37 protein-coding genes and 1 pseudogene are annotated in these 41,188 nt (G+C 71.0%); 28 read left to right on the forward strand and 10 right to left on the reverse strand.

Annotated elements, in window-relative coordinates:
• Both AC3EUJ_RS31875 and AC3EUJ_RS31880 read right to left on the reverse strand, forming a co-directional pair.
• Window positions 1-629: MBL fold metallo-hydrolase (locus tag AC3EUJ_RS31875; protein WP_431967535.1), on the reverse strand; the 629-nt coding region annotated here is incomplete at its 3' end.
• A gap of 4 nt (window positions 630-633) precedes the next feature.
• Window positions 634-1,365, reverse strand: coding sequence for a maleylpyruvate isomerase family mycothiol-dependent enzyme (locus tag AC3EUJ_RS31880; protein WP_431967537.1), 732 nt, complete (start codon window positions 1,363-1,365; stop codon window positions 634-636).
• A gap of 209 nt (window positions 1,366-1,574) precedes the next feature.
• Between AC3EUJ_RS31880 and uvrA the strand changes: the two genes are divergently transcribed.
• The 15 genes from uvrA to pgi all read left to right on the forward strand — a co-directional run bounded on the left by uvrA (window position 1,575) and on the right by pgi (window position 19,160).
• Entirely contained in the window at window positions 1,575-4,490 is a 2,916-nt protein-coding gene (gene uvrA, locus AC3EUJ_RS31885) for an excinuclease ABC subunit UvrA (RefSeq protein ID WP_431967539.1), read from the forward strand.
• A gap of 74 nt (window positions 4,491-4,564) precedes the next feature.
• A complete protein-coding gene (locus AC3EUJ_RS31890; RefSeq protein ID WP_431967541.1) occupies window positions 4,565-4,984 on the forward strand; it encodes a Rieske (2Fe-2S) protein in 420 nt (139 codons plus the stop codon).
• 39 nt (window positions 4,985-5,023) lie between these two features.
• Complete coding sequence (gene uvrC / locus AC3EUJ_RS31895; protein ID WP_431967543.1) at window positions 5,024-7,051, forward strand: excinuclease ABC subunit UvrC; 2,028 nt, start codon at window positions 5,024-5,026, stop codon at window positions 7,049-7,051.
• A gap of 28 nt (window positions 7,052-7,079) precedes the next feature.
• Window positions 7,080-8,003, forward strand: a complete 924-nt coding sequence (gene rapZ, locus AC3EUJ_RS31900; protein ID WP_431967545.1) for an RNase adapter RapZ — start codon at window positions 7,080-7,082, stop codon at window positions 8,001-8,003.
• The gene (locus AC3EUJ_RS31905; protein WP_431967547.1) at window positions 8,000-9,007 is read left to right on the forward strand and encodes a gluconeogenesis factor YvcK family protein; all 1,008 of its coding nucleotides are present in this window, start codon (window positions 8,000-8,002) and stop codon (window positions 9,005-9,007) included. The genes rapZ and AC3EUJ_RS31905 overlap by 4 nt, the downstream gene beginning before the upstream one ends.
• On the forward strand, window positions 8,998-9,975 hold the full coding sequence (gene whiA, locus AC3EUJ_RS31910; RefSeq protein ID WP_319136625.1) for a DNA-binding protein WhiA: 978 nt from the start codon (window positions 8,998-9,000) through the stop codon (window positions 9,973-9,975). Before AC3EUJ_RS31905 ends, whiA begins: the two co-directional genes overlap by 10 nt.
• A 173-nt stretch (window positions 9,976-10,148) precedes the next feature.
• Window positions 10,149-11,153: a type I glyceraldehyde-3-phosphate dehydrogenase gene (gap, locus tag AC3EUJ_RS31915; protein ID WP_431967549.1), complete on the forward strand. Its 1,005-nt coding sequence runs from the start codon at window positions 10,149-10,151 to the stop codon at window positions 11,151-11,153.
• 129 nt (window positions 11,154-11,282) lie between these two features.
• Complete coding sequence (locus AC3EUJ_RS31920; protein WP_431967551.1) at window positions 11,283-12,494, forward strand: phosphoglycerate kinase; 1,212 nt, start codon at window positions 11,283-11,285, stop codon at window positions 12,492-12,494.
• A gap of 4 nt (window positions 12,495-12,498) precedes the next feature.
• Complete coding sequence (tpiA, locus tag AC3EUJ_RS31925) at window positions 12,499-13,275, forward strand: triose-phosphate isomerase (RefSeq protein WP_431967553.1); 777 nt, start codon at window positions 12,499-12,501, stop codon at window positions 13,273-13,275.
• 118 nt (window positions 13,276-13,393) lie between these two features.
• A complete protein-coding gene (gene secG / locus AC3EUJ_RS31930; RefSeq protein ID WP_018557252.1) occupies window positions 13,394-13,630 on the forward strand; it encodes a preprotein translocase subunit SecG in 237 nt (78 codons plus the stop codon).
• A gap of 162 nt (window positions 13,631-13,792) precedes the next feature.
• On the forward strand, window positions 13,793-14,128 hold the full coding sequence (locus AC3EUJ_RS31935; RefSeq protein WP_361803309.1) for an RNA polymerase-binding protein RbpA: 336 nt from the start codon (window positions 13,793-13,795) through the stop codon (window positions 14,126-14,128).
• Between the two features lie 112 nt (window positions 14,129-14,240).
• Window positions 14,241-15,221: an N-acetylglucosamine kinase gene (locus AC3EUJ_RS31940; protein ID WP_431967556.1), complete on the forward strand. Its 981-nt coding sequence runs from the start codon at window positions 14,241-14,243 to the stop codon at window positions 15,219-15,221.
• A 131-nt stretch (window positions 15,222-15,352) separates the two neighbouring features.
• Complete coding sequence (locus tag AC3EUJ_RS31945; RefSeq protein WP_431967558.1) at window positions 15,353-16,120, forward strand: sugar isomerase domain-containing protein; 768 nt, start codon at window positions 15,353-15,355, stop codon at window positions 16,118-16,120.
• A 78-nt stretch (window positions 16,121-16,198) separates the two neighbouring features.
• Window positions 16,199-17,452, forward strand: coding sequence for an MFS transporter (locus AC3EUJ_RS31950; protein ID WP_431967560.1), 1,254 nt, complete (start codon window positions 16,199-16,201; stop codon window positions 17,450-17,452).
• 46 nt (window positions 17,453-17,498) lie between these two features.
• Window positions 17,499-19,160 (forward strand): glucose-6-phosphate isomerase, encoded by a 1,662-nt coding sequence (gene pgi, locus AC3EUJ_RS31955; protein WP_431967562.1) that lies wholly within the window; start codon window positions 17,499-17,501, stop codon window positions 19,158-19,160.
• 104 nt (window positions 19,161-19,264) lie between these two features.
• On the opposite strand, the gene pgl is transcribed toward pgi, so the two are convergent.
• Genes pgl through tkt form a run of 5 tightly spaced genes read right to left on the reverse strand, consistent with a single transcriptional unit; the run spans window position 19,265 to window position 25,820 of the window.
• On the reverse strand, window positions 19,265-20,047 hold the full coding sequence (pgl, locus tag AC3EUJ_RS31960; protein WP_431967564.1) for a 6-phosphogluconolactonase: 783 nt from the start codon (window positions 20,045-20,047) through the stop codon (window positions 19,265-19,267).
• Window positions 20,044-21,057, reverse strand: coding sequence for a glucose-6-phosphate dehydrogenase assembly protein OpcA (gene opcA / locus AC3EUJ_RS31965; RefSeq protein WP_431967566.1), 1,014 nt, complete (start codon window positions 21,055-21,057; stop codon window positions 20,044-20,046). Before opcA ends, pgl begins: the two co-directional genes overlap by 4 nt.
• Window positions 21,054-22,577, reverse strand: coding sequence for a glucose-6-phosphate dehydrogenase (gene zwf / locus AC3EUJ_RS31970; protein WP_431967568.1), 1,524 nt, complete (start codon window positions 22,575-22,577; stop codon window positions 21,054-21,056). The genes opcA and zwf overlap by 4 nt, the downstream gene beginning before the upstream one ends.
• Window positions 22,578-22,582: 5 nt before the next feature.
• Window positions 22,583-23,701, reverse strand: coding sequence for a transaldolase (gene tal, locus AC3EUJ_RS31975; protein ID WP_431967570.1), 1,119 nt, complete (start codon window positions 23,699-23,701; stop codon window positions 22,583-22,585).
• A 40-nt stretch (window positions 23,702-23,741) separates the two neighbouring features.
• Window positions 23,742-25,820 (reverse strand): transketolase, encoded by a 2,079-nt coding sequence (gene tkt, locus AC3EUJ_RS31980; protein ID WP_431967572.1) that lies wholly within the window; start codon window positions 25,818-25,820, stop codon window positions 23,742-23,744.
• Between the two features lie 341 nt (window positions 25,821-26,161).
• On the opposite strand from tkt, the gene AC3EUJ_RS31985 reads away from it, so the two are divergent.
• From AC3EUJ_RS31985 to AC3EUJ_RS32000, 4 genes and pseudogenes are all read left to right on the forward strand, one after another.
• Window positions 26,162-27,112, forward strand: a complete 951-nt coding sequence (locus AC3EUJ_RS31985) for a heme o synthase (protein ID WP_431967599.1) — start codon at window positions 26,162-26,164, stop codon at window positions 27,110-27,112.
• Window positions 27,113-27,136: 24 nt separating this feature from the next.
• Window positions 27,137-27,499 carry a hypothetical protein gene (locus tag AC3EUJ_RS31990; RefSeq protein ID WP_431967574.1) on the forward strand — a complete coding sequence of 121 codons (363 nt, stop codon included), beginning with the start codon at window positions 27,137-27,139 and terminating at the stop codon, window positions 27,497-27,499.
• Window positions 27,500-27,571: 72 nt separating this feature from the next.
• Window positions 27,572-28,924, forward strand: coding sequence for a glutamine synthetase family protein (locus tag AC3EUJ_RS31995; protein ID WP_431967576.1), 1,353 nt, complete (start codon window positions 27,572-27,574; stop codon window positions 28,922-28,924).
• Window positions 28,921-30,029, forward strand: a pseudogene (locus AC3EUJ_RS32000) (amidohydrolase family protein). Before AC3EUJ_RS31995 ends, AC3EUJ_RS32000 begins: the two are co-directional and overlap by 4 nt.
• Before the next feature lie 129 nt (window positions 30,030-30,158).
• Here AC3EUJ_RS32000 and AC3EUJ_RS32005 read toward each other — a convergent pair.
• Window positions 30,159-31,175 (reverse strand): COX15/CtaA family protein, encoded by a 1,017-nt coding sequence (locus AC3EUJ_RS32005; protein ID WP_431967578.1) that lies wholly within the window; start codon window positions 31,173-31,175, stop codon window positions 30,159-30,161.
• A 60-nt stretch (window positions 31,176-31,235) separates the two neighbouring features.
• Between AC3EUJ_RS32005 and AC3EUJ_RS32010 the strand changes: the two genes are divergently transcribed.
• Window positions 31,236-32,516, forward strand: a complete 1,281-nt coding sequence (locus AC3EUJ_RS32010) for a glycosyl hydrolase family 28-related protein (RefSeq protein WP_431967580.1) — start codon at window positions 31,236-31,238, stop codon at window positions 32,514-32,516.
• Here AC3EUJ_RS32010 and AC3EUJ_RS32015 read toward each other — a convergent pair.
• Entirely contained in the window at window positions 32,503-33,219 is a 717-nt protein-coding gene (locus AC3EUJ_RS32015; protein ID WP_431967601.1) for an ABC transporter permease, read from the reverse strand. The genes AC3EUJ_RS32010 and AC3EUJ_RS32015 overlap by 14 nt on opposite strands.
• 50 nt (window positions 33,220-33,269) lie before the next feature.
• Entirely contained in the window at window positions 33,270-34,196 is a 927-nt protein-coding gene (locus AC3EUJ_RS32020; RefSeq protein ID WP_431967582.1) for an ABC transporter ATP-binding protein, read from the reverse strand.
• A gap of 216 nt (window positions 34,197-34,412) precedes the next feature.
• Between AC3EUJ_RS32020 and AC3EUJ_RS32025 the strand changes: the two genes are divergently transcribed.
• The 8 genes from AC3EUJ_RS32025 to AC3EUJ_RS32060 all read left to right on the forward strand — a co-directional run bounded on the left by AC3EUJ_RS32025 (window position 34,413) and on the right by AC3EUJ_RS32060 (window position 41,127).
• Window positions 34,413-35,162: a helix-turn-helix transcriptional regulator gene (locus tag AC3EUJ_RS32025; protein WP_431967584.1), complete on the forward strand. Its 750-nt coding sequence runs from the start codon at window positions 34,413-34,415 to the stop codon at window positions 35,160-35,162.
• Entirely contained in the window at window positions 35,159-36,580 is a 1,422-nt protein-coding gene (gene sufB, locus AC3EUJ_RS32030; protein ID WP_431967586.1) for a Fe-S cluster assembly protein SufB, read from the forward strand. Before AC3EUJ_RS32025 ends, sufB begins: the two co-directional genes overlap by 4 nt.
• Window positions 36,581-36,778: 198 nt before the next feature.
• A complete protein-coding gene (gene sufD, locus AC3EUJ_RS32035) occupies window positions 36,779-37,951 on the forward strand; it encodes a Fe-S cluster assembly protein SufD (RefSeq protein ID WP_431967588.1) in 1,173 nt (390 codons plus the stop codon).
• Window positions 37,948-38,277, forward strand: a complete 330-nt coding sequence (locus AC3EUJ_RS32040; protein WP_431967590.1) for a non-heme iron oxygenase ferredoxin subunit — start codon at window positions 37,948-37,950, stop codon at window positions 38,275-38,277. The genes sufD and AC3EUJ_RS32040 overlap by 4 nt, the downstream gene beginning before the upstream one ends.
• Before the next feature lie 7 nt (window positions 38,278-38,284).
• Window positions 38,285-39,049: a Fe-S cluster assembly ATPase SufC gene (gene sufC, locus AC3EUJ_RS32045; protein WP_431967592.1), complete on the forward strand. Its 765-nt coding sequence runs from the start codon at window positions 38,285-38,287 to the stop codon at window positions 39,047-39,049.
• A complete protein-coding gene (locus AC3EUJ_RS32050) occupies window positions 39,046-40,305 on the forward strand; it encodes a cysteine desulfurase (protein WP_431967594.1) in 1,260 nt (419 codons plus the stop codon). Before sufC ends, AC3EUJ_RS32050 begins: the two co-directional genes overlap by 4 nt.
• 19 nt (window positions 40,306-40,324) lie before the next feature.
• Window positions 40,325-40,789, forward strand: coding sequence for a Fe-S cluster assembly sulfur transfer protein SufU (gene sufU, locus AC3EUJ_RS32055; protein ID WP_326576995.1), 465 nt, complete (start codon window positions 40,325-40,327; stop codon window positions 40,787-40,789).
• Window positions 40,786-41,127 carry a metal-sulfur cluster assembly factor gene (locus tag AC3EUJ_RS32060; RefSeq protein WP_431967597.1) on the forward strand — a complete coding sequence of 114 codons (342 nt, stop codon included), beginning with the start codon at window positions 40,786-40,788 and terminating at the stop codon, window positions 41,125-41,127. Before sufU ends, AC3EUJ_RS32060 begins: the two co-directional genes overlap by 4 nt.
• Window positions 41,128-41,188 lie beyond the last annotated feature (61 nt).

Genomic DNA, 41,188 nt, shown 5'->3' on the forward strand with positions numbered 1-41,188 from the left:
AGGTGCGGGCGCTCGTCGCCGAGCGTGGTGTCCTTGCCGTGACCGGGGTAGACCCAGGTCTCGTCCGGGAGCCGGTCGAAGAGCTTGGCCTTGACCCCCTCGAAGAGGCTCGAGAAGTGGTCCGGGTTGTTGTGCGTGTTGCCCACGCCGCCGGGGAACAGGCAGTCCCCGGTGAAGACGTGCGGGTGCCCGTGGGGGTCGTCGTAGATCAGGACGATGCTGCCCGGCGTGTGACCGACCAGGTGCCGGGCGGTCAGTTCGACCTGGCCGACCCGGATCCGGTCACCGTCCCCGACCGGCACGTCGGTGGGGACGGGGATCCCCTCGGCGTCGTGGCGGCCCGCGTAGGTGCGCGCGCCGGTCGCGTCGAGCACGGCCTGCAGCGCCTGCCAGTGGTCGGCGTGCCGGTGCGTGGTGACCACGGACGCGAGACCGTCGTTGCCGACGACCTTCAGGAGTGTGTGCGCGTCGTTCGCCGCGTCGATGAGCAGTTGCTCGTCGGTGGCGCGGCAGCGCAGCACGTACGCGTTGTTGTCCATGGGGCCGACCGCGACCTTGGTGATGATGAGGTCCTTGAGTTCGTGCACGTCGGGCGCGCCCCCGACCGTGACCTCGCCGCTGTACGTCATGGCGTCAGCCTAGTGGCGGCAGCACCGGCAGGGGCACGTCGGGCCGGGCGGTCAGTCCCTCGCCCTCGGAGCGGCCGCTGACCCAGGCGAGCAGGGCGTGGCGGGGCCCGGCGACGGTGAGTTCGGGCTCGTTGGCGGCACCGATCACCCACTTCTCGCCGCTGTCGGTGTCGTGGATGCGCACGGCGGCGACGCCCTCGTGGCCCGCCAGGTCGTCGATGATGGCGCCGAGTTCCCGGGTCGCGAAGTCCTCGGGGAGGTGCGCGCAGGTGTACTCCAGGCCGAGGTCGACGTGGTGGAAGTAGATCTCCATGAGCCGGAGGTACGGGATCTCCGCGGCGGCGATCACCCGGCCGGAGCGCATGACGACCTGCGCGGCCCAGTTCTGGGCCGGGAGCTCCTCGATGGCCAGCGCCAGCCGGTCCGCCGAGACGCGAAGGTCGTCCAGGTGCTCGGCGAGCGTGCGGCCGGCGCCTTCCTCGATGTCCTTGTTCCGGCTGTCGGTGCTCTCGTACTGCGGGGTCTCCTCACCGGTGCGCGCCCAGGTCATCAGGTTCACCAGGGAGTCGGCGTTGCGCGCCAGGTGGGCCAGCACGTGGCCGCGGGTCCAGCCGGGCAGCCGTGACGGCTCGGCGACGCACGCGGGGGGCATGGCGGCCACCGTGTCGATCAGTCGTTCGGTGGCCTCTCGGAGCTCGGCCGCATCGTGGTCGGGGTCGGGTCGTTGGACAGACACGGGGCCTCCTGGTCGGACCGGTCGACGTCGCCACGCAGACGCTAGCGCGGGACACTCATTCGGGTGAAGCTGCCGCACCGATGCCGGAAATCGAATGTGCGTGCTATAGGCTCGCTGTCATCGCAACCGGAAGAAAACTCGTCGGCGCCCCGTTTACGCTGTCTGGGGGTGCTGTCCCCTTGTCTGCCTTTTGAAAGGTGCGCACTGGCGTGGCCGATCGTCTCACCGTCCGTGGCGCTCGCGAGCACAATCTGAAGAACGTCTCGCTCGACCTGCCACGGGACTCGCTCATCGTGTTCACCGGCCTCTCGGGGTCGGGCAAGTCCTCCTTGGCGTTCGACACGATCTTCGCCGAGGGCCAGCGCCGTTACGTGGAGTCGCTCTCCTCCTACGCACGGCAGTTCCTCGGCCAGATGGACAAGCCGGACGTCGACTTCATCGAGGGCCTGTCGCCCGCGGTCTCGATCGACCAGAAGTCCACCTCGCGCAACCCGCGCTCGACGGTCGGGACGATCACCGAGGTCTACGACTACCTCCGTCTGCTCTTCGCGCGCATCGGCAAGCCGCACTGCCCCGAGTGCGGCCGGCCCATCTCCCGGCAGTCGCCCCAGGCGATCGTGGACCGGGTGCTGGAGCTGGAGGAGGGCACCCGCTTCCAGGTGCTCTCGCCGCTGGTGCGCGAGCGCAAGGGCGAGTTCGTGGACCTCTTCTCAGACCTGCAGACCAAGGGCTACAGCCGGGCCCGGGTGGACGGCGCGACCGTCCAGCTGACCGACCCGCCGAAGCTGAAGAAGCAGGAGAAGCACACCATTGAGGTGGTGATCGACCGCCTCACCGTCAAGGAGAGCGCCAAGCGCCGGCTGACCGACTCGGTCGAGACAGCCCTGGGCCTCTCCGGCGGCATGGTGATCCTGGACTTCGTCGACCTGCCCGAGGACGACCCGCAGCGTGAGCGGATGTTCTCCGAGCACCTCTACTGCCCGTACGACGACCTGTCCTTCGAAGAGCTGGAGCCACGCTCCTTCTCCTTCAACTCGCCCTTCGGCGCCTGCCCGGAGTGCACCGGCATCGGCACCCGCATGGAGGTCGACCCGGAGCTCATCGTCCCCGACGAGGACAAGTCCCTCGACGAGGGCGCCATCGCCCCCTGGTCGCTCGGTCACACCCGGGACTACTTCCAGCGCCTGATCGGCGCGCTCGCCGACGAGCTGGGCTTCCGTACCGACATCCCCTGGGCCGGGCTGCCGCAGCGCGCGAAGAAGGCCCTGCTCAACGGTCACAAGACGCAGATCGCGGTGCGCTACCGCAACCGCTACGGGCGCGAGCGCTCCTACACCACCTCCTTCGAGGGCGCGATCCCCTTCGTCCGGCGCCGGCACGCGGAGTCCGAGAGTGACTCCAGCCGCGAGCGCTTCGAGGGATACATGCGCGAGGTGCCCTGCCCCACCTGTGAGGGCACCCGCCTCAAGCCGATCGTGCTGGCGGTCACCGTCCAGGGGAAGTCCATCGCCGAGGTCGCCGCGATGTCCATCAGCGACTGCGCGGAGTTCCTGCGTGGCATGAAGCTGAGCGCGCGCGAGAGGACCATCGCCGAGCGGGTGCTCAAGGAGGTCAACGAGCGGCTGCGCTTCCTGGTCGACGTCGGCCTGGACTACCTCTCGCTCAACCGGGCGGCCGGCACCCTCTCCGGCGGTGAGGCCCAGCGCATCCGGCTGGCCACGCAGATCGGTTCGGGTCTGGTGGGTGTGCTCTATGTGCTGGACGAGCCGTCGATCGGCCTCCACCAGCGCGACAACCACCGGCTCATCGAGACCCTGGTGCGGCTGCGCGACCTCGGCAACACCCTGATCGTGGTGGAGCACGACGAGGACACCATCAAGACCTCCGACTGGGTCGTGGACATCGGTCCGGGCGCCGGCGAGCACGGCGGCAAGGTGGTGCACAGCGGTTCACTCAAGGAACTGCTGCGGAACAAGGAGTCGCTGACCGGCCAGTATCTGGCGGGCAAGCGCCAGATCCCGATCCCGGAGATGCGCCGCCCGGTCAACGGCGAGCGCCGGCTGACCGTGCACGGCGCCCGGGAGAACAATCTGCGGGACATCGACGTGTCCTTCCCGCTGGGCGTCTTCACGGCGGTCACCGGGGTCTCCGGGTCCGGAAAGTCCACCCTGGTCAACGACATCCTCTACACCCATCTGGCCCGTGAGCTGAACGGCGCCAGGGGCGTCCCGGGTCGGCACACCCGGGTCGCCGGGGACGACCTGGTCGACAAGGTGGTCCACGTCGACCAGTCGCCGATCGGCCGCACCCCGCGGTCCAACCCGGCCACGTACACCGGGGTCTTCGACCACGTCCGCAAGCTCTTCGCGGAGACGATGGAGGCGAAGGTGCGCGGCTACCTGCCGGGCCGCTTCTCCTTCAACGTCAAGGGCGGCCGCTGCGAGAACTGCTCCGGCGACGGCACCATCAAGATCGAGATGAACTTCCTCCCGGACGTCTATGTGCCGTGCGAGGTCTGCCACGGTGCCCGGTACAACCGGGAGACCCTGGAGGTCCACTACAAGGGCAAGTCCATCGCCGAGGTCCTGGACATGCCGATCTCCGAGGCGCTGGAGTTCTTCGAGGCCGTCCCGACGATCTCACGGCACCTGCGCACCCTGACCGAGGTCGGGCTGGGCTACGTGCGGCTGGGCCAGTCCGCCACGACCCTGTCCGGTGGCGAGGCGCAGCGCGTGAAGCTCGCCTCCGAGCTGCAGAAGCGCTCCACCGGCCGCACGGTCTACGTGCTGGACGAGCCGACGACGGGTCTGCACTTCGAGGACATCAGCAAGCTGATCAAGGTGCTCTCCGGACTGGTCGAGAAGGGCAACTCCGTGATCGTCATCGAGCACAACCTCGATGTGATCAAGACGGCGGACTGGGTCATCGACATGGGCCCCGAGGGCGGCAGCGGCGGCGGTCTGGTGATCGCCGAGGGCACCCCCGAGCAGGTCGCGGGGGTGGGCGCGAGCCACACCGGCAAGTTCCTCAGGGACATCCTGGGCGCCGAGCGGGTCTCCGACGCCCCGCCCGTCCCGGCGAAGAAGCGGGCGGCCCCGCGGAAGCGGGCGGCGGCGAAGGCCTGACAGCCGGCTCAGAGTTTCGGCACGTAAGGTGCAGGTTTCAAGCTCTTTCCTTACGTGCCGAAGCGGAGTCCCCCATGGCTGACGTCACCGAACTGCCCCCCTGCCGTCGTACCGTCCTGAAGGGCGCGGCCCTTGCGGGCGTGGCCGGGGTCGGCCTCACCGCCTGCGGTGGCTCCGGCGCCGCGGTCTCCGACGGCCCCGTCGAACTGGGCGCGGCCACCGAGGTCCCGGTCGGCGGCGCCAAGCTCTACCGCGAGGCCAGGATCGTCGTCGCACAGCCCACGCAGGGCAGCTACCAGGCCTTCAGCGCCGTGTGCACCCACCAGGGCTGCACCTGCGACAAGGTGGAGGACACCGCCCTGTCCTGCCCCTGCCACGGCAGCGTGTTCGACGCCGCCACCGGCGCCGTCCGCCAGGGCCCGGCGACCAAGCCGCTGAGCAAGGTCGACGTCCAGGTCAAGGGCGGCAGGCTCGTCGCCGTGACAGGGGGCTGACACGGCGGGAATGTCACCGTCAATCAGTAGGGTGGGGGCATGGCCGATCCCTCCAGCTACCGCCCCAAGCCGGGACAGATTCCGGACTCTCCCGGGGTGTACAAGTTCCGGGACCAGCACGGCCGGGTGATCTACGTCGGGAAGGCGAAGAGCCTGCGCCAGCGGCTCTCCTCGTACTTCCAGGACCTCGCGAACCTGCACCAGCGCACCCGCACGATGGTCACCACCGCCGCCTCCGTGGAATGGACGGTGGTGACCACCGAGGTCGAGGCGCTGCAGCTGGAGTACTCCTGGATCAAGGAGTTCGACCCGCGCTTCAACGTGAAGTACCGGGACGACAAGAGCTACCCCTCGCTCGCCGTCACCCTGAACGAGGAGTTCCCCCGCGTCCAGGTGATGCGCGGCCCCAAGCGCAAGGGCGTGCGCTACTTCGGCCCTTACGCGCACGCCTGGGCGATCCGCGAGACCGTGGACCTGCTGCTGCGGGTCTTCCCCGTACGCACCTGCTCCTCCGGGGTGTTCAAGCGCTCCGCGCAGATCGGCCGCCCCTGCCTGCTGGGCTACATCGGCAAGTGCTCGGCCCCCTGCGTCGGCCGGGTCAGCGCCGGGGAGCACCGCGAACTGGCCGAGGAGTTCTGCGACTTCATGGCCGGCCGTACCGGCACCTACCTGCGCCGCCTGGAGCAGCAGATGAGGGACGCGGCGGCCGCGATGGAGTACGAGAAGGCGGCCCGGCTCCGCGACGACATCGAGGCGCTCAAGCGAGCCATGGAGAAGAACGCGGTCGTCCTCGCCGACGCCACCGACGCCGACCTGATCGCCGTCGCCGAGGACGAGCTGGAGGCCGCCGTCCAGATCTTCCACGTCCGCGGCGGCCGGGTGCGCGGTCAGCGCGGCTGGGTCACCGACCGGGTCGAGGAGGTCGGCACCGCCGAGCTGGTCGAGCACGCCCTGCAGCAGCTGTACGGCGACGAGCGGGGCGAAGGGGTGCCCAAGGAGGTGCTGGTGCCCGCGCTGCCCGAGCCGTACGAGCCGGTGCAGCAGTGGCTCACCGGGCGCCGAGGCTCCCAGGTCAGCCTGCGGATACCGCAGCGCGGTGACAAGAAGGACCTGATGGCCACCGTGCAGCGCAACGCCCAGCAGGCATTGGCGCTGCACAAGACCAGGCGCGCCTCCGACCTCACCACGCGCTCACGCGCACTGGAGGAGATCGCCGAGGCGCTGGACCTGGACTCGGCCCCGCTGCGCATCGAGTGCTTCGACATCTCCCACCTCCAGGGCGACGACGTCGTGGCCTCGATGGTGGTCTTCGAGGACGGGCTGGCCCGCAAGAGCGAGTACCGCCGCTTCCAGATCAAGAGCTTCGCCGGCCAGGACGACGTCCGGTCGATGCACGAGGTGGTCTCCCGGCGCTTCCGCCGCTACCTGCTGGAGAAGCAGAAGACCGGCGAGTGGGTCGACGGGGACGGCGACGGCGGCAAGGGGAACGGCGGCGAGGGGAACGGCGGCGAGGTCGCCGGCGGTCCCATCGACCCGGACACGGGCAGGCCGCGCAAGTTCGCCTACCCGCCGCAACTGGTCGTCGTCGACGGCGGGCAGCCGCAGGTCGCCGCCGCCCGGCGGGCCCTGGACGAGCTCGGCGTGGAGGACGTGGCCGTGTGCGGCCTGGCCAAGCGCCTGGAGGAGGTCTGGCTGCCCGGCGAGGACGACCCGGTGATCCTCCCGCGCACCAGCGAGGGCCTGTACCTGCTGCAGCGGGTCCGTGACGAGGCCCACCGCTTCGCCATCGCCTACCAGCGCAACAAGCGTTCCAAGTCGATGAAGGCCGGTGCCCTGGACTCGGTGCCGGGCCTCGGCGAGAGCCGCCGGCAGGCGCTGCTGAAGCACTTCGGCTCGCTCAAGCGGCTGCGGGTGGCGACGGTCGAGCAGATCTGCGAGGTCCCCGGGGTCGGCCGGCGCACCGCCGAGGCCGTGCTCGCCGCGCTGGCCGGGGCCGCCCCGGCCGGACCGGCGGTGAACACCGCCACAGGAGAGATCATTGAGGAAGAGGGACGGCCGGTCCGGTGACCGTCCCCACGGAACGGGGGCACGACTCATGAACGCGAACGACGGAGACGGAGAACAGGTGACGACCGGAGGAGCGGGCGAGGCGGCCGAGGCCATCCCCGAACTCGTGATCATCTCGGGCATGTCGGGTGCCGGCCGCAGCCACGCGGCCAAGTGCCTGGAGGACCTCGGCTGGTTCGTCGTGGACAACCTGCCGCCGGCCCTCATCCCCACCATGGTCGACCTCGGAGCCCGCTCCCAGGGCAACGTGGCACGGATCGCCGTGGTCGTGGACGTCCGCGGCCGGCGCTTCTTCGACAACCTCCGCGAGTCCCTCGCGGACCTGGACTCCAAGGGCGTCAAGCGCCGGGTGCTCTTCCTCGAGGCCTCGGACGAGACGCTGGTGCGCCGCTTCGAGTCGGTGCGCCGCCCGCACCCGCTGCAGGGCGACGGACGCATCGTCGACGGCATCGCCAAGGAGCGGGAGCTGCTGAGCGAGCTGCGCGGGGACGCCGACCTGGTGATCGACACCTCCAGCCTCAACGTCCACGAGCTGCGGGCCAAGATGGACGCTCAGTTCGCCGGCGAGGAGGAGCCGGAGCTGCGGGCCACCGTCATGTCCTTCGGCTTCAAGTACGGCCTTCCCGTCGACGCCGACCTGGTCGCCGACTGCCGTTTCCTGCCCAACCCGCACTGGGTGCCGGAGCTGCGCCCGTACACCGGTCTCAACGACGAGGTCGCCACCTACGTCTTCAACCAGCCCGGCGCCAAGGAGTTCCTGGACCGCTACGCGGAGTTGCTGCACATCGTCAACGCCGGCTACCGCCGCGAGGGCAAGCGCTATGTGACCATCGCGGTCGGCTGCACCGGTGGCAAGCACCGCAGCGTCGCCATGTCCGAGCGTCTCGCCGCGCGACTGTCCGCCGACGGAGTGGAGACGGTGGTCGTCCACCGGGACATGGGGCGCGAGTGATCAGGACGACTCGGCGCTTGCGCCGGTCGGCAGGGCGCAGTGGGGCCACGCCCAAGGTCGTGGCATTGGGAGGCGGGCATGGACTGTCCGCCTCCCTGTCCGCCTTGCGCCGCATCACCCAGGACCTGACCGCGGTGGTCACGGTCGCCGACGACGGCGGCTCCAGCGGCCGCCTGCGTCAGGAGATGGGGGTGCTGCCGCCCGGAGATCTGCGCAAGGCGCTGGCCGCGCTGTGCGGGGACGACGAGTGGGGCCGCACCTGGTCCCAGGTCGTCCAGCACCGCTTCGTCAGCCAGGGCGAACTGCACGGCCACGCCGTGGGCAACCTGCTGATCGTGGCCCTGTGGGAGCAGCTCGGCGACCCCGTGGCGGCCCTGGAGTGGGTGGGCCGGCTGCTCGGCGCCCACGGCAGGGTGCTGCCCATGTCCGCTGTGCCGCTGGAGCTCACCGCCCTGGTACGAGGCCACGACCCGGCGAAGCCGGACGAGGTCACGACCGTGCACGGCCAGGCCACCGTCGCCCTCACCCCCGGTGAGGTGCAGGAGGTGCAACTGGTGCCGCACGACCCGCCGGCCGTCCCCGAGGCGGTGCAGTCCGTGCTCGACGCGGACTGGGTGGTGCTCGGCCCGGGTTCCTGGTTCTCCTCCGTGATGCCCCACCTGCTGGTGCCCGATCTGGTGGCCGCGCTCATGGAGACCCGGGCCCGCAAGGTGCTCGCGCTCAACCTCGCACCGCAACCGGGTGAGACCGAGGGCTTTTCTCCGCAGCGTCACTTGGAGGTTTTGGCCCGACACGCCCCTAAACTCACCATCGACGTGGTGCTGGCCGACGAGGCCGCCGTACTCGACCGCGACAGCCTCATACAGGCAGCCGAGCGTTTGTCGGGCACGGTGGAGCTGGCCCGGATCGCCGCCCCCGACGGGCCGCGGCACGATCCGGAACTGCTGGCGGCCGCGTTCGACCGGATTTTTCGTATGCATGGAAGGATCGGCCCATGGCGATGACGGCAGCGGTGAAGGACGAGATCTCCCGGCTTCCCGTCACCCGGACCTGCTGCCGCAAGGCGGAGGTCTCGGCGATCCTGAGGTTCGCGGGCGGACTCCACCTGGTCAGCGGGCGCATCGTGATCGAGGCGGAGCTGGACACCGGTATCGCCGCGCGGAGGCTGCGCAAGGACATCCTGGAGATCTTCGGGCACTCCTCCGACCTGGTGGTCATGGCGCCCGGCGGGCTGCGCCGCGGCAGCCGGTACGTGGTGCGGGTGGTCGCCGGCGGTGACCAGCTGGCCCGCCAGACCGGGCTCGTGGACGGCCGCGGCCGCCCCATCCGGGGCCTGCCCCCGCAGGTCGTCTCCGGGGCCACCTGCGACGCCGAGGCCGCCTGGCGCGGGGCGTTCCTGGCCCACGGCTCGCTGACCGAGCCGGGCCGTTCCTCGTCCCTGGAGGTCACCTGCCCCGGCCCCGAGGCGGCCCTTGCCCTGGTCGGTGCCGCCCGCCGGCTGCAGATCGCCGCCAAGGCGCGCGAGGTCCGCAACGTCGACCGGGTGGTCGTCCGTGACGGTGACGCCATCGGCGCGCTGTTGACGCGGCTCGGCGCGCACGAGTCCGTGCTGGCGTGGGAGGAGCGGCGGATGCGGCGCGAGGTGCGCGCCACCGCCAACCGGCTCGCCAACTTCGACGACGCCAACCTGCGCCGCTCGGCCCGCGCCGCGGTCGCCGCGGGCGCGCGCGTGCAGCGGGCGCTGGAGATCCTCGGCGACGACGTGCCCGAGCACCTCGCGGCGGCCGGCCGGCTGCGCATGGACCACAAGCAGGCCTCGCTGGAGGAGCTCGGCTCGCTCGCCGAACCGCCGCTCACCAAGGACGCGGTGGCGGGCCGGATCCGGCGACTGCTGGCGATGGCCGACAAGCGCGCCTCGGACCTCGGCATCCCGGGCACCGAGTCCAACCTGACCGAGGAGATGGTGGGCTGAGCCCGTCGCGGCCTGCCCGCCCCGTCCGGTTACCGGTCCGTACGGCGGGCACCCGTGGCGCCGATGTCACCGGCGGGTGCCCGGGGAGGTAGGGTCGTCCTTGGTCGGGGACATCCCAATACGTCGCAGCCGGAGCGAAATGGCCTCCGGCACACCAGCGAGGAGATCGGTTCGTGACGATCCGCGTAGGCATCAACGGCTTTGGTCGCATCGGTCGCAACTTCTTCCGTGCCGCCCTGGACCAGGGTGCGGACATCGAGATCGTGGCTGTCAACGACCTGGGTGACACGGCGACCACCGCCCACCTGCTCAAGTACGACACGATCCTGGGCCGCCTCAAGGCCGAGGTCTCGCACACCGCCGACTCCATCACCGTCGACGGCCACACCATCAAGGTGCTGTCCGAGCGCAACCCCGCCGACATCCCGTGGGGCGAGCTCGGGGTCGACATCGTGATCGAGTCCACCGGCATCTTCACCAAGGCCGCCGACGCCAAGAAGCACCTCGACGGCGGCGCCAAGAAGGTCATCATCTCGGCGCCGGCCTCGGACGAGGACATCACCATCGTGATGGGCGTCAACAACGAGAAGTACGACCCCGCGAAGCACAACATCATCTCCAACGCGTCCTGCACCACCAACTGCGTGGCGCCGATGGCCAAGGTCCTCGACGAGAACTTCGGCATCGTCAAGGGTCTGATGACCACCGTGCACGCGTACACCAACGACCAGCGCATCCTGGACTTCCCGCACAAGGACCTGCGCCGCGCTCGTGCCGCCGCGGAGAACATCATCCCGACCTCGACGGGTGCCGCGAAGGCGACCGCCCTGGTGCTGCCGCAGCTGAAGGGCAAGCTGGACGGCATCGCCATGCGCGTCCCGGTCCCGACCGGCTCCGTGACCGACCTGGTCATCGAGCTCGAGCGCGAGGTCACCAAGGACGAGGTCAACGCCGCCTTCCAGAAGGCCTCCGAGGGCCAGCTCAAGGGCATCCTGGAGTACACCGAGGACCCGATCGTCTCCTCGGACATCGTCAACTGGCCGGCCTCCTGCACCTTCGACTCCTCGCTGACGATGGCGCAGGGCAAGCAGGTCAAGGTCATCGGCTGGTACGACAACGAGTGGGGCTACTCCAACCGTCTCGTCGACCTGACCGTCTTCGTCGGCGGCCAGCTCTGACACCCGCTCGACCACCCGTCATGCGATGAGGACAGGGTCCGAACGACGTGCTGTCGTCCGGGCCCTGTCCCATGACGTGGCGGTGCGAGCGATCCGACCCGTCAGGACCAAGGCAGGGGAGCCTCCACCATGAAGACGATCGACGAACTCGTCGACGAGGGGGTCGGTGGCAAGCGCGTGTTCGTGCGCGCCGACCTCAACGTGCCGCTGTCCGGCACCACCATCACCGACGACGGCCGCATCCGCGCCGTCGTGCCGACCATCGCCAAGCTGGCCGCGGCCGGCGCCAAGGTGATCGTCGCCTCCCACCTGGGTCGCCCCAAGGGTGCGCCCGACCCGCAGTTCTCGCTCGCTCCCGTCGCGGCGCGCCTGGGCGAACTCCTCGGCACGCAGGTTGCCTTCGCAGCCGACACGGTCGGCGAGAGCGCCCGCGCGACGGTGGCCGCCCTCGCCGACGGCTCGGTGGCGCTGCTGGAGAACCTGCGCTTCAACCCGGGCGAGACCAGCAAGGACGACGCCGAGCGCGGTGCCTTCGCCGAGCAGCTGGCCGCGCTGGCCGAGCTGTACGTCGGTGACGGCTTCGGCGCGGTGCACCGCAAGCACGCCTCCGTCTACGACCTTCCAGCCCGGCTGCCGCACGCCGCCGGCCTGCTGATCGCCACCGAGGTCGCGGTGCTGAGGAAGCTCACCGAGGAGGTGTCCCGTCCGTACGCGGTGGTGCTGGGCGGCGCCAAGGTCTCCGACAAGCTGGGGGTCATCGACCACCTGCTGGAGCGCGCCGACCGGATCCTGATCGGTGGCGGCATGGTCTACACCTTCCTCAAGGCCCAAGGCCACGAGGTGGGCAGCAGCCTGCTGCAGGAGGACCAGCTCCCCGCGGTCACCGAGTACCTGGAGCGCGCGAAGGCCAAGGGCGTGGAGTTCGTGCTGCCCGTGGACGTCGTCGCCGCGCCGTCCTTCCCGGACCTGAAGAACCCGGTCGCCGGCAACCCCGTGACCGTGCCCGTCGACGCCTTCCCCGGCGACCTGATGGGCCTGGACATCGGTCCGGAGTCCCGCAAGCTCTTCGCCTCGAAGCTCGCCGACGCGGCCACCGTCTTCTGGAACGGCCCGATGGGCGTCTTCGAGCACCCCGACTACGCCGAGGGCACCCGCGCGGTCGCCCAGGCGCTCATCGACAGTCCAGCGTTCACCGTGGTCGGCGGCGGCGACTCGGCCGCGGCCGTCCGCATCCTGGGCTTCGACGAGACCGCTTTCGGCCACATCTCGACCGGTGGTGGCGCGAGCCTCGAATACCTCGAGGGCAAGACGCTCCCCGGCCTCGCCGCACTGGAGGACTGATCCGATGACCACGCGCACGCCGATCATGGCGGGCAACTGGAAGATGAACCTCAACCACCTCGAGGCCATCGCCCACGTCCAGAAGCTCGCCTTCGCGCTCAACGACAAGGACCTCGACGCCGTCGAGGCCGTCGTGCTGCCGCCCTTCACCGACCTACGGGGTGTGCAGACCCTGATCGAGGCCGACAAGCTGAAGATCAAGTACGGCGCCCAGGACCTGTCGGCGCACGACTCCGGCGCCTACACCGGTGAGATCTCCGGCGCGATGCTGGCCAAGCTGAAGTGCTCGTACGTGGTCATCGGCCACTCGGAGCGCCGCCAGTACCACCATGAGACCGACGAGCAGGTGAACGCCAAGGTCAAGGCGGCGTTCCGGCACGAGCTGACGCCGATCGTCTGCGTCGGCGAGGGTCTGGACGTCCGCAAGTCCGGCGAGCAGGTGGCGTTCACCCTCGCCCAGGTCGACGGCGCGCTGAAGGACATTCCGGCCGAGCAGGCCGGGACCCTGGTCATCGCCTACGAGCCGGTGTGGGCCATCGGCACCGGCGAGGTCGCCACTCCCGAGGACGCCCAGGAGGTCTGCGGGGCGATCCGCGGTCGTCTGGCCGAGCTGTACGGCCAGGAGGTGGCCGACGCGATCCGCATCCAGTACGGCGGCTCGGTCAAGGCCGGCAACATCGCGGCGATCATGGCGCAGCCGGACGTGGACGGCGCCCTGGTCGGCGGCGCGGCGCTGGACTCGGAGGAGTTCGTCAGGATCATCCGCTTCCGCGACCAGTAAGTTTCGCGGCAGTAGGCTGTCGGGCCCTGCCCGAAGTACTCTGTCGGGGGTCGGAGCGCTGCGCGGCAGCGGCCCGGCCCCCGCGTCGTCCTAGGTCACCGAGAGAGTTGGTCCAGCTGTGGTCATCGGGTTCTCCATCGCCCTCATCATCTTCAGCCTGCTGCTGTTGCTGCTCGTGCTGATGCACAAGGGCAAGGGCGGCGGTCTGTCCGACATGTTCGGCGGCGGCATGCAGTCGTCCGTCGGCGGTTCCTCGGTGGCCGAACGCAACCTCGACCGGATCACGGTTGTCATCGGTTTGCTGTGGTTTGCCTGCATCGTCGCTCTCGGCCTTCTGCTGAAGTTCCAGAAGTGACCGAGTCCCCGGCTTCCGGGGAGAACTGACGCCTCGTCGCCGGCGCGGCTTATCATGGGAGCGCGTCATGGGATACGGTGCCCTTTCCCCGCAGGCGCGGGGGTGAACCGGTCTCCGTAAACTGGGCGACCTCGCAGCACCATCACGCAGGGAGTTACGACCGTGGCAAGTGGCAACGCGATCCGTGGCAGTCGGGTCGGGGCGGGGCCGATGGGAGAGGCCGAGCGGGGCGAGTCCGCGCCGCGGCTGCGCATCTCCTTCTGGTGCTCCAACGGGCACGAGACCCGGCCGAGTTTCGCGAGCGACGCGCAGATCCCGGAGACCTGGGACTGCCCGCGCTGCGGCTTCCCGGCCGGACAGGACGAGGAGAACCCCCCGGCGCCACCGCGCACCGAGCCGTACAAGACGCACCTGGCGTACGTGCGGGAACGGCGCAGCGCGGCCGACGGCGAGGCGATCCTCGCCGAGGCGCTCGCCAAGCTGCGCGGCGAGATCTGAGCCGTCCCGGCAGAAGCTCCACGGGCCCGGCCCGCGAGGAAGACCCTTCTTTCGCGGACCGGGCCCGTCGCGTCCCTTCGACTGTGCGTAACCAAAACGTATACTCCGTGTCGTGTCTCTGGTGATCGGCATCGATGCGGGCGGAACCCGGACGCGCGCCTACCTGGCCGAGGCGACGCCCGACGGCGTGGTGCTCGGCGAGGGTGAGGGCGGGCCCGGCAACGCGATGACCGTCGAGCGCGTGGCGCTGACGCAGCACCTCGCGGACGCCATCCGCGGCGCGGTCCCGGAGGACCGCAGGGGCGAGGTCACGGCCGTCGTGGGCGGCTTCGCCGGCGCGGCCCTCGGCACCGGCCCCGAGACGGGGCACGAACTGGCCACCTCCTGTCTGCGGGCGGCGCTCGACGGTCACGGCGTCGGCACTTCCGACGTGACGGTCTGCGGCGACATCGAGGTCGCCTTCGCCTCCGCGCCGGGCACGCCGGCGGACGGTCTGGCCCTGGTCGCCGGGACGGGGGCCGTCGCGTCGCGGATCGAGAAGCGCCGCCAGACCCTCGTCGCGGACGGCAACGGCTGGCTGGTCGGCGACGAGGGCAGCGGCTTCTGGCTGGGCCGCGAGGTCATGCGTGCCGCCCTGCGCGCGCTGGATGGTCGCGGGCCGTGGACGATCCTCGTCGAGGCCGTGCTCTCCCACTACATGGGCTCTCCCGGAGGCCCGTACCTGGCGCAGGAGCGTCCCGGCGGACACGAGTGCCATGTGCTGCGCAACCGTCTGGTGCCGATGGTGTACGCCGAACCCCCCGTCAGGCTGGCGCGGTTGAGCCCGCTCGCGGTCGCCGCCGACCGGGACGGCGACGAGGTCGCCGCGGCCCTGCTGGACGACGCCGCCGACGAACTCGCCGTCACCGTCGCCGCGCTCGATCCGCGCCCGGGCGAACCCCTGGTCGTCACTGGCGGGTTGCTGGGGCCGACGGGGCCGCTGCTCGGCCGGGTCGTGGCCCGCGCGGAGGAGATGGATCTGAACGTCCTGCCGGTGCACGACGGCGGCGCGGGCGCGCTGGCGCTGGCCCGGCTGCGGGTGAACGGGGACTGAGCGGGAACGAAGCGGACGGTTCGGACGGCCCCGACAGGACGTGCGCGCCGGGGGATTGACGTGGACTAGACCTCTCGTCCATCGTTTCGGGGGAGCATCCGCCGGATCACTGGACTCAGGGGGACTCGGCCATGGCCGACGACGTGACGACCACCGCCGCACGCTTCGCCGACGAGGCGAGGACGGTCATCGACCGCGTGGTCGCCGCCAACAAGGACTCCGTGGCCGCCGCCGCCCGGCTGCTCGCCGACTGCGTCGCCGCGGACGGCATCGTCCAGGCCTTCGGGACCGGCCACTCGCAGGCCACGGCGCTGGAGATCGCCGGACGTGCCGGCGGGCTCATCCCCACCAACCGCATCGGGCTGTCCGACCTGGTGCTCCGGGGCGGTGAGGACCTCTCGGTGCTCTCCGACCCGCTGCTGGAGCGTTCGCCGGGGCTCGGCAAGCGGCTGTACGAGCTGGCCGCCCCGCATCCGCGGGACGTCTTCGTCGTGATCTCCAACTCCGGCGTCAACAACTCGATCGTCGACTTCGCACTCCACGTGAAGGATGCCGGGCACCCGCTGATCGCCCTCACCTCGCTGCGGCACACCCGTTCCGTCCCGGCGCTGCACGCGAGCGGCAAGCACCTGGCCGACCTGGCCGACGTCGTCCTGGACAACGGGGCGCCGACCGGTGACGCCCTGCTCCCGCTGCCCGACGGCGGCTCGCTGTGCGGGATCTCCACGATCACCTCGGCGATGCTCGTCCAGATGACCGTTGCCGAGGCCGTCGGCCTGATGACCGCCGAGGGCCACCAGGCGCCGGTGTACGTCTCGGCCAACGTTCCCGGCGGCTTCGAGCGCAACCTCGTCCTGGAGCGCCACTACGGGGAGCGACTGCACCGCGGGGGCTTCTGACCCGGGCGGACGCGGCATTGTCAGTGGCCCCCGCTACGGTCTGTGACGAAGGTCGAGGACCGGTGAGCGGGGGGATCGATGAGCGTCGGCATCGCGTACGGGCAGGGGCGCGTGCCCGGGTGGCGAGGCGGGTTCGGGCGGCTGTGGACGGCCGCGGCGGTCTCGCGGTTCGGTGACGGGCTGCGCGCGGCCGCGCTGCCGCTGCTCGCCGTGGGCCTGACCGACTCGCCGCTGCTGGTCTCGCTGGTCACCGCCGCCGGTTTCGTGCCCTGGATCGTCTTCGGACTGCTCGGCGGGGCGGTGGCCGACCGGGTGGACCAGCGGCGCGCCATGTGGGCCGTGGACGCGGTACGGGGCGCGCTCACGGCCGCCTTCACGCTCGCGGTGTGGCTGGACCGGGCGGGCATCGGGCTGCTGCTCGTGCTGGCGTTCGCACTGACCACGCTGCAGACCCTCTTCGACAACGCCGCGACCTCCCTGCTGCCGGCGGTCGTACCCTCCCGTGCCCTGGGACGCGCCAACGCCCGGCTGATGACCGATCAGAGCATAGCCGCGACCTTCCTCGCCGCGCCGCTGGTGCCGGTGCTGTTCGCTCTCACGGCCGCGCTGCCCTTCGGGGTGGACGCGCTCACCTACGCCGTCGCGGCCGGGCTGGTGGCGTCGCTGCGGCGGCCCGCGCCCGAACGGGCCGCGCGGGCCGCGGGCCGCACGCTCCGGCAGGACATCGCCGAGGGCATACGGGCGCTGTGGCGGGATCGCGTGCTGCGGGCGCTGTGCACGGCCAACACCGTGGTCAACGTGGGCATCGGCGCCCTGGTGGCGACCCTGGTCCTCCAGGTCACCGGCTGGCTCCACGCGGGGCACACGGGATACGCCGTCGTGCTTGTGGCCTACGGGGCGGGCAGCGTGGCCGGAGGCGCGGCCGCGGGGCGGCTGTCCGCGCTGCTGGGCGGCCGCGTCAGGAGCCTCGCGCCGGGCCTGGCCCTGCAGGCCGGCTGCCTGGTCCTGGCAGGCACCGTGCGCTCCCTGCCGGTGACCGCGGGCACCCTGGCCGTCTTCGGCGCCCTCGGCACCGTGTGGAACGTCAACGAGACCACCCTGATGCAGCAGCGCACCCCCGAGAACTTGCTGGGCCGGGTCAGCGCGGCCATGCGCACCCTGGGAGTCGCGGGGGCCCCGCTCGGCGCCTTGCTGGGCGGCGCCGCGGCGCAGACCCTGGGGCCGAACACCCCGTTGCTGCTCGCGGCCGTGCTGCTGGGCTGCGCGTTGCCCGCTCTTCGCCCGATCGTCACCGCGCCGGACCGCGGACGTGAAACAACGACGCCCACGTAATCAACTAGTTTGGACCTGCAGCAGGAGGACGAGGAGAAGTGGACTGATGTCCGATACCAACACGCAGGGCCGAACCCGTCTCGACCAGCGGCCCGAGTGGCACGCGCTCGCCAGGCACCACGAGGAGCTGGGCGCCACCCACCTGCGGGAGCTGTTCGCCGCCGACCCGGACCGCGCCCGGCGCTTCACCGTGCAGGTCGGCGATCTCCATCTGGACTACTCCAAGCACCTGGTGACCGACGAGACGCTGCGTCTGCTGCGAGACCTCGCGGCGGCCACCGACGTCGCGGGGCTGCGGGACGCCATGTTCCGCGGCGAGAAGATCAACGTCACCGAGGACCGCGCCGTGCTGCACACGGCGCTGCGCGCCCCGCAGTCGTCCGACATCACGGTCGACGGCGTCAATGTGGTGCCCGGTGTCCACCATGTGCTCACCCGGATGGGGAGCTTCGCCCACTCCGTCCGCGCGGGCAAGTGGGTCGGCTCGACCGGACGCCGCATCAAGAACGTGGTGAACATCGGCATCGGCGGTTCCGACCTGGGACCGGCGATGGCCTACGAGGTGCTGCGCGCGTACACCGACCGCGGGCTCACCTTCCGGTTCGTCTCCAACGTGGACGGCGCCGACCTCCACGAGGCGCTGCACGACCTGGACCCCGCCGAGACGCTGTTCATCGTCGCGTCCAAGACGTTCACCACCATCGAGACCATCACCAACGCCACCTCGGCGCGCGAATGGCTGCTCAACGGGCTCGGCGGCGACGAGAACGCGGTGCGCTTCCACTTCGTGGCGGTGTCCACGAACGCGGCGGAGGTCGCCAGGTTCGGCATCGACACCGACAACATGTTCGAGTTCTGGGACTGGGTCGGCGGCCGCTACTCGTACCCGTCCGCCATCGGGCTCTCGCTGATGATCGCCATCGGCGAGGCGCAGTTCCGGGAGATGCTGGCCGGCTTCCACCTGGTCGACGAGCACTTCCGCACCGCCCCTCCGGAGGCCAACGCGCCGCTGCTGATGGGCCTGCTGGGCGTCTGGTACGGCCAGTTCTTCGACGCGCAGGCGCATGCGGTCCTGCCGTACAGCCACTATCTGTCGAAGTTCACGGCCTACCTGCAGCAACTCGACATGGAGTCCAACGGCAAGTACGTGGACCGCGAGGGACGGCCCGTCGACTGGCAGACCGGCCCGGTCGTGTGGGGCACGCCCGGCACCAACGGCCAGCACGCCTACTACCAGCTGCTGCACCAGGGCACGAAGTTCATCCCCGCGGACTTCATCGGCTTCGCAAACCCGGTCGACGAGCTGCAGTCGGCCTTCGCGGCCCAGCACGACCTGCTGATGGCCAACTTCTTCGCCCAGACGCAGGCACTGGCCTTCGGAAAGACCAGCGAGGAGGTCCGTGCCGAGGGCGTCCCGGAGGCGCAGGTACCGCACCGCACCTTCCGCGGCAACCACCCGACGACGACCATCCTCGCCAAGGAGCTCAACCCGTCGGTGCTGGGCCAGCTGGTGGCGCTGTACGAGCACAAGGTCTTCGTGCAGGGCGCGGTCTGGAACATCGACTCCTTCGACCAGTGGGGCGTCGAGCTGGGCAAGGTCCTCGCAAAGCGCGTGGAGCCCGCCCTGACCGAGGGCGCCGAGGTGCCCGGCCTGGACGCGTCCTCCAAGGCCCTGGTGGCCACCTACCGGTCGCTGCGCGGCCGCTGAGGCGTCTGACGCCCGGACGCCGAGGAACGCCGGAAAGAGAACGCCGGGCGGGCTCCGAGGAGCCCGCCCGGCGTCTTGCGTCGCCTCCCGCGCCGGTTATCGCCTCACGGCGAGGACGGCGGGTACAGCTGCGGGGGCAGCTTCGCCGCGGCCGTACGGTCCAGCAGCCACAACGTGCGGGCCCGCCCGTGGGCACCCGCCGCCGGAGCCTGGATCTCGCCGGGCCCGGACAGCGCGATGGCCACGGCGCCCGCCTTGTCCTCGCCCGCCGCCAGCAGCCACACCTCGCGGGCGGCACGGATGGCGGGCAGGGTGAGCGAGATCCGGGTCGGCGGCGGCTTGGGGGAGCCGTGCACGCCCACCACCGTGCGCTCGGTCTCGCGGACCCCCGGGTGCCCGGGGAAGAGCGAGGCCACGTGCGTGTCCGGCCCCACGCCGAGCATCAGCACGTCGAAGGAGGGCACCGGCCCGTGGTCCTCGGGCCCGGCCGCCGCCGCCAGCTCCTGCGCGTACGCCTCGGCGGCGGCGTCCGCGTCGTTGCCGAGCGGCCCGTCCGAGGACGGCATGACGTGCACCCGCGCGGGCTCGACCGGGACCGCGTCGAGCAATGCCTCACGGGCCTGGGTGTCGTTGCGGTCCGGATCGCCCGAGGGCAGGAACCGCTCGTCGCCCCACCACAGATCCAGCCGCGCCCAGTCCACCGCGTCCCGGGCCGGCGAGGCGGCCAGGGCGGCGAGCAGGGCGTTGCCGTTGCGGCCGCCGGTCAGCACCACCGAGGCGGAGCCGCGGGCGGCCTGGGCGTCCACGATCTTCGTGATCAGCCGGGCCGCCGCGGCCTGCGCCATCAGTTCCTTGTCCCGGTGGACGACCACCTGGGGTGCGGTCACTGGGCGGCCGCCTTCTTGCCCGAGCCGCCGTTCCGGCCCGGGCCCGCCGCTGCCGCGGCGGCCGGCTCGGCGGTCGCGTCCTCGGCCCGCAGCAGCTGGTCCACGCCGAACTTGACCGCGGCGGCGTACGCCTCGTCGGGGTCGAGTCGGCGCAGCTCCTCGGCGATCAAGTCCGAGGTCGCCCGCCGCTGCAGCGCCACGTGCCGGTCCGGCTGGCCGGGGATGGCCAGCTCGGCCAGCGAGCCGGTCGGCCGGTCCAGGCAGATCTCGCCGTCCGCGGTCGCCAGCCGTACGGCGGTGATGCCGGGGCCGTCGGAGATCTTCCGCTTGACGGGCACACCGAGCCGCCGGGCGAGCCACAGCCCGAGCAGCTCCGTGCTCGGGTTGTACGCCTCGCCCTCGACGACGGCGCCCTTGACCGCGGCCTGCTTCTGGTCCAGGGCCGCGGCCAGGACGCTGCGCCACGGGGTGATCCGGGTCCAGGCGAGATCGGTGTCGCCGGGGGTGTACGTCTCGGCCCGCAAGCCCAGGGCGGCGACCGGGTCCTCGGTTGCCCCCGCGTCGGTGATCCGGCGCGCCGCGAGCCGGCCCAGCAGGTCCTCGGCGGGGTTCGCCGGGGCGTCCTCGGGCCACCACACCACCACGGGGGCGTCGGGCAGCAGCAGCGGCAGGACCACGCTCTCGGCGTGGTCGGCGAGTTCGCCGTGCAGGCGGAGCAGCACCGTCTCGCCGGTGCCGGACTCGCCGCCGACGCGGACCTCGGCGTCGAGGCGGGCGCCGCGGCGGTCGCGGGGGGAGCGGCCGGGCCGCTTGATGACGACCAGGATGCGCGAGGGGTGCTCGCGCGAGGCGTCGGAGGCGGCCTTGAGGGCGTCGTAGTGGTTGCCCTCGTCGGTGACGATGACCAGGGTCAGCACCATGCCGACGGCCGGGCTGCCGATCGCGCGGCGTGCCTTGATCAGCGCGGAGTTGATCTTGCTTGAGGTGGTCTCGGTCAGGTCGATGTTCATGGCCGGCGCCAGCTCCTGCCGTCTCGTGCGAGCATCTCGTCCGCCGCCTTCGGACCCCAGGTGCCCGCCGTGTACTGCTCCGGCTTGCCGTGCCGGTCCCAGTACTCCTCGATCGGGTCCAGGATCCGCCAGGACTCCTCCACCTCCTGGTGCCGGGGGAAGAGGTTGGCGTCGCCGAGCAGCACGTCGAGGATCAGCCGCTCGTAGGCCTCCGGGCTGGACTCGGTGAAGGACTCGCCGTAGGCGAAGTCCATCGTCACGTCCCGGATCTCCATCGAGGTGCCCGGCACCTTGGAACCGAACCTGATCGTCACACCCTCGTCCGGCTGGACGCGGATGACCAGGGCGTTCTGCCCCAGCTCCTCGGTGGCCGTGTTGTCGAACGGGGAGTGCGGGGCGCGCTGGAAGACGACCGCGATCTCGGTGACGCGGCGGCCCAGGCGCTTGCCGGTGCGCAGGTAGAAGGGGACGCCGGCCCAGCGGCGGTTGTCGATGCCCAGCTTTATCGCGGCGTAGGTGTCGGTCTTGGACTTGGCGTCGATGCCGTCCTCCTCCAGGTAGCCGAGCACCTCCTCCCCGCCCTGCCAGCCGTGCGCGTACTGGCCGCGCACGGTGTGCCTGCCGAGGTCCGCCGGCAGCTTGACCGCCTGCAGCACCTTCAGCTTCTCCTGCACCAGCGACTTGGCGTCGAAGGAGGCGGGCTCCTCCATCGCGGTCAGCGCGAGCAGCTGCAGCAGGTGGTTCTGGATGACGTCGCGTGCCGCGCCGATCCCGTCGTAGTAGCCCGCGCGGCCGCCGATGCCGATGTCCTCGGCCATCGTGATCTGCACGTGGTCCACGTAGGAGCGGTTCCACAGCGGCTCGAACATCGTGTTCGCGAAGCGCAGCGCCAGGATGTTCTGGACCGTCTCCTTGCCCAGGTAGTGGTCGATCCGGAAGACGTCCTGGGAGCGGAAGACCTGGTGGACGACCTGGTTGAGCTCCTGGGCGCTGGCCAGGTCGTGGCCGAAGGGCTTCTCGATGACGGCCCGCCGCCAGGAGCCCTCCGGAGGATCGGACAGCCCGTGCTTCTTCAGCTGCTGGACCACGCTCGGGAAGAACTTGGGCGGCACCGAGAGGTAGAAGGCGAAGTTGCCGCCCGTACCGCGGGCCTTGTCCAGTTCGTCGACGGTCGCGCGCAGCTTCTCGAAGGCCTGGTCGTCGCCGAAGTCGCCGGGGACGAACCTCATCCCCTCGGAGAGCTGCTGCCAGACCTCCTCACGGAAGGGGGTGCGCGCGTGCTCCTTGACGGCGTCGTGGACGACCTGCGCGAAGTCCTCGTCCGCCCAGTCGCGGCGCGCGAAGCCGACGAGCGAGAAGCCCGGCGGCAGCAGTCCGCGATTGGCGAGGTCGTACACGGCAGGCATCAGCTTTTTACGTGACAAATCACCCGTGACGCCGAAAATCACCAGGCCCGACGGCCCCGCGATGCGCGGGAGCCGTCGGTCCGATGCGTCACGCAGCGGGTTGGCGCTGCTCAACGTGCTTACGCCTCCTTCGGCGCCAGGCGCTTGAGCTCGGCCTCGGTCGAGCCGAGCAGCTCGTTCCAGGACGCCGCGAACTTCTCGACGCCCTCGTCCTCCAGCAGCTGGACGACGTCGTCGTACGAGATGCCGAGCGCGCCGATCGCGTCCAGCTCGCCCTGGGACTGCTCGTACGTGCCGCGGATGGTGTCACCGGTGATCTCGCCGTGGTCGGCCACCGCGTCCAGCGTGGCCTCGGGCATGGTGTTGACGATGCCCGGGGCGACCAGCTCGGTCACGTACAGCGTGTCCGGGTAGGCCGGGTCCTTCACACCGGTGGAGGCCCACAGCGGACGCTGCTTGTGCGCGCCCTCGTGCTCCAGCGCCTGCCAGCGGTCGGAGGAGAAGACCTCCTCGTACGCCTGGTAGGCCAGCCGGGCGTTGGCGACGGCGGCCTTGCCCTTGAGGGCCCTGGCCTCGTCGGTGCCCAGCTTCTCCAGGCGCTTGTCGATCTCGGTGTCCACGCGGGACACGAAGAAGGAGGCCACCGAGCGGATCAGGGAGAGGTCCAGGCCCGCGGCCCGGGCCTTCTCCAGGCCCGCCAGGTAGGCGTCCATGACCTCGAGGTAGCGCTCCAGCGAGAAGATCAGCGTGACGTTGACGCTGATGCCCCTGCCGATCACCTCGGTGATGGCCGGCAGGCCCGCCTTGGTCGCCGGGATCTTGATCAGGGTGTTGGGCCGGTCCACCAGCCAGGCCAGCTGCTTGGCCTCGGCGACGGTGGCGGCGGTGTTGTGGGCCAGGCGCGGGTCGACCTCGATGGACACCCGGCCGTCCTGGCCACCGCTGGCGTCGTACAGCGGGCGCAGCACGTCGGCCGCGTCGCGCACGTCGGCGGTGGTGATCATGCGCAGGGCCTCGTCCACCGTCACCTTCCGGGCGGCGAGGTCGGCGAGCTGCTGCTCGTAGCCGTCACCGCCGGCGATCGCCTTCTGGAAGATCGAAGGGTTGGTGGTGACGCCGACCACGTGGCTCTGGTCCATGAGTTCGGCCAGGTTGCCGGAGGTGATCCGCTTGCGGGACAGGTCGTCGAGCCAGATCGCCACGCCCTCGTCGGAGAGGCGCTTGAGTGCGTCTGTCATGGGTTCTGCATCTCCTCGGTACGTCGTATGCGTCTGTGCGTCAGCGAGCGGCGGCGGCGATCGAGTCGCGTGCGGCGGCGGCCACGGCCTCTGAGGTCAGACCGAACTCGCGGTAGAGGACCTTGTAGTCGGCGCTTGCCCCGAAGTGCTCCAGGGACACGATCCGTCCCGCGTCACCGACGAAGCGGTGCCAGGTCAGCCCGATGCCGGCCTCGACGGCGACCCTCGCCCGGACGTTCGGCGGCAGGACGCCTTCGCGGTACGCCTGGTCCTGCTCCTCGAACCACTCCACGGACGGCATGGAGACCACGCGCGCCGGGATGCCGTCGGCCTGCAGCTGCTCGCGGGCCTCCACGGCCAGCTGCACCTCGGAACCGGTCGCGATCAAGATGACCTGCGGCTGACCGCCCTCGGCGTCGAGCAGCACGTACCCGCCCTTGGCCGCGTTCTCGTTGGCCGGGTAGGTCGGCACGTTCTGGCGGGTCAGCGCCACGCCGTGCGGGGCGGGCTTGGCGGTGTGGCGGCGCATGATCTCGGCCCAGGCGATCGCCGTCTCGTTGGCGTCGGCCGGCCGGACCACGTTCAGGCCGGGGATGGCGCGCAGCGCGGACAGGTGCTCGACCGGCTGGTGGGTCGGGCCGTCCTCGCCCAGGCCGATGGAGTCGTGCGTCCACACGTAGGAGACCGGCAGCTTCATCAGCGCGGCCAGGCGCACCGCCGGGCGCATGTAGTCGGAGAACACCAGGAAGGTGCCGCCGTAGACGCGGGTGTTGCCGTGCAGCGCGATGCCGTTCATCGTCGAGCCCATGGCGTGCTCGCGGATGCCGAAGTGCACGGTGCGGCCGTACGGGCTCGCCTCTGGCAGCGGGTTGTCCGCCGGGAGGAACGAGGACGAGGCGTCGATGGTGGTGTTGTTCGAGCCGGCCAGGTCGGCGGAGCCGCCCCACAGCTCGGGGATCACGCTGCCCAGCGCCTTGAGGACCTCACCGGAGGCCTTGCGGGTGGCGACGTCCTTGCCCGCGGGGAACTCGGGGACGGCGTCCTCCCAGCCGGCCGGGAGCTCGCCCGCGTGGACGCGGTCGAAGGTCCGGGCCCGCTCCGGGTTGGCGGAGCGCCACTCCTCGAACCGCTTGGTCCACTCCGCGTGGGCCTCGCGGCCGCGGTCGGCGACCTTGCGCGCGTGCGCCAGCACCTCGGGGGCGACCTCGAAGTCCTGCTCGGGGTCGAAGCCGAGCACCTTCTTGGTGGCCGCGACCTCGGCGTCACCCAGCGCCGAGCCGTGGGCGGCCTCGGTGTTCTGGGCGTTCGGGGCGGGCCAGGCGATGATCGTGCGGGCCGCGATGATCGAGGGGCGGTCGGTGACGGCCCGCGCCTTCTCGAAGGCGGCGTACAGGGCCTGGACGTCGAAGTCGCCCGAGGGGTCCTGGTCGATGCGCTGCACGTGCCAGCCGTAGGCCTCGTAGCGCTTCAGCACGTCCTCGGAGAAGGCGGTCGCGGTGTCGCCCTCGATCGAGATGTGGTTGTCGTCGTACAGGGCGATCAGATTGCCCAGCTTCTGGTGCCCGGCCAGGGAGGACGCCTCGGCGGAGATGCCCTCCTCCAGGTCGCCGTCGGAGACGATCGCCCAGATGGTGTGGTCGAAGACCGACTCGCCGGGAGCCGCGTCCGGGTCGAACAGGCCGCGCTCGTAGCGGGCGGCCATCGCCATGCCCACCGCGTTGGCGATGCCCTGGCCCAGCGGGCCGGTGGTGGTCTCCACACCCGTCGTGTGACCGTGCTCGGGGTGGCCGGGGGTGCGCGAGCCCCAGGTGCGGAAGGCCTTGAGGTCCTCCAGCTCCAGGCCGTACCCCGAAAGGAAGAGCTGCGTGTACAGCGTCAGGGATGTGTGTCCCGGCGAGAGGACGAAGCGGTCGCGACCGGTCCACCCGGCGTCCGAGGGGTCGTGCCGCATCAGCTTCTGGAACAGCAGGTAGGCCGCGGGGGCGAGGCTCATCGCCGTACCCGGATGGCCGTTGCCGACCTTCTGCACGGCATCCATCGCCAGAACCCGGGCGGTGTCAACCGCACGCTTGTCCAGCTCGGTCCACTCCAGCTCGGTGGTGGTCGGCTCGGTGCTCACCTGAGAGGGCTCCTCTCCACATGTATTACGCCGGTGACGAAGTGCACACCGGGCGTTGCCGAGCCTACCCCTGCACGTACGTGCACCTTTTCGAGTGTGGGCTCGACGGCTGCGGCAACCGATCCCCGGGCAGCGGCATTCCCTCCCCGGCACCGGTGGTGAGACCAGCGTGCCCTGGTCAGCGTTTCTTCGCCTGTTGAACACGGAACACCTTCAGGTTGCCGCGCTCTTGCGCTATGGAGGCCAACACGTGGCACCCCCGAGCGCGGCCGGAGTATCCGCTACGTCTAAAGTGGCGTGGTACGCGCAAGCGGAGCCGCTTGCTGGACTTTTCCTCAGGGGTGTTCGTGACGGCCGTCGAATCCCGGCCCGCCGGAGCCATCGGGTCGAGCCACGGCCACCGGCCGTTCGGTGCCCGTGTGATGGCGTTCGTGGCGCTGACCAAGCCGCGCATCATCGAGTTGCTGCTCATCACGACGGTTCCGGTGATGTTCCTGGCGGCGGGCGGCGTTCCCGACCTGTGGCTGGTCGCGGCGACGATGATCGGCGGCTACATGTCGGCGGGCGGCGCCAACGCCCTCAACATGTACATCGACCGCGACATCGACGCGCTCATGCACCGTACGGAGCAGCGTCCGCTGGTCACCGGCATGGTCGCGCCGTGGGAGTGCCTGGTCTTCGGCGTCACGCTTTCGGTGGTTTCCACCGCCTGGTTCTGGGTGCTGGTCAACCCCCTGTCCGCGGCGCTGTCCCTGGCGGCCATCCTCTACTACGTATTCGTCTACACCCTCGGCCTCAAGCGCCGCACCGCCCAGAACATCGTCTGGGGCGGGATCGCCGGCTGCATGCAGGTGCTCATCGGCTGGTCGGCGGTGCGGAACGAGCTGGCCTGGGCGCCGTTCGTGCTCTTCCTCGTCCTCTTCTTCTGGACGCCGCCGCACTACTGGCCGCTGTCGATGAAGGTGAAGGACGACTACGAGCGGGTGGGCGTGCCCATGCTGCCGGTCGTGGCGGGCAACGTCGTGGTGGGCCGGCAGATCGTCATCTACAGCTGGGTGATGGTGCTGGTCTCGCTCACCCTGTGGTGGCCGCTCGGCGCGGCGAGCTGGTTCTACGCGGCCGCCGCCGTGCTGCTGGGCGCCTTCTGGCTGGTCGAGGCACACGCCCTGTACGCGCGGGCCAAGGCCGGCGTGGTGGGTGCCAAGCTCAAGGAGATGCGGCTGTTCCACTGGTCCATCACCTACGCGACGCTGCTGTTCGTCGCCGTGGCCGTGGACCCCTTCCTGCGCTGATTACCGGCGGGTAGCATTCCTGCCATGGCAGAGACCCAGGAAGCAGTCACCCAGGCCGCGGACCGCAGGGCCGCGGCCCGAGCCGAGCGCCGCGCCGCCCGCCTGGCGAGGCAGATCAGCGCGTTCGCCAAGAGCCACGGCGGCGGCGCCGAGGGCCAGATCGCCTACATCGGGGAGGTCGGCACCCGCATCGTGCTCGTCGGCGAGGACGGCGAGTGGGGCGACCTGGTGGCTCCCACGTACGACATCGCCCGCAGCGCCGTGGAGCGCTCCGGGATCACCGCGCACGAGTCCTTCGACGGCGACTTCGCCGCCAAGGTGCGCACCGGCCGCTACGAGTGGTCGCGGATGGCCGGAATCCAGATCGGCGGCCCCGCCAACACCTGACGCCGGGCCCGTCCGCCGGGACCATGGACCATGGGAGTGGTCCGGTTGACGCGCGGGAACGAGGAGGCGCCGGTGGAGACCGAGGAACGCGACGAGCGGCGGCTGACGGCCCGCCGGGAAGCGGCGCGGCTGTCCGCGGAGGGCGTGCGCGCCGTGGCCGTCAGCTGGGTCGACAACGCGGGCATCAGCAGAGCGAAGACCGTGCCGACCGGCCGGTTGCCGCACGCGGCGCACCGCGGCGTGGGTATGTCGCCGGTCTTCGACGTCTTCACCTCCGACGACTCCATCACCTCCTCCGCGCTCATCGGCGGCCCCGACGGCGACCTGCGTCTCTTCCCCGACCTGGACCGGCTCACCGTCCTGGCCGCCCGGCCCGGCTGGGCCTGGGCCCCGGCCGACCGCTACGACCAGGACGGCCGCCCGCACCCCGCCTGCCAGCGGCTGTTCGCCCGCCGCATGACGGAGCGGGCCGCCGAGCGCGGCCTGGAGCTGCGGATGGGCTTCGAGACCGAATGGGTCGTGGTCAAGGACGACGGCAGCGGCGACTGGGCGTCCCGCGGCCCGGCCTACGGCCTGACCGGGGTGATCGAACTCTCGGACTACCTGCTCGAACTCCACGACGCGCTCGCCGAGCAGCGCATCGAGGTCCTGCAGGTGCACCCCGAGTACGCGCCCGGCCAGTTCGAGGTCTCCACCGCGCCCGCCGACCCGGTGCGCGCCGCCGACGAGGTCGTCCTCGTCCGCGAGACCGTACGGGCGGTCAGCGCCGCCCACGGCCTGCGCGCCTCCTTCGCCCCGACCGTCGTCGCCGGGCAGGTGGGCAACGGCTGCCACCTGCACCTGAGCCTGCGCGAGCACGGGCACAACCTGCACCGCGACCCCACCGCCCCGTACGGCCTGGCGCCCGCCGCGAACGCCTTCCTGGCCGGCGTGCTCGACGCCCTGCCCGCCCTCTGCGGCATCGGCGCCCCGTCCCCGGCCAGCTACCTGCGCCTGGTCCCCTCCCGCTGGGCCGGCGTGCACCGCTGCTGGGGCGTGGAGAACCGCGAGGCGGCGCTGCGCCTGGTCCCGGGCGAATCCGACGACCCCGACGGCGGCCACGCCGAGCTGAAGCCCTTCGACGCCGCCGCCAACCCCTATCTGCTGGTCGGCTCCGTCATCGCGGCGGGCCTGGCCGGCCTGCGCGACGGCGGGGGGACCCTGCCCCCGCCGGTCAGCGGGGACCCGGTCGAGCGCGGTGACCAGAAACGGCTGCCGACCTCGCTCAGCGAGGCCGTCTCGCACCTGGTGCGCAGCGCGGCGCTGAAGGAGGCACTGGGGGAGGCGCTGTTCGGCGCGGTGGTCGCGGTGCGGCGGGCCGAGTCCGAGGCGCTGGCCGAGTACGGTCCCGCCGAGCTCGCGGAGGCCACCCGGTGGCGGTGGTGATCGAGCCGCCGCCGCTGGTCGACCACCACTGCCACGGTGTCGTCCGCGGCGAGCCCGGCATCGCGGCCTTCGAGGGGTACCTCACCGAGTCCGACGCGCCCGCGGCGCCCGGACCACCTTCTTCGACACCCAGACCGGCTTCGCCGTCCGCCGCTGGTGCCCGCCGCTGCTCGGTCTGGAGCCGCACTGCCCGCCGGTGAACTACCTCGCCCGGCGGCGCGAACTCGGGGCGTACGAGACCACGCGCCGCCTGCTGCGGGGCAGCGGGATCGGCACGTACCTCGTCGACACCGGTCTGCCCGGCGACCTGACGACTCCCGCGGAGCTCGCCGCGGCGGGCGGGGGAGCGCAGCGGGAGATCGTGCGGCTGGAGCGGCTCGCTGAGGACGTCGCCGCGAACTGCGACTCGGCCGGGGCACTGGTCGAGGGCATCGCCGAGGCCGTCCACGCCGCGGCGCGCACCGCCGCCGGCTTCAAGTCGATCGCGGCATACCGCCACGGCCTCGGCCTCGCCCCGGATCCTCCGGCGCCCGGCGAGGTCCGGCACGCCGCAGGGGCCTGGCTGGACGCGCGCCGCGCCGGCCGCGCCCGGCTCGACGACCCCGTTCTGCTGCGGCACCTGCTGTGGGCGGCCGTCGCGACCGGGCTGCCGCTGCAGCTGCACACCGGCTTCGGCGATCCGGACCTGCGACTCGACCACGCCGATCCGGCGCTGCTGACGGAATTCGCCCGGGCGACCGCGGGCACCGGCACCGACCTGGTGCTGCTGCACTGCTACCCCTACCACCGTCAGGCGGCGTACCTGGCCAACGTCTTCCCCCATGTGCACGCGGACGTCGGCCTCGCCCTCACCCACGTGGGGGCGCGGGCCGGCGCAATCCTCGCGGAGTTCCTTGAGCTGGCGCCGTTCGGGAAGCTGCTGTTCTCGACGGACGCCTACGGGCTGCCCGAACTCTATGTGACTGGCGCCGAGGCCTTCCGCGGCGCGGTGCGCGACGTACTGGGCGGCTGGGTCGCGGACGGCGCCTGGTCGGCGGCCGACGCCCGGCGCGTCGCGGCCATGGTGGCGGCGGACAACGCGCGACGGTTGTACCGGCTCCCGTGAGCGGCGCCGGTGGGCGCGTTTGCGGTATGCCGGTGCCAGTGCCGCTGGGCGGGTGCGGGTTCGTCCCGCGGCGAGGCACCGGGACAGCCGCCCGCTGCCCCAGCCCCGGTGCTAGGGGCAGGCAGGCCCCTACCCGGCCGGTGCCGGCTCCGGGGCCGACGCGGCGGACACCGGGAGCGGCGCCTCGCCGGGCTCGGTCGCCGGACGCTCGCGCATCGAGAGCAGCACCCGCAGCACCGCGATCCACACCAGCGTCGAGCCGAGCATGTGGAGGGCCACCAGGACCTCGGGCAGCTTCGTGAAGTACTGGACGTAGCCGATGACGCCCTGCGCCAGCAGCACGACCAGCAGGTCCCGCACCCGCCCCCGCGGCCCCGCGGGGGCGTCGACGGCGCGCAGCACGAACCACAGCGCGATGGTGAGCCCGCACACCACCCACGCCAGGTCGGCGTGGAGCTGCGAGACCGTCTCCCACTTCACCGGGACGCGCGGCACATCGCTGCTGTCGCCGGCGTGCGGCCCGGCCCCCGTCACGAGCGTGCCGACCGCGATCAGCGCCCCGGAGGTGGCGATCAGCACCCACGCCAGCTGCCTGACCGGCTTGCCGACCAGGGGGCGCGGTGCCGCGTCGCCCTCGTCGGCACGCTGCCACATCAGCAGCGCGACGGCGATCAGCGCGCTGGAGAGCAGGAAGTGCGCGGCGACGGTGTACGGGTTGAGACCGGTCAGGACGGTGAAGCCGCCGAGCACGGCGTTGCCCATGACGACCCAGAACTGGGCCCAGCCGAGCCGGGGCAGCCCGCGCCGCCACGGCTTGGCGGCCCGCGCGGCGATGATCGCCCAGCCCACGGCGGCGCACAGCACGTACGTCAGCATGCGGTTGGCGAACTCGATGGCTCCGTGCAGCCCCATCTCACCGGTCGCGGTGAGGCTCTCGTCGGTGCACTTGGGCCAGGTCGGGCAGCCGAGGCCCGAACCGGTCAGCCGGACGGCACCGCCGGTCACCACGATGACGACGCTCATCACGAGCGCGGCCAGAGCGGCCCGCCGGACCGTCTCCGGGGACGGGGTCCAGCGCTGGGCGATGAAGGCCAGGGGGTTTCGCACGGCTTGGCCTGCTTGGCTGAGATTCGGCACGACCACCATCGTAGGCGCCTCCTTGTGCAATCCTTCACGAGGGGGACGCCCAGGGGAGGGGATGGGGACATGACCGATGTCGACCGGCGGAAACTGCTCTACGGAGGAGCCGCCGCGGCGCTCACGGGGATCGGCGCGGCCGCGTACTCCGCCGCCGGAACGCCCGCCGCCGAGGCCGTACGGCAGCCGCGGAGCACCACGCACCCAGGCGTGGTCGACGTCGTCGCCGACTTCGGCGCCAAGGGCGACGGCAGCACCGACGACAGCAAGGCCTTCGCGGACGCCTACCGGTACGCCGAGTCGCGTCTGGACGACCACACCGGCCGTACGGTGATCGACGTCCCGCCCGGCAAGTACCTGATCACCGAGCCCGGCGCGCTCCTGGACGGCGACGACCCGGCCAACGCCGCCAACGGCCTGCGTTTCCGCGGCGCGGGTCTGCGGATCAGCGAGATCGTCTTCGCGCCGCGGGAGCCCGCGGACGCCTTCCTGTGCCGCAACGACGACATGTGGCAGAACCTCGCCTTCGAGGGCCTGCGCTTCACCTCCGGCACCCCGGGCGCCTCCTTCTTCTCCTCCTACTCCACCGGCGGAGCGGCGAACTACCGCTTCACCGACTGCGAGTGGATGGGGGAGTGGGAGTACGGCATCGCCCTCGACGGCACCAACACCAACTCCGAGATGCGCTGGGAGGCCTGCCGGGTGGGCGGCGCCTACCGCAGGGCGTTCCTCTACTCGGGCCTGTCGAAGCGCTCGGAGAACCCGGAGCAGCAGGACCAGTTCCTCAACTACTGGTTCACCGACATGAACGTCACCTACGAGTGGGGCAACTTCCTGGAGTTCCCCTACGGCGGCTCGGTCACCTGCCGCGCCGGGAGCTACATCGTCACCGGGCGCCGCCCCGCCCCCCACCCCGACTACGGCTACGAGAGCGCCTTCTTCCGCTTCCCCCGCAAGCAGCACTTCAGCTCGGTGCAGCGCTTCCACGCCGAGGACATCCGCTTCGAACTGCGCAACGCCGACACGGTCGTCATCGACTGCGAGTGGGGCGCCGGCACCGTCCACTTCAACGACTGCGACGACACCGCCAACGCCTTCAAGTCCTTCGCCCCCGGGCTGCGGGCCCACCGCTACACGCTGGGCCCGCGCGGGCCGCTGGTGCGCTACGACTCCTGCCAGCTCACCGGCGCCCACCGGTACCGCACCGACGGCTCCGCCGACCTGCCCACGACCGTCCGCTACGACATGTGCCTGCTGGCCAGTCATGCTCCGGAGAGCGGCTTCCTCGCCCTCGACGAGGGGCAGGGCACCGGCTTCGCCCGCTTCGTGGACTGCGTCAATCCCACCTGAACCAGCGCGCCGCCGCGCCGAGGCCCAGCACGGCCCACGCGGCGAGGACGCCGAGGTCGCCCCACGGCACGCCCGCTCCGTGCTGGAGGACGTCGCGTAGGCCGTCCGACAGGGCCGAGATCGGCAGCAGCTCCAGGACGGAGCGGGCCGCCGCCGGGAACCTGTCCAGCGGCACGATCACCCCGCCGCCGACGAGTAGCAGCAGGAAGACCAGGTTCGCGGCGGCGAGCGTGGCCTCGGCGCGCAGGGTGCCCGCCATCAGCAGGCCGAGGCCGGAGAAGGCCGCCGTGCCCAGGGCGAGCAGCAGGAGCACCGAGAGCGGATCGCCGTGCGGCGACCAGCCCAGCGCGAACGCGATCACGGTGAGCAGTACGACCTGCAGTATCTCGGTGACCAGCACGGAGCCGGTCTTGGCGGTCATCAGCGCCCAGCGCGGCAGCGGTGACGCGCCGAGCCGCTTGAGCACCCCGTAGCGCCGCTCGAAGCCGGTGGCGATGGCCTGGCCGGTGAAGGCGGTGGACATCACGGCCAGCGCGAGGATGCCGGGGGCGAGGAAGTCGACGGCCTCGCCGGCGCCGGTGTCGACGATGTCGACGGCGCTGAACAGGACCAGCAGCAGCGTGGGGATGACGACGGTCAGCAGCAGCTGCTCGCCGTTGCGCAGCAGCATCCGGGTCTCCAGTGCCGTCTGCGCGCCGATCATCCGGGGCAGCGGGGCCGCGCCGGGGGCCGGGGTGAAGGTGCCGGTGGCGGTCACGAACGCAGCTCCTTGCCGGTGAGCTCGAGAAAGACGTCCTCCAGGGTGCGCCGCTCGACCGCGAGGCGGTCCGGCATCACGCCGTGCTGAGCGCACCAGGAGGTGACGGTGGCCAGCATCTGCGGACCGACCTTGCCCTCGATCCGGTAGCTGCCCGGGGTGAGCTCCACCGCGGCGGAGTCGGCGGGCAGCGCCTTGAGCAGGGAGGCCAGGTCCAGACCCGGGCGGCCGGAGAAGCGCAGGGTGTTCTCCGCGCCGCCGCGGCACAGCTCCTCGGGGGTGCCGCCCGCTATCACGCGGCCCTTGTCGATGATCGCGACGTCGTCCGCGAGCTGCTCGGCCTCGTCCATGAAGTGCGTGGTCAGGACGACGGTGACCCCGTCGGTGCGCAGCTCGCGGACCAGTTCCCAGGTGGTGCGGCGGGCCTGGGGGTCCAGTCCGGCCGTCGGCTCGTCCAGGAACACCAGCTCCGGGCGGCCAACGACCGCCATCGCGAGCGCCAGGCGCTGCTGCTGGCCGCCGGAGAGCCGGCGGTACGGGGTGCGGCCGCAGGACTCCAGGCCGAGTCGTTCCATCAGCAGGGCGGGGTCGACGGGGTCGGCGTGCAGCTTGGCGGTGTGCCGCAGCATCTCCTCGGCGCGGGCGCCGGCGTACACGCCGCCGGACTGCAGCATGACGCCGATCCGGGGCCGCAGCGCGGCGGCCTCCCGTACGGGGTCGAGCCCCAGCACCCGCACCTGGCCGCCGTCGGGACGGCGGTATCCCTCGCAGGTCTCGACGGTGGTGGTCTTCCCGGCTCCGTTGGGTCCGAGCACGGCGGTCACGGTGCCCCGGGCGATGCTCAGGTCGAGCCCGTCCACCGCGGTCTTGGCGCCGTAGCGCTTGACCAGTCCCGTCACCTCGACCGCGGGGTCCATTCGCATGACGGGAAGTCTACGAACCCGCGCGGGGTGCTTTGCCGGGAGGGCGGTGCCTGGCCTCGCCGCCGCAGGGTCGCTCCTGGTGGGCGGCGGGCGCGGCGCGGGCACCGGGGAGATCGTTTCCGCAGGCCAGGTCAGGTTCCCCTAAGTGACGCAGCAGACATGCGCCCGAGGGGCCGCCGCTTGCCTCTCCGAGATGAATTACGCAACACTGGCCTTGTGAAAAACGCGTCCGAGGCTCAGGAGGAGCAGACGACCGGGGAGCGGAGCACCCGCAACCGGGTCGCCAGGTCCGTCCTGCTCCATGGGCCGTCGACGGCCGCCGACCTGGCGGAACGTCTCGGGCTCACTCAGGCGGCGGTACGCCGCCATCTGGATGCGCTCCTCGCCGAGGGCATGGTCGAACCGCGTGAGAAGCGGGTTTACGGGAACCGCGGCCGCGGCCGCCCCGCCAAGGTGTTCGCGCTGACCGACTGCGGCCGCGATGCCTTCGACCAGGCCTACGACCAGCTCGCCGCCGACGCCCTGCGCTGGATCGCCGAGTCCGCGGGCGGTGGGCAGCAGGGGGACGCCGCGGTGTCCGCCTTCGCCCGCGCCCGGGTCGCCGCCCAGGCCGAACGCTACCGGGCGGTCGTCGAGGCGGCCGGCCCCGAGGAGCGCACACAGGCCCTGGCCAAGGCGCTCAGCCAGGACGGGTACGCTGCCACCACGCGCAACGCGCCCGCCTCCGCCGGCGAGCAGCTCTGCCAGCACCACTGCCCGGTGGCCCACATCGCCGAGCAGTTCCCGCAGCTGTGCGAGGCGGAGGCCGAGGTCTTCTCCCGCCTGCTCGGCACCCATGTACAACGGCTGGCGACCATCGCCCACGGAGACGGTGTCTGCACCACCTTCGTGCCGAAGGCCGCGCCTCCGGCCGGATCGAACGCACCAACCAACACCGCAAGCAACGCCGGGAGGAACCCCGCATGACTGCCCCCCTGGAGACGGCTCACCCTGAACTCGAGGGTCTGGGCAACTACGAGTACGGCTGGGCCGACTCGGACGTGGCCGGTGCCGCCGCCCGTCGTGGTCTGAACGAGGACGTCGTCCGCGACATCTCCGCGAAGAAGAACGAGCCCGAGTGGATGCTCAAGCTGCGTCTCAAGGGCCTGAAGCTCTTCGAGAAGAAGCCCATGCCCACGTGGGGCTCGGACCTGTCGGACATCGACTTCGACAACATCAAGTACTTCGTGCGGTCCACGGAGAAGCAGGCGGAGTCCTGGGAGGACCTGCCCGAGGACATCAAGAACACCTACGACAAGCTGGGCATCCCCGAGGCGGAGAAGCAGCGGCTGGTCGCGGGCGTGGCGGCGCAGTACGAGTCGGAGGTCGTCTACCACCAGATCCGCGAGGACCTGGAGGAGCAGGGCGTCATCTTCCTGGACACCGACACGGCGCTCAAGGAGCACCCCGAGCTGTTCCAGGAGTACTTCGGCACGGTCATCCCGGCGGGTGACAACAAGTTCGCCTCGCTGAACACCGCGGTGTGGTCCGGCGGCTCCTTCATCTACGTGCCGAAGGGCGTGCACGTCGAGATCCCGCTGCAGGCCTACTTCCGGATCAACACCGAGAACATGGGCCAGTTCGAGCGGACGCTGATCATCGTCGACGAGGACGCCTACGTCCACTACGTCGAGGGCTGCACCGCGCCGATCTACAAGTCGGACTCGCTGCACAGCGCCGTAGTCGAGATCATCGTGAAGAAGGGCGGCCGCTGCCGCTACACGACGATCCAGAACTGGTCGAACAACGTGTACAACCTGGTCACCAAGCGCGCCGTGGCGTACGAGGGCGCGACCATGGAGTGGGTCGACGGCAACATCGGCTCCAAGGTGACCATGAAGTACCCGGCCGTGTACCTGATGGGCGAGCACGCCAAGGGCGAGACCCTGTCGATCGCCTTCGCCGGCGAGGGTCAGCACCAGGACGCCGGCGCCAAGATGGTGCACATGGCGCCGAACACCTCCTCCTCGATCGTCTCCAAGTCGGTGGCCCGCGGCGGTGGCCGCACCTCCTACCGCGGTCTGATCGAGATCGGTGAGGGCGCCGCCGGCTCCAAGTCGAACGTGCTGTGCGACGCGCTGCTCGTGGACACGATCTCGCGCTCGGACACCTACCCGTACGTCGACGTCCGCGAGGACGACGTGTCGATGGGCCACGAGGCGACCGTCTCCAAGGTCAGCGAGGACCAGCTCTTCTACCTGATGAGCCGCGGCCTGGAGGAGACCGAGGCGATGGCCACCATCGTCCGCGGCTTCGTGGAGCCGATCGCGCGAGAGCTGCCCATGGAGTACGCGCTGGAGCTCAACCGGCTGATCGAGCTGCAGATGGAGGGCGCGGTCGGCTGACGCCGCCCCCTCCGCCCGGGGCCACCCCCTGGCATGGCAACCCCGACAAGCTCGTGAGCGAGCCGAAGGGCGCGCCGCCGCCGAAAGTGACGCGAGACCGAGCGACCGAGGAACGAGGGAGCGAAGTGTCGAGGAACGTCGGCGGCGGGTCGCAGCGCCCGGAGGCGAGCGAACACAGAAAGAGGCAGTAAGACAGCCATGGCTGAAACCATCCCGGCCGCCGGTGCCACCACCGAAGGCGCCATCCAGGTCGGCCAGCCCCGGGACGCCCGGGTCAGCGCGCCCGCGTCCTACGACGTGGCCGACTTCCCCGTGCCGCACGGCCGCGAGGAGGAGTGGCGCTTCACCCCGCTGGAGCGGCTGCGCGGTCTGCACGACGGCACCGCCGTCGCCACCGGCGGCGTCAAGGTCGAGGTGAGCGCCCCCGAGGGCGTCACCGTCGAGACCGTCGGCCGGGACGACGCCCGGGTCGGCAAGGCGGGCAAGCCGGTGGACCGGGTCGCCGCCCAGGCGTACAGCTCCTTCGAGAAGGCCGGCGTCGTCTCCGTCCCCAAGGACGCGGTGCTCTCCGAGCCGGTGCGGATCTCCGTGCACGGCCAGGGCGGGGTGGCCTTCGGCCACCAGGTCATCGAGGTCGGGGCGTTCGCCGAGGCGGTCGTGGTGATCGACCACACCGGAGACGCCACCCTCGCCGCCAACGTCGAGTACCTGATCGGCGACGGCGCCAAGCTGACCGTCGTCTCCGTCCAGGACTGGGACGACACCGCCGTGCACGCCGCCCAGCACACCGCCCTGGTCGGCCGCGACGCGACCTTCAAGTCCGTCGTCGTCACCTTCGGCGGCGACGTGGTGCGGCTGCACCCGCGGGTCGTCTACGGTGCCCCGGGCGGTGAGGCCGAGCTGTACGGCCTGTACTTCACCGACGAGGGCCAGCACCAGGAGCACCGCCTCTTCATCGACCACGACACCCCGCACTGCCGGTCGAACGTGGCGTACAAGGGCGCGCTGCAGGGGCGGGACGCGCACGCGGTGTGGATCGGCGACGTGCTCATCCGCGCCGAGGCCGAGGGCACCGACACCTACGAGCTCAACCGCAACCTCGTGCTCACCGACGGCGCCCGCGTCGACTCGGTGCCGAACCTGGAGATCGAGACCGGCGAGATCGTCGGCGCCGGCCACGCCTCGGCGACCGGCCGCTTCGAGGACGAGCAGCTGTTCTACCTCATGGCCCGCGGCATCCCGGCCGACGAGGCCCGCCGGCTGGTCGTGCGCGGCTTCTTCGCCGAGCTGATCCAGCAGATCGGTGTCGCCGACCTGCAGGAACGCCTGCTGGAGAAGATCGACGCGGAGCTGGAGGCGTCCGTCGTATGACCACTGCTGAAGGCTTCGTCCGCGCCTGTGCGCTGAGCGAGCTCGAGGAGGACACGCCCAAGCGTGTCGAGCTCGGCGGCGTACCGGTGTCGGTCGTGCTCACCGGGGGCGAGGTGTTCGCGATCAACGACATCTGCTCGCACGCGAACGTCTCGCTGTCCGAGGGCGAGGTGGAGGACTGCCAGATCGAGTGCTGGCTGCACGGCTCCTCCTTCGACCTGAGGACCGGCAAGCCGTCCGGGCTGCCCGCGACGCGGCCCGTCCCCGTGTACCCCGTTCAGATCCAAGGGGACGATGTGCTCGTCTCCGTCACCCAGGAGTCCTGAGACACCCATGGCAACGCTTGAGATCCACGACCTGCACGTCTCCGTCGAGGCCGAGAACGGTCCGCGGGAGATCCTCCGCGGCGTCGACCTGACCGTGAAGCAGGGCGAGACCCACGCCATCATGGGTCCGAACGGCTCCGGCAAGTCGACCCTTGCCTACTCGCTGGCGGGCCACCCGAAGTACACCGTCACCAGTGGGACCGTGACCCTGGACGGCGAGGACGTGCTGGCCATGTCCGTCGACGAGCGGGCCCGGGCCGGCGTCTTCCTGGCCATGCAGTACCCGGTCGAGGTCCCCGGCGTCTCGGTCTCCAACTTCCTGCGCACCTCGGCCACCGCCATCCGAGGCGAGGCCCCCAAGCTGCGCACCTGGGTGAAGGAGGTCAAGGAGGCCATGGAGCGCCTGCACATGGACCCCTCCTTCGCCGAGCGCAACGTCAACGAGGGCTTCTCCGGCGGTGAGAAGAAGCGCCACGAGATCCTCCAGCTCGAGCTGCTCAAGCCCAAGATCGCGATCCTCGACGAGACCGACTCCGGCCTGGACGTCGACGCGCTGCGCATCGTCTCCGAGGGCGTCAACCGGGTGCGCGAGAGCGGTGAGGTCGGCACCCTGCTGATCACCCACTACACGCGGATCCTGCGCTACATCAAGCCCGACCACGTCCACGTCTTCGCCGCGGGCCGCATCGCCGAGTCCGGCGGTCCGGAGCTGGCGGACAAGCTGGAGGCCGAGGGCTACGAGGCCTATGTGAAGGGAGGCGCGTCCGCGTGACACCGCAGTTGCCGGGCCTGCTGGACACCGAGGCGATCCGCAAGGACTTCCCGGTGCTGGACCGTCTGGTCCACGACGGGAAGAGGCTCGTCTACCTGGACAACGCCGCGACCTCGCAGAAGCCGCGCCAGGTCATCGACGCCCTCAGCGAGTACTACGAGCGCTACAACGCCAACGTCCACCGCGGTGTGCACACGCTCGCCGAGGAGGCCACGGCGCTGTACGAGGGTGCCCGCGACAAGATCGCGTCCTTCATCAACGCGCCGAGCCGCGACGAGGTGATATTCACCAAGAACGCCTCGGAGTCGCTGAACCTGGTCGCCAACATGCTGGGCTGGGCCGACGAGCCCTACCGCGTGGACAGCGACACCGAGATCGTCATCACGGAGATGGAGCACCACTCCAACATCGTCCCGTGGCAGCTGCTGTCGCAGCGCACCGGCGCGAAGCTGAAGTGGTTCGGCCTGACCGACGACGGCCGGCTCGACCTGAGCGACATCGAGCAGGTCATCACCGAGAAGACGAAGATCGTCTCCTTCACGCTGGTCTCCAACATCCTGGGCACGATCAACCCGGTCGAGGCGCTCGTCCGCCGCGCCCAGCAGGTGGGTGCCCTGGTGCTCATCGACGCCTCGCAGGCCGCGCCGCACATGGTGCTGGACGTGCAGGCACTGCAGGCCGACTTCGTGGCCTTCACCGGCCACAAGATGCTGGGCCCGACCGGCATCGGCGTGCTGTGGGGCCGCCAGGAGCTGCTGGAGGACCTCCCGCCGTTCCTGGGCGGCGGCGAGATGATCGAGACCGTCTCCATGCACGAGTCGACCTACGCGCCCGCGCCGCACAAGTTCGAGGCGGGCACGCCCCCGATCGCCCAGGCCGTCGGCCTCGGCGCCGCGGTGGACTACCTGAACGCCGTCGGCATGGACCGGATCGCCGCGCACGAGCACGCGATCACCGAGTACGCGCTGCGCCGGCTGAAGGAGGTGCCCGAGCTGAGGATCATCGGCCCGGACACCCCCGAGGGCCGCGGGTCCGCGATCTCCTTCACGCTCGGCGACATCCACCCGCACGACGTGGGTCAGGTCCTCGACGAGCAGGGCATCGCCGTGCGGGTCGGGCACCACTGCGCCCGGCCGGTCTGCCTGCGGTACGGAATTCCCGCGACCACGCGAGCGTCGTTCTATCTGTACTCCACGCCGTCCGAGGTCGACGCCTTGGTCGAGGGCCTGGAGCACGTACGGAACTTCTTCGGCTGAGGGACGGACGGCGAAGCCTGTGAAGCTGGATTCGATGTACCAGGAAGTCATCCTGGACCACTACAAGAACCCGCACGGCCGCGGCCTGCGCGACGGTGACGTCGAGGTGCACCACGTCAACCCGACGTGTGGTGACGAGATCACGCTGCGCGTCAAGCTCGACGGCACGTCCATCCGGGACATCAGCTACGAGGGCCAGGGCTGTTCCATCAGCCAGGCCAGCGCCTCGGTGCTCAACGAACTGCTCGTCGGCCGCCAGGTCGACGAGGCCGTGAAGGTCCAGGAGGTCTTCCTGGAGCTGATGCAGTCCAAGGGCAAGCTGGAGCCCGACGACGCGATGGAGGACGTCCTGGAGGACGCGGTCGCGTTCGCCGGCGTCTCCAAGTACCCGGCGCGCGTGAAGTGCGCGCTGCTGAGCTGGATGGCGTGGAAGGACGCCACCGCCCAGGCGCTGGGCGATGGCGCGGTCAGGGAGTCCGCATGAGCGACAACGCAGAAGTGACGACGACGAAGCCGGCGAGCGAGGAGGAGATCCGTGAGGCCCTCTACGACGTCGTCGACCCCGAGCTGGGCATCGACGTCGTCAACCTCGGGCTGATCTACGGCATCCACATCGACGACAGCAACGTCGTCACCCTCGACATGACGCTCACGTCGGCGGCCTGCCCGCTGACCGACGTCATCGAGGACCAGGCCAAGTCGGCCACCGACGGCATCGTCAACGACCTGAAGATCAACTGGGTCTGGATGCCGCCGTGGGGCCCCGACAAGATCACCGACGAGGGCCGCGAGCAGCTGCGCGCGCTCGGTTTCAACGTCTGACCCTCGCGGGCCCGCACCGGGCCCGCGAGGGACCACGACCGCGGGGGGGGGGGGGCCGGGG

It is taken from the genome of Actinacidiphila sp. bgisy160, from assembly GCF_057707815.1.

Coding starts and splice junctions, on each gene's coding strand:
- AC3EUJ_RS31890 (WP_431967541.1), top strand. CDS start 4,565: ATGGCTGACGTCACCGAACTGCCCCCCTGCCGTCGTACCGTCCTGAAG.
- uvrC (WP_431967543.1), top strand. CDS start 5,024: ATGGCCGATCCCTCCAGCTACCGCCCCAAGCCGGGACAGATTCCGGAC.
- rapZ (WP_431967545.1), top strand. CDS start 7,080: ATGAACGCGAACGACGGAGACGGAGAACAGGTGACGACCGGAGGAGCG.
- whiA (WP_319136625.1), top strand. CDS start 8,998: ATGGCGATGACGGCAGCGGTGAAGGACGAGATCTCCCGGCTTCCCGTC.
- AC3EUJ_RS31920 (WP_431967551.1), top strand. CDS start 11,283: ATGAAGACGATCGACGAACTCGTCGACGAGGGGGTCGGTGGCAAGCGC.
- tpiA (WP_431967553.1), top strand. CDS start 12,499: ATGACCACGCGCACGCCGATCATGGCGGGCAACTGGAAGATGAACCTC.
- AC3EUJ_RS31945 (WP_431967558.1), top strand. CDS start 15,353: ATGGCCGACGACGTGACGACCACCGCCGCACGCTTCGCCGACGAGGCG.
- AC3EUJ_RS31950 (WP_431967560.1), top strand. CDS start 16,199: ATGAGCGTCGGCATCGCGTACGGGCAGGGGCGCGTGCCCGGGTGGCGA.
- pgi (WP_431967562.1), top strand. CDS start 17,499: ATGTCCGATACCAACACGCAGGGCCGAACCCGTCTCGACCAGCGGCCC.
- opcA (WP_431967566.1), bottom strand. CDS start 21,057: ATGAACATCGACCTGACCGAGACCACCTCAAGCAAGATCAACTCCGCG.
- tal (WP_431967570.1), bottom strand. CDS start 23,701: ATGACAGACGCACTCAAGCGCCTCTCCGACGAGGGCGTGGCGATCTGG.
- AC3EUJ_RS31990 (WP_431967574.1), top strand. CDS start 27,137: ATGGCAGAGACCCAGGAAGCAGTCACCCAGGCCGCGGACCGCAGGGCC.
- AC3EUJ_RS32005 (WP_431967578.1), bottom strand. CDS start 31,175: ATGGTGGTCGTGCCGAATCTCAGCCAAGCAGGCCAAGCCGTGCGAAAC.
- AC3EUJ_RS32010 (WP_431967580.1), top strand. CDS start 31,236: ATGACCGATGTCGACCGGCGGAAACTGCTCTACGGAGGAGCCGCCGCG.
- AC3EUJ_RS32015 (WP_431967601.1), bottom strand. CDS start 33,219: ATGATCGGCGCGCAGACGGCACTGGAGACCCGGATGCTGCTGCGCAAC.
- AC3EUJ_RS32020 (WP_431967582.1), bottom strand. CDS start 34,196: ATGCGAATGGACCCCGCGGTCGAGGTGACGGGACTGGTCAAGCGCTAC.
- sufB (WP_431967586.1), top strand. CDS start 35,159: ATGACTGCCCCCCTGGAGACGGCTCACCCTGAACTCGAGGGTCTGGGC.
- sufD (WP_431967588.1), top strand. CDS start 36,779: ATGGCTGAAACCATCCCGGCCGCCGGTGCCACCACCGAAGGCGCCATC.
- AC3EUJ_RS32040 (WP_431967590.1), top strand. CDS start 37,948: ATGACCACTGCTGAAGGCTTCGTCCGCGCCTGTGCGCTGAGCGAGCTC.
- sufC (WP_431967592.1), top strand. CDS start 38,285: ATGGCAACGCTTGAGATCCACGACCTGCACGTCTCCGTCGAGGCCGAG.
- AC3EUJ_RS32060 (WP_431967597.1), top strand. CDS start 40,786: ATGAGCGACAACGCAGAAGTGACGACGACGAAGCCGGCGAGCGAGGAG.